At 63.8% G+C, this 57,671-nt stretch carries 48 protein-coding genes (1 of these 48 running past the window's edge); 29 read left to right on the top strand and 19 right to left on the bottom strand.

The features are described from left to right. Window positions 1-488, bottom strand: the start of a protein-coding gene (locus AWB79_RS19785; RefSeq protein ID WP_061169137.1) for an alpha/beta fold hydrolase. Its footprint begins 1,201 nt before the window's first position; 488 of the gene's 1,689 nt are visible here — the first part of the coding sequence; the start codon lies at window positions 486-488; its stop codon lies off the left edge, out of view. Between the two features lie 747 nt (window positions 489-1,235). Here AWB79_RS19785 and AWB79_RS19780 point away from each other — a divergent pair. Next, the gene (locus AWB79_RS19780; protein WP_061169136.1) at window positions 1,236-2,171 is read left to right on the top strand and encodes a LysR substrate-binding domain-containing protein; all 936 of its coding nucleotides are present in this window, start codon (window positions 1,236-1,238) and stop codon (window positions 2,169-2,171) included. Here the strand turns inward: AWB79_RS19780 and AWB79_RS19775 are convergent. From AWB79_RS19775 to AWB79_RS19765, 3 genes are all read right to left on the bottom strand, one after another. Then, window positions 2,168-2,497, bottom strand: coding sequence for a hypothetical protein (locus tag AWB79_RS19775; RefSeq protein ID WP_232470936.1), 330 nt, complete (start codon window positions 2,495-2,497; stop codon window positions 2,168-2,170). The genes AWB79_RS19780 and AWB79_RS19775 overlap by 4 nt on opposite strands. 1,073 nt (window positions 2,498-3,570) lie before the next feature. Next, complete coding sequence (locus tag AWB79_RS19770; RefSeq protein WP_061169134.1) at window positions 3,571-5,073, bottom strand: sensor histidine kinase; 1,503 nt, start codon at window positions 5,071-5,073, stop codon at window positions 3,571-3,573. Further along, the gene (locus AWB79_RS19765) at window positions 5,070-5,801 is read right to left on the bottom strand and encodes a response regulator transcription factor (RefSeq protein ID WP_061169133.1); all 732 of its coding nucleotides are present in this window, start codon (window positions 5,799-5,801) and stop codon (window positions 5,070-5,072) included. Before AWB79_RS19765 ends, AWB79_RS19770 begins: the two co-directional genes overlap by 4 nt. Before the next feature lie 188 nt (window positions 5,802-5,989). Between AWB79_RS19765 and msrB the strand changes: the two genes are divergently transcribed. Genes msrB through msrA form a run of 3 tightly spaced genes read left to right on the top strand, consistent with a single transcriptional unit; the run spans window position 5,990 to window position 9,088 of the window. Then, window positions 5,990-6,505 (top strand): peptide-methionine (R)-S-oxide reductase MsrB, encoded by a 516-nt coding sequence (gene msrB / locus AWB79_RS19760; RefSeq protein WP_061169132.1) that lies wholly within the window; start codon window positions 5,990-5,992, stop codon window positions 6,503-6,505. Window positions 6,506-6,542: 37 nt separating this feature from the next. Then, entirely contained in the window at window positions 6,543-8,351 is a 1,809-nt protein-coding gene (locus AWB79_RS19755) for a cytochrome c biogenesis protein DipZ (RefSeq protein ID WP_061169131.1), read from the top strand. A 23-nt stretch (window positions 8,352-8,374) separates the two neighbouring features. After that, window positions 8,375-9,088 (top strand): peptide-methionine (S)-S-oxide reductase MsrA, encoded by a 714-nt coding sequence (gene msrA, locus AWB79_RS19750; RefSeq protein ID WP_061169130.1) that lies wholly within the window; start codon window positions 8,375-8,377, stop codon window positions 9,086-9,088. Here the strand turns inward: msrA and AWB79_RS19745 are convergent. After that, on the bottom strand, window positions 9,052-10,179 hold the full coding sequence (locus AWB79_RS19745; RefSeq protein ID WP_061169129.1) for an aminotransferase class I/II-fold pyridoxal phosphate-dependent enzyme: 1,128 nt from the start codon (window positions 10,177-10,179) through the stop codon (window positions 9,052-9,054). The genes msrA and AWB79_RS19745 overlap by 37 nt on opposite strands. 95 nt (window positions 10,180-10,274) lie before the next feature. On the opposite strand from AWB79_RS19745, the gene AWB79_RS19740 reads away from it, so the two are divergent. Continuing rightward, window positions 10,275-11,168 (top strand): LysR family transcriptional regulator ArgP, encoded by an 894-nt coding sequence (locus tag AWB79_RS19740; protein ID WP_061169128.1) that lies wholly within the window; start codon window positions 10,275-10,277, stop codon window positions 11,166-11,168. A 4-nt stretch (window positions 11,169-11,172) separates the two neighbouring features. Here AWB79_RS19740 and AWB79_RS19735 read toward each other — a convergent pair whose 3' ends face one another. The 3 genes from AWB79_RS19735 to AWB79_RS19725 all read right to left on the bottom strand — a co-directional run bounded on the left by AWB79_RS19735 (window position 11,173) and on the right by AWB79_RS19725 (window position 13,017). Further along, entirely contained in the window at window positions 11,173-11,544 is a 372-nt protein-coding gene (locus tag AWB79_RS19735) for a DUF427 domain-containing protein (protein WP_061169127.1), read from the bottom strand. Window positions 11,545-11,642: 98 nt separating this feature from the next. Then, window positions 11,643-11,978 (bottom strand): DUF4148 domain-containing protein, encoded by a 336-nt coding sequence (locus AWB79_RS19730; RefSeq protein ID WP_061169126.1) that lies wholly within the window; start codon window positions 11,976-11,978, stop codon window positions 11,643-11,645. Window positions 11,979-12,072: 94 nt separating this feature from the next. Further along, complete coding sequence (locus AWB79_RS19725) at window positions 12,073-13,017, bottom strand: ketopantoate reductase family protein (protein ID WP_074169397.1); 945 nt, start codon at window positions 13,015-13,017, stop codon at window positions 12,073-12,075. Between the two features lie 431 nt (window positions 13,018-13,448). On the opposite strand from AWB79_RS19725, the gene AWB79_RS19720 reads away from it, so the two are divergent. Next, complete coding sequence (locus tag AWB79_RS19720) at window positions 13,449-14,159, top strand: FadR/GntR family transcriptional regulator (protein WP_061169124.1); 711 nt, start codon at window positions 13,449-13,451, stop codon at window positions 14,157-14,159. 229 nt (window positions 14,160-14,388) lie between these two features. Next, window positions 14,389-14,862: a ferritin-like domain-containing protein gene (locus AWB79_RS19715; RefSeq protein WP_061169123.1), complete on the top strand. Its 474-nt coding sequence runs from the start codon at window positions 14,389-14,391 to the stop codon at window positions 14,860-14,862. 78 nt (window positions 14,863-14,940) lie between these two features. Here the strand turns inward: AWB79_RS19715 and AWB79_RS19710 are convergent, their stop codons facing one another. Then, window positions 14,941-15,597: a peroxiredoxin gene (locus tag AWB79_RS19710; RefSeq protein WP_061169122.1), complete on the bottom strand. Its 657-nt coding sequence runs from the start codon at window positions 15,595-15,597 to the stop codon at window positions 14,941-14,943. A gap of 447 nt (window positions 15,598-16,044) precedes the next feature. On the opposite strand from AWB79_RS19710, the gene AWB79_RS19705 reads away from it, so the two are divergent. Beyond that, window positions 16,045-17,553 (top strand): amino acid permease, encoded by a 1,509-nt coding sequence (locus AWB79_RS19705; RefSeq protein ID WP_061169121.1) that lies wholly within the window; start codon window positions 16,045-16,047, stop codon window positions 17,551-17,553. 18 nt (window positions 17,554-17,571) lie between these two features. Here the strand turns inward: AWB79_RS19705 and AWB79_RS19700 are convergent, their stop codons facing one another. The 4 genes from AWB79_RS19700 to AWB79_RS19685 form a co-directional block, all read right to left on the bottom strand. Further along, complete coding sequence (locus tag AWB79_RS19700) at window positions 17,572-19,572, bottom strand: acyl CoA:acetate/3-ketoacid CoA transferase (RefSeq protein ID WP_061169120.1); 2,001 nt, start codon at window positions 19,570-19,572, stop codon at window positions 17,572-17,574. 97 nt (window positions 19,573-19,669) lie between these two features. Next, window positions 19,670-21,595 (bottom strand): potassium transporter Kup, encoded by a 1,926-nt coding sequence (locus AWB79_RS19695; protein ID WP_061169119.1) that lies wholly within the window; start codon window positions 21,593-21,595, stop codon window positions 19,670-19,672. 135 nt (window positions 21,596-21,730) lie between these two features. Continuing rightward, the gene (locus AWB79_RS19690; protein ID WP_061169118.1) at window positions 21,731-22,567 is read right to left on the bottom strand and encodes a shikimate dehydrogenase family protein; all 837 of its coding nucleotides are present in this window, start codon (window positions 22,565-22,567) and stop codon (window positions 21,731-21,733) included. Window positions 22,568-22,678: 111 nt separating this feature from the next. Then, window positions 22,679-23,413 (bottom strand): ABC transporter ATP-binding protein, encoded by a 735-nt coding sequence (locus AWB79_RS19685; protein WP_061169117.1) that lies wholly within the window; start codon window positions 23,411-23,413, stop codon window positions 22,679-22,681. A gap of 784 nt (window positions 23,414-24,197) precedes the next feature. On the opposite strand from AWB79_RS19685, the gene katE reads away from it, so the two are divergent. The 5 genes from katE to AWB79_RS19660 all read left to right on the top strand — a co-directional run bounded on the left by katE (window position 24,198) and on the right by AWB79_RS19660 (window position 32,324). After that, window positions 24,198-26,324 (top strand): catalase HPII, encoded by a 2,127-nt coding sequence (gene katE / locus AWB79_RS19680; RefSeq protein ID WP_061169116.1) that lies wholly within the window; start codon window positions 24,198-24,200, stop codon window positions 26,322-26,324. A 131-nt stretch (window positions 26,325-26,455) separates the two neighbouring features. Next, on the top strand, window positions 26,456-29,746 hold the full coding sequence (locus AWB79_RS19675; protein ID WP_232470935.1) for an ATP-binding protein: 3,291 nt from the start codon (window positions 26,456-26,458) through the stop codon (window positions 29,744-29,746). 131 nt (window positions 29,747-29,877) lie between these two features. Further along, complete coding sequence (locus tag AWB79_RS19670) at window positions 29,878-30,402, top strand: hypothetical protein (RefSeq protein WP_061169114.1); 525 nt, start codon at window positions 29,878-29,880, stop codon at window positions 30,400-30,402. Window positions 30,403-30,649: 247 nt separating this feature from the next. Beyond that, window positions 30,650-30,916, top strand: a complete 267-nt coding sequence (locus tag AWB79_RS19665; RefSeq protein WP_061169113.1) for a hypothetical protein — start codon at window positions 30,650-30,652, stop codon at window positions 30,914-30,916. A gap of 166 nt (window positions 30,917-31,082) precedes the next feature. Beyond that, entirely contained in the window at window positions 31,083-32,324 is a 1,242-nt protein-coding gene (locus tag AWB79_RS19660) for a L,D-transpeptidase (protein ID WP_061169112.1), read from the top strand. Between the two features lie 15 nt (window positions 32,325-32,339). On the opposite strand, the gene AWB79_RS19655 is transcribed toward AWB79_RS19660, so the two are convergent. Beyond that, a complete protein-coding gene (locus AWB79_RS19655) occupies window positions 32,340-33,233 on the bottom strand; it encodes a DMT family transporter (protein WP_061169111.1) in 894 nt (297 codons plus the stop codon). Between the two features lie 90 nt (window positions 33,234-33,323). Next, window positions 33,324-33,509, bottom strand: a complete 186-nt coding sequence (locus AWB79_RS19650) for a hypothetical protein (RefSeq protein WP_061169241.1) — start codon at window positions 33,507-33,509, stop codon at window positions 33,324-33,326. Window positions 33,510-33,695: 186 nt separating this feature from the next. On the opposite strand from AWB79_RS19650, the gene AWB79_RS19645 reads away from it, so the two are divergent. The 6 genes from AWB79_RS19645 to AWB79_RS19620 all read left to right on the top strand — a co-directional run bounded on the left by AWB79_RS19645 (window position 33,696) and on the right by AWB79_RS19620 (window position 41,160). Next, a complete protein-coding gene (locus tag AWB79_RS19645; RefSeq protein WP_061169110.1) occupies window positions 33,696-34,451 on the top strand; it encodes a DeoR/GlpR family DNA-binding transcription regulator in 756 nt (251 codons plus the stop codon). Window positions 34,452-34,595: 144 nt separating this feature from the next. Beyond that, a complete protein-coding gene (gene phnS, locus AWB79_RS19640) occupies window positions 34,596-35,669 on the top strand; it encodes a 2-aminoethylphosphonate ABC transporter substrate-binding protein (protein WP_061169109.1) in 1,074 nt (357 codons plus the stop codon). A 1-nt stretch (window position 35,670) separates the two neighbouring features. Next, window positions 35,671-36,732: a 2-aminoethylphosphonate ABC transport system ATP-binding subunit PhnT gene (gene phnT / locus AWB79_RS19635; protein WP_061169108.1), complete on the top strand. Its 1,062-nt coding sequence runs from the start codon at window positions 35,671-35,673 to the stop codon at window positions 36,730-36,732. Next, window positions 36,710-37,639 carry a 2-aminoethylphosphonate ABC transporter permease subunit gene (phnU, locus tag AWB79_RS19630; protein WP_061169107.1) on the top strand — a complete coding sequence of 310 codons (930 nt, stop codon included), beginning with the start codon at window positions 36,710-36,712 and terminating at the stop codon, window positions 37,637-37,639. Before phnT ends, phnU begins: the two co-directional genes overlap by 23 nt. Before the next feature lies 1 nt (window position 37,640). Then, on the top strand, window positions 37,641-38,453 hold the full coding sequence (gene phnV, locus AWB79_RS19625) for a 2-aminoethylphosphonate ABC transport system, membrane component PhnV (RefSeq protein ID WP_061169106.1): 813 nt from the start codon (window positions 37,641-37,643) through the stop codon (window positions 38,451-38,453). 253 nt (window positions 38,454-38,706) lie between these two features. After that, window positions 38,707-41,160: a glycogen/starch/alpha-glucan phosphorylase gene (locus AWB79_RS19620; RefSeq protein ID WP_061169240.1), complete on the top strand. Its 2,454-nt coding sequence runs from the start codon at window positions 38,707-38,709 to the stop codon at window positions 41,158-41,160. Window positions 41,161-41,181: 21 nt separating this feature from the next. Here AWB79_RS19620 and AWB79_RS19615 read toward each other — a convergent pair whose 3' ends face one another. Continuing rightward, window positions 41,182-41,592: a DUF6232 family protein gene (locus AWB79_RS19615; protein ID WP_061169105.1), complete on the bottom strand. Its 411-nt coding sequence runs from the start codon at window positions 41,590-41,592 to the stop codon at window positions 41,182-41,184. A gap of 383 nt (window positions 41,593-41,975) precedes the next feature. Here AWB79_RS19615 and AWB79_RS19610 point away from each other — a divergent pair, with 383 nt between their 5' ends. Next, window positions 41,976-42,395, top strand: coding sequence for a MarR family winged helix-turn-helix transcriptional regulator (locus AWB79_RS19610; protein ID WP_061169104.1), 420 nt, complete (start codon window positions 41,976-41,978; stop codon window positions 42,393-42,395). 84 nt (window positions 42,396-42,479) lie between these two features. After that, window positions 42,480-43,790: a chloride channel protein gene (locus AWB79_RS19605; RefSeq protein WP_061169103.1), complete on the top strand. Its 1,311-nt coding sequence runs from the start codon at window positions 42,480-42,482 to the stop codon at window positions 43,788-43,790. Between the two features lie 63 nt (window positions 43,791-43,853). Here the strand turns inward: AWB79_RS19605 and AWB79_RS19600 are convergent, their stop codons facing one another. From AWB79_RS19600 to AWB79_RS19590, 3 genes are all read right to left on the bottom strand, one after another. Continuing rightward, window positions 43,854-45,260: a class II fumarate hydratase gene (locus AWB79_RS19600; RefSeq protein ID WP_061169102.1), complete on the bottom strand. Its 1,407-nt coding sequence runs from the start codon at window positions 45,258-45,260 to the stop codon at window positions 43,854-43,856. A gap of 75 nt (window positions 45,261-45,335) precedes the next feature. Beyond that, the gene (locus tag AWB79_RS19595; RefSeq protein WP_061169239.1) at window positions 45,336-46,751 is read right to left on the bottom strand and encodes a cation:dicarboxylate symporter family transporter; all 1,416 of its coding nucleotides are present in this window, start codon (window positions 46,749-46,751) and stop codon (window positions 45,336-45,338) included. Window positions 46,752-46,777: 26 nt separating this feature from the next. Continuing rightward, window positions 46,778-48,148: a class-II fumarase/aspartase family protein gene (locus tag AWB79_RS19590; protein ID WP_061169101.1), complete on the bottom strand. Its 1,371-nt coding sequence runs from the start codon at window positions 48,146-48,148 to the stop codon at window positions 46,778-46,780. 150 nt (window positions 48,149-48,298) lie between these two features. Between AWB79_RS19590 and AWB79_RS19585 the strand changes: the two genes are divergently transcribed. From AWB79_RS19585 to AWB79_RS19550, 8 genes are all read left to right on the top strand, one after another. Next, entirely contained in the window at window positions 48,299-49,030 is a 732-nt protein-coding gene (locus AWB79_RS19585) for a GntR family transcriptional regulator (RefSeq protein WP_061169100.1), read from the top strand. A 190-nt stretch (window positions 49,031-49,220) separates the two neighbouring features. Then, window positions 49,221-50,225, top strand: coding sequence for an AraC family transcriptional regulator (locus AWB79_RS19580; protein ID WP_198399057.1), 1,005 nt, complete (start codon window positions 49,221-49,223; stop codon window positions 50,223-50,225). Window positions 50,226-50,388: 163 nt separating this feature from the next. Beyond that, window positions 50,389-52,191 (top strand): acyl-CoA dehydrogenase, encoded by a 1,803-nt coding sequence (locus AWB79_RS19575; protein WP_061169099.1) that lies wholly within the window; start codon window positions 50,389-50,391, stop codon window positions 52,189-52,191. 33 nt (window positions 52,192-52,224) lie between these two features. Continuing rightward, entirely contained in the window at window positions 52,225-53,922 is a 1,698-nt protein-coding gene (locus AWB79_RS19570; protein WP_096031572.1) for an electron transfer flavoprotein-ubiquinone oxidoreductase, read from the top strand. A 40-nt stretch (window positions 53,923-53,962) separates the two neighbouring features. Then, a complete protein-coding gene (bktB, locus tag AWB79_RS19565) occupies window positions 53,963-55,159 on the top strand; it encodes a beta-ketothiolase BktB (RefSeq protein ID WP_061169098.1) in 1,197 nt (398 codons plus the stop codon). Between the two features lie 17 nt (window positions 55,160-55,176). Beyond that, window positions 55,177-56,031, top strand: a complete 855-nt coding sequence (locus AWB79_RS19560; protein WP_061169097.1) for a 3-hydroxybutyryl-CoA dehydrogenase — start codon at window positions 55,177-55,179, stop codon at window positions 56,029-56,031. Window positions 56,032-56,225: 194 nt separating this feature from the next. Next, window positions 56,226-56,840 (top strand): hypothetical protein, encoded by a 615-nt coding sequence (locus AWB79_RS40495; protein ID WP_232470934.1) that lies wholly within the window; start codon window positions 56,226-56,228, stop codon window positions 56,838-56,840. A gap of 58 nt (window positions 56,841-56,898) precedes the next feature. Further along, window positions 56,899-57,671, top strand: a 773-nt coding sequence (locus tag AWB79_RS19550) for a citrate/2-methylcitrate synthase (protein ID WP_332459666.1), incomplete at its 3' end; no start/stop codon positions are given.

Genomic DNA, 57,671 nt, shown 5'->3' with positions numbered 1-57,671 from the left:
GCGTTCATGATCAGCGCGCGGCGCGCCGGTGCGTTCGTCGCGCCTTTCACGCTCGCCACGAGGTCGATGGATTCGAGTGAACGTCTGAATTCGTCGCCATACACCTGACCCAGCACGTTCAGCGGCGTTTCGCTCTGCATTTCGCGCAAGGGCGGCGCGAGAACCTCGAGCCAGGTCTTGCGCACGATGCTCAGCTCGCGCATATACACGCGACCGCTCGCGACAGGGGCAAGCAGCACGAGATCGTCCACGGGACGACGCAAGGCCGCCTCCAGTGCGAATGCGGCGCCGACACGAAAGCCGCACAACGTGAGGTGCTCGATACCCGTCGAAGTCCTGAACCAGTCGATCGCCTCTTCTACATCGTCGACCGAAGATTGAAACTGATCGGGTGCGAGGTCGGCACCCGCCGAATCGCCCGTACCGCGATAATCGAAGCGCAATACCCAGATGCCACGCGCCGAAAGTTCATCTGCGAGATGACGCATGCCACCATATGTCCACACATATTCGTGACCATACGTATTGCAAAGCACTACACCGCGTTTGCCCTTTCCTGCATGCAGCCATCCCAGGCGGTTCCCGAACACTACCGGTCTCATTAGATTTATTCCTCGTCTTTAATGGCGCGCAACTGGCGAAGACGTACTGCGTCCAGTCTCGCCTTGCCATCTGGTCGTCAACGTGCGCCGAGAACGAGTGCGGTGTTTTGCGCGCGCAATCGACGTTCCTGGATGCGAAAAAGCCCCGCGCGATGTCGGGGCTTGAAGGACGGGCGCAATAGCAAGAGCCTTGGTCAAACTAGCCGCCGACTTCCTCACGGCAGGGTCGCGAGGTGTGGGCCGATTATATTGAGCGTGTCCCCCGGTCGGCGCCTGTCAGGACAAATATGCCTGAATCCGCTATCAATTGGCGCAAAGTGCATGGCATGTGTTCGCCGTCGCTCATTCACAGAAGAATGACTCGTTGGCAAAATGTAATGCTTGTCGAATGGCATGATTGATTAGATCAACCCACAAAATGCCGGCAGGCTTTCGTCTGTTTTTTCGCGCATTGGAAGTTTTGGCGGATATCCGTCGAGAGCGTTTTACGCATCCTTGTCAATCGCGTCGCAAGCTATACTGCCGGCCTCGCGTGTCTCCATTTCATCTCACGCGGAGTCGCGATGATTCATCCGTTGCCGATCCACGTCGCCAGGCTTCGGACACGAGTTCACTTCTTTGGATACGGATGCCATGAGGCGCATTCCCAACTTCGTCCTTTTGCGCGCATTCGAAGCCGCCGCGCGTCTGGAAAGCTTCACGCTCGCCGCGAGCGAGTTGCATCTCACGCAATCGGCTATCAGCCACCAGGTCAAGGAGCTGGAGCAGTACTTCGGCAGACCGCTGTTTCATCGACGCAACCGGCGCGTGGAGACGACATCCGAAGGCCGGCGCCTCCATGAGAGTCTTGGACGCGTGTTCGATGTAATCGAAGCCGCATGCGCCGAAGTGACGCTCGCGCCTCAGGCGCAAGTGCTCGCGGTGCATTGCGCGCCGAGCTTCGCAGCGAAATGGCTCGGGCCGCGATTGCCCGAGTTCATGCAGGCGTATCCGAACGTGACGATCCGTCTGTCGTCGGATGCCGAGCCTGCCGACCTCGCCCGCGCGCGCGAAGTCGATGTCGCAGTCTCGTATGGATTCGCCCATGAACGGCCCGGCGTGGTCACGCGCGCGCTCGGTGAAGAACGCATCATTCCGATGTGCTCGCCTCAGCTATTGCGCGAAAGTGTGCCGCCCGCGGAACAGATTGGCAGCCTGACGCTGATCGAATCGCAACTGAGTCGCGTGACGTGGCCGGGCTGGTTCGCGCTCAATGGCCTGGAAATGCCGCGTGGGCCGCGACCTTCCTTCGACCGCGCGGCGCTCGCGATATCCGCGGCGGTGGACGGCATGGGCGTCGCGCTGGAGACGACACGACTCGCCGAGCGCGAACTCGCGCGCGGCGATCTGGTCGAACTGGGCGCTGGTGTGTTCGCTCCGCTAGCAAGGGAGACGCACTTCCTGGCTTATCGCGTCAATGAGCGCAATGTCGAGAAAGTGAAGTGCTTCTGCGACTGGCTGCTCGCCAAGGCGGGCCTCGAAGCGACGAGCGAGGCGAACCCGACGCCAGCCAGTCCGAAAGCGAACTAGGCCGCCTGTCGCGCGCGCTCTTCCTCGATCACGCGCGCATGCGCATAGACCCGGTCGCGTTCGCGCGCAACGAGCGTGCGTTTGCGCGCGAGCGTCTGTCGCTGGTATTTCGGATCGCCCATCTGCAAGACGTATTCGTTGCGGCGATGACGCAGATAGCGTTGAAAGAATTCGGCGCCGGGCAAACCGCTGTCGAGCGCCATGAGCACGCCATAATCGATCTCGGCTACATTGCCCAGGGTTTTGATTGCTGATTCGAGCGCGGCATAGCGCTGCGGCAGCGGCACGCCCTTCTCGCACAACGTGTGAAAGCGCTGATAAGTCAAAACCTGTCCGTGCGACGCACAACGCCATAACACTTTCGCAAGCCGTTGACTGAGTTCCGTTTCCACGTTTCCTCCCGCATTGCGCGCGGTTCGTATGCGTGCGACATCCCACCGTCATGCGAATTTCGAAGACGGTAACCGATTGCCTGGAAATCACCTGCAACGCCAAGAGATATGCGCGACATTCGTCATCGCGCCAATCCGATAATGCGCGTCGCGCGAAAGTGCACGATGCGCGAAACCGGTCACGTTCGGGCAATAGGACGAAGTTATTGCGCCCGACGCGTTTTATCGCATTGCATGTTTAGTTTCTCGCTTCGAAAAGAAAGATGCGGAGAATCGAAAACAAGAAATGCGTTAGTCGTCTGTGCTTATCCTGATATTGCGGTTACGCTTGCGACTGCGCCTGCAAATGCGCGCACGACACCACACTGTTGCCGGCGCAGCAGTGAACTTGCGATACTCAGGGGTCGAACAGCGAGGCTGTACAAGGCTATGGCCCGCACGCTCCGTCTCTATTCGGCTTCGATGAGCCGTATTGAATGCCACGCCACAGCGCCGTGCCCTTTGACCGAAAGCTCCTGCGGCGGCTGCGATCCGATTACATGCTAGCAAACATATCGTGGTAAACCAAGGAAAGTTTCCACATTAAGGATGCAGCTAGCTTTCACGCCACTGTCAGTCGGCATATTTTGCTTAAAGTGCATTGCTTTTCAATGACGTTTTCGTATTAAGAAACAATCACTAAAGATGTCCATTCAATCAATGTTTAAAAGATAGGAACGCTTTCGCCAGCGACCGAGGGAAAGGCGCCCGCCCCGGGCTCATCGCACGCTGGCTGCACCTGCCATGGGTCTTAAGATTGGTTTAAGGCTGAAGGGTTAAAACGTGTCATGAAACACATGCACGATGACGTCCGGGCTATTTGCACGAGTCATCGCGCATCGTTACAACCGAACGTCCACGCGGATGGTCAGACCGGGCAACGCCACACGCGCATCCCAACGGCGCGTATCAGGCGCAGGCGATGACCATCCCATTCAGCCCGGCAGATTTGCCGGGCTTTTTTTTGTTCATCGAGCGAGGCCGGTCTGAGCGACGGCAGACGGCAGATCGAAGCGGAACGTGGTCCCCGCACGGTCCGTCTCGACGAGACGGATCTGGCTGCCATGCAATTGCAGCATGCGCTGCACGATAAGCAGGCCCAGGCCGCCACGATGTGCGTCGCCCGAAGCGAAGGGCCGTTGAAACAGCGCCTCGCGCAGCGCGGGCGCGATGCCCGAGCCGGTATCGCTGATTGTGACTTCGACGCGCTCGCCCGCGTTCTCGAGCGTCACTTCGACCGTGCCTTGCGCCGGCGTATGGCGAATAGCGTTGTCGAGCAGATTCGTGAGTACGCGTTCGATCATGCCAAGGTCCGCCATAACCGCGGATAGACGCGGCGCGATCTGCGCGGAAAGACGCACGCCGCGCGATTGCGCAGGCAATTCGAATTTCTCGAATACGTCCTGCACGAGATCGGCGAGCGAGAACGGCTCGGTATCCGGCGCGACCATGCCATGTTCGAGTTTCGCCAGTTCGAACAGCGATTGCGCGAGATGACCGACCTTCGCGCTTTGCGCGAGCGCGATCGACAGATACCGGCGGCGTTCGGCCTCGGCCAGCGTGTCGGACTTGAGCGACAGTGTTTCCAGATAGCCGTGCAGCGACGAAAGCGGCGTGCGCAGATCGTGCGAGATATTGGCGACCATTTCGCGGCGCTCGCGGTCCTGACGTCCCAGCTCGCGCCATTGCTCGCCGATGCGCCCGGCCATCTGCGCGAACGCGCGCTCCAGCACGACGATTTCGTCGCGTTCGTTGGCCGGAGCGTCAGCGCCTGCGCTCGAAGGCAGCGGCGGCAAGGGTTGCTCGGCAGGCGTGCCGCGCGCGTCGAATTTTCGCATGGCATCGGTCAGGCGGCGCAGCGGTCGCGTGACGAGCCCGAACGCGACCACGCCCGCCACCAGCCCGAGCAACGTGACCAGCGCCATCGAAGCGAGCGTCGTGCGCAAGACCGCGCTCGCCGAAGCCTTCGCGGCCAGCGCATCGTGTTCTTCGCCGAGCAGCACCACATAGACATAGCCGAACGGCGGCTTGCCGGGCGCGGCGAGCGGCGCGGCGCTAAAGACCTTGCGCTTGTCGTCGCTGCGCGGATCGTCGCCCAGGATAGGCAGCGGATCGCCGTTGAGGAAATCGCGGACGGGCGCCAGGTCCACGCGTTCGCGCTTCAGATGGCCCGGCGGCGCGTCGTCCGCGCGGATACGACCGGTGTCGTCGAGCAGATAGACCTCGACGCTCGGGTTCACCACCATCAGTTGACTGAACAGACGGCGCACGGCCGGTGCGTCGATATCCCTGGCGTCGGCGAGCGTGCCGTCATGCGCGATATGCGCCGCGAGCCCGCGTGACAGACTCTGAATGACCTCCTTTTCGCGCAGATCGCTCGCGCGTATCTGCAACCACGCGGACGCGCCGCAACACGCGAGCAGCAAGACGCAGAACACGGCGAAGAGCCGTTGCGAGAGCGTGAGCTTCACGGCGCGGCGCCTCCGTGTGAAGGCGCATCGGCCGCGAGCTTGTAGCCGTGACCCCATACGGTGAGAATGCGTTGCGGATCGGCGGCATCTTTCTCGATCTTCGCGCGCAGACGGTTGATATGCGTATTGACGGTGTGCTCATAACCTTCGTGACGATAACCCCACACGGCGTTGAGCAGATCCATGCGCGAGAACACCTTGCCCGGATGACGCGCGAAGTGATAAAGCAGATCGAATTCTCGCGGCGTGAGCTCGATGCGCGCGCCATCCACCCAGGCCTCGCGCGCAACCGGATCGATCGCTATCCCCGCCACTTCGATGCTGCCCGCATCCAGCCGCGAGTCCTTCGCGACGGCATCCACGCGCCGCAGCAGCGCCTTCACGCGCGCGACGAGTTCCAGCACGGAGAACGGCTTGGCGAGGTAGTCGTCCGCGCCGAGTTCGAGCCCGAGAATGCGATGCACCTCACTGGAACGCGCGCTCGTGATGATGATGGGCGTATAGCGCGTCATCGCCCGCGCGCGGCGACAGATTTCGAGCCCGTCGACGCCGGGCAGCATCAGGTCGAGAATCAGCGCGTCCCAGCCGCCCTGCTCCAGCAGGCGCAAGCCTTCCGCGCCATCGGCGCTGTGCACGACCTCATAGCGCTCGTCGCGCAGATTGAGACTCAGCACATCGGCGATGTGCATGTCGTCCTCGACGATCAGAATGCGTTTCGGTCGATCCATTAATGAATGTTATGGACGGGCGCACGAAAGATGCGCAATGAGAAGAGAAAGGCGACAACCATGCCGCCTTTCCATTGTGCAGAAAAGCGCGCGGGCCAAGTATCACATTTAATTTAACTTTCGGTGAGGACTTGGGGATAGGCGCGCGACTACGATGCCGCTAACCCACTCGCCCACGAGGAAGCATCATGCAAACCCGCCGCCGCTTTCTTCTGACCGGCGCCGCGGCCGCCGCCGCAGCGTTCGCCATGAGCACACGCCTACGCGCGTTGGCTGCCGGTGCGCCGTCGCAAACGTTATCGCGAGAGCAGTTCGAAGTCGCTCACAGCGACGACGAATGGCGCCGCCTGCTCAAGCCCGCGCAATACGACGTGCTGCGCCGCGAAGGCACCGAGCGCCCTTACACGAGCCCGCTGAACGACGAGCATCGCGCGGGCACGTTCAGTTGCGCGGGATGCCAGCTCGCGCTGTTTTCATCGCGCACCAAGTTCGAGAGCCACACCGGCTGGCCGAGCTTCTGGGCCCCACTCGATCATGCGGTCGGCACTCGTGTGGATGGCTCGTTCGGCATGGAACGCACGGAGGTGCATTGCCGGCGCTGCGGCGGTCATCTGGGACACGTCTTCGACGACGGGCCGAAACCCACCGGCCTGCGCTATTGCATGAACGGCATCGCGATGAACTTCACACCCGGCGCGGCGTAAGTCGCGAGTTTCCAACCATTCAACAGACGACACGATCATGGTGCTCATCGTTCTTGCCTATCTCGGCGGCGCGCTGACGATTCTCAGTCCGTGCATCCTGCCAGTGCTTCCTTTCGTTTTCTCGCGTGCGGACCAGCCCTTCGTCAAGAGCGGACTGCCGCTTCTCGCCGGAATGGGCCTGACCTTCGCCGCGGTCGCGACGCTCGCGGCCGTAGGTGGCGGCTGGGTCACGCAGGCGAATCAGTATGGCCGCTGGGCCGCCATCGCGTTGCTCGCGGTGTTCGGTCTCACACTGCTGCTGCCGAGCCTGGCCGAGCGTGTGATGCATCCGCTCGTCAATGCCGGCAATCGGCTGAGCGCGTTCGCACAACGCGGTGACGGCAAGCCGAGCGCGGGCGGCTCGTTCGTGCTCGGCATCGCGACGGGCCTGTTGTGGGCGCCCTGCGCGGGACCGATCCTCGGTCTCGTGCTGACGGGCGCAGCGCTCAACGGAGCGAGCGCCGGCACGACCTTCCTGCTGCTCGCCTACGCGGCGGGCGCTGCGACCTCGCTCGCGGTCGCGCTGCTGATCGGCGGACGCGTGTTCACCGCAATGAAGCGCTCGCTCGGCGCAGGCGAATGGGTCCGGCGCGGCATCGGCGCGGCGATGCTGCTTGGCGTCGTGGCGATCGCGCTCGGGCTCGACACCGGCGTGCTCGCTCGCGTCTCGACGGTGGCGACCTCGGGCATCGAACAGCAACTCGTCGACAAGCTCTCCAATAAAAATGGCGCGATGATGAAGTCCGCCAACGCGAACCACGACGGCCCGGCCATGATGCGCGCGAGCGCCGAGCCGCCCAGGTCCGCTAATCCCGCGCCGCTGCCCGTGGAAGGCACGCTGCCTTCGCTCGACGGCGCGGTGCAGTGGCTCAACTCGCCGCCGCTCACGAAGGAAGCATTGCGCGGCAAGGTGGTGCTGGTCGATGTATGGACGTATTCGTGCATCAACTGCCTGCGCACGCTGCCCTATCTGAAGAGCTGGGCGCAGAAGTATCGCGATCAGGGGCTCGTCGTGATCGGCGTGCACGCGCCGGAGTTTGCATTCGAGCGCAACGTCGACAACGTCAAGCAGGCGATTCACGATCTCGGCATCGACTATCCCGTCGCGATCGATAACAACTACGCAATCTGGCGCGCGTTGAACAATCAGTATTGGCCGGCGCATTATTTCATCGACGCACAAGGCAATATCCGCTATCACCACTTCGGCGAAGGCGATTACGCGCATTCCGAGCATGTGATCCAGCAATTGCTCGCGGAAGCGGGTCATGGCGCATCGCCCGCAACGGCGATGACCGCGAAGAGCAATGACGAAGCCTCCGGCAACGGCGCGATGATGCAGGCCGACAACGCGGACATGCGCTCGCCCGAGACGTATATCGGCTATGAGCGCGCCGAGCAGTTCATGTCGCCGGGCGGGCAGGCAGCCGACCGTATCCAAGATTACAGCGCGCCCAAGGCGCTCGATGTCAACGACTGGGGCCTGGCCGGCGCGTGGAAGGTCGGCGCGGAGCATGCGACGCTGGAAGGCTCGAACGGGCGCATCGTGTATCGCTTTCATGCGCGCGATCTGCATCTCGTGCTCGGGCCGTCGAAGGATGGCAAGCCGGTGCGTTTTCGCGTGAGCATCGACGGAGCGGCGCCGGGCGCATCGCACGGCAGCGACGTGCAGGCCGACGGAACCGGCACGGTGAAGGAAGAGCGGCTCTACCAGCTCGTGCGGCAATCGGGTCCGGTTGCGGACCGCACCTTCACCATCGAATTTCTCGACCCGGGTGTCGAAGCGTACGCGTTCACGTTCGGTTGAACGAGACTTATCGAGGAGCAGTCATGTTGAGAACCACCAGCAAGACTTTCAAGGTCGCGAGCGTAGCCGTGCTGTTCGCGGGCGCATTCGCATTGCAGCGCGCCGCGCATTCGAGCGAGCCGGCAGTCAGGATTCCGCCGCCCGCCCACGACGAAACCGCCGGCAGCGCGCACACCGAAACGGCCGTGTTCGCGGGCGGATGCTTCTGGGGCGTGCAAGGCGTGTTTCAGCACGTGCGCGGCGTGAAGGAAGTGATGTCGGGGTATGCGGGCGGTGCGGCGGATACCGCGCAATACGATCGCGTGAGCGAAGGCGATACCGGCCACGCGGAATCCGTGCGCGTGACTTACGACCCTGCCCAGATCAGCTACGGCAAGCTTCTGCAGATATTCTTCTCGGTCGCGCACAACCCGACCGAGTTGAACTATCAGGGCCCGGATCATGGCACGCAATACCGTTCGGCGGTGTTTCCGACCAATGCCGCGCAGCGCGATATCGCGAATGAATATATCGTGCAACTCGACAAGGCCCATGTCTATAGCGGCAAGATCGTGACGAAGGTCGAAGACTACAAGGGCTTTTATCCGGCCGAAGGCTATCACCAGAACTATCTGACGGAACATCCGGAAAGCCCGTACATCGCGATCAACGATCTTCCGAAGATCGGCAATCTGAAGCAGATGTTTCCGGCTGCGTATCGTCAGGATGCCGTGCTCGTGACGGTCGCGGCCAAGTAGGCTTCGAGGATGGCGAGCACTTCGGGCATGTTGCGTCTGCCGAAGCCCAGACGCACATGCGCGTCGCCATGATCGACGAGCATCGAAGGCAGCAGCAGCACGCCCGTGCCTTCGAGCAGTTCCGCGCAGAACCGGGCGGCGTGTGCGTGCTTCAGACGCACGAAGCCGATCGTTCCCGCGCGCGGCCGATGCCATTCGAAGCGGTCCGAGTGACGCGCGAAGAAGTCGTCGAGCAGACGCAAATTCGCGCGCGCGATGGAGGTGTTTCGTTCGAGCAGGGCCTCGGTATGGCGCACCGCGATGGTCGCCAGATATTCGCTCGGCGCGCTGTTGCTGATGGTGAGATAGTCCTTGAACGTGCTCATGCGTTCGAGCGCTTGACTGCTTTTCGTCGCGATCCATCCGAGGCGCAGACCCGCGAGACCGTGGGTCTTCGACAACGCTCCGAGCGAGATCGCGCGCTCATACACGTCGCATGCGGCGGACAGGCGATCGGCGGGATCGTGCTCCAGTCCGCGATACACCTCGTCGCTGAAGAGCCATAGGCGATGCTTGCGTGCGAAGCCGACGATCGCATCGAACACATCGCGAGATGGCAGATAACCGGTCGGATTGTGCGGTGCGCAGATCACCAGCGCACGCGTGGCGGGCGTGACGAGCGACGCGAGTTCATCGAGGTCCGGCGCCCATCCTGCCTCCTCGCGCGCCAGCCAGGGCGATACCTTCACGCCCATGGATTGCGCGACCGAGTAATGTGACTGGTAACCGGGCATTTGAACGATCATGTGATCGCCCGGCGCGAGCATCGTCTGCATGAACGAGTAGATCGCCTCCTGCGCGCCCGTATGCACGATGATCTCCTGTTCCCCGACATTCTCGTACAGCGCCGCGAGTTCACGGCGCAGCGCGGGCGCGCCCGGGTATTCGGTATAGCCGAGCCAGGTGTCGCGCAGACCGTCGAGCGAGTCCGGCTCGAAGGCGAGCAGCTCGCCGACGGACATCGATTCGGGATCTGAACTGCACAGCAGATGGTGCGCGGTGAATTCGTGCTGCGCGAAATAGCGTTCGAGCTTGAAAGGCTTGATTTGCATGGCGTGACCTGATTGGAACAGAAGAATGAGCCTAGTCTGCATTGGGCAGGCGGATTCAAACAGCTAAACTTTCTTGTTTGGATTAAGGAACGCTAATGCTCGACTATGACCTGCTGGATGCGCTGCTGGCCGTCGTTCGCACCGGCTCCTTCGAACGCGCTGCGCGGGAACTTAACGTCACGCCCTCCGCCGTGTCGCAACGCGTCAAGCTGCTGGAAGAGCGTGTCGGAAGTCTTCTGATCAGGCGTGCCCAGCCGTGCGAGGCGACCGCCTCGGGCGCGCTGCTGTGCCGCCACACGGAACGCGTTCAGTTGCTGGAAGCCGAACTCGGCGGACGCATGCCGACGCTGCCCGGCACGCCAAGCGAGCGGCGCGCGAAACTGCGCATCGCGGTCAATGACGACAGCATGAGCACCTGGTTCATCGAGGCAGCCGCGCAATTCTGCATCGAACGAGACCTGCTGTTCGATCTCGTGGTGGACGATCAGGATCACACCGCGCAGCGCATCCGCGCCGGCGACGTGCAAGGCGCCGTCACGACGCAAGCCGAGGCGCTGCCCGGCTGGCGCTCGATGAAGCTCGGACGCATGCGCTATCGCGCGGTCTGCTCGCCCGCCTACTTCTCGCGCCATTTCAGCGAGGGACTCACGCGCGACGCATTACGCCGCGCTCCATGCGTGAATTTCAACGAGAAGGATGAGCTACAAAAGCGCTTTCTCAAGCGCGTGAGCCGCACGGATATCGACCCGCCCGGGCACTTCGTGCCGCATGGTGCGGGCTTCGTGCGCGCATGTACGTCGGGGCTGGCGTGGGGCATGTGTCCGCAACGGCTCGTCGCGCGCGAACTGGAAACCGGCGAACTCGTGGAAGTGTCGCCGGGTGCGCGTTTCGATGTCGATCTTTACTGGCAAAGCTGGCGTCTGTCGCTCGGCTGGCTCGACGACTTCAGCGCGATGCTCAAACACAACGCCCGATCGTTTCTCGACTGAGCCGCTAAACGACTTCGAACGAATCGACTCGGTCGCGATAGAACGCGAGATGATCCTTGATCGCGGCGACGGCCTCGTAGGGCGACTCATAGGACCACACCGCGTTGACAGCCTTTTGGCCACCAGCGGGAATACTGTAATAGCTGCATTCGCCCTTGTAAGGGCAATATGTCGTGTGCAACGTGCGTTCGAGTTGCGTCATGTCCACGTCCTTGCGTGGCACATAAAGCACTTCCGGATATGACGCTTCGCGCAGCGACAGCGCCGCCCGGGTATCGACGATCACGCGCCCGCCCGCTTTCACGACGACGCGAGACGGGCTGGGCTCAATCGTGATCGGATGATCGGGGCCGGGAATCTTGACGGCTTTGTCCATGAGTGTCTTCCTGCGAACGAACGCTCGAAATCAAGCGCAAGAGCTGATACTAGCGCCGTTGCGCGGAAGACGCAGAACCCGCCCCGACCTTGCCTGCATCAACGGCCGAGGTAAGTCGGCTTGGTGCGGTCGTTGTCCATCGGCGGCATCATGGTGCGCGTGCCTGCGGCAGACCTGCCGGCTGCCGCGCCGCCATATGAGTTCATGTCGGCGTTGTAGGCGTTGCTCTGTGAAGATGCGCGCTTCTCAGCGGCCTTAATATCCGCCGGATAAGAAGTCTGATCCGAGCGCGCCGGGTCATAGCCCGCGGCTTCGACGCGCTGCAAGTCCTGCTTCACCTCGCTGCGCGTCACCGTCGAACCGGTCTGCGCGAAGGAAATTGCCGGCGCCACCACCACGGCGGCGACGGCCACTGCTTTGACGAACGATTTCATGGTGAACCTCCGGTGTGTTGGGCTGCGCACGGTGTTTTCTGTACGCGCTGCATAATTCAGCATCGGCCGTGCCCGGTTCAACCACGATCGCCTGTTACGCTCCTTTGCTTTCGATTGCCTTAACGAGTGCGTGCAGCACGCGATTCGCGGGCGTCGGCACGCCGAGCGCCTCGCCGCGCCGCACGATCAGTCCGTTCAGGTGATCGATCTCGCTGGTCTTGCCGCGCGCGAGATCCTGGGCCGTCGACGAGTACTGGTTCGGCATCGTCTCCGCGATGCGGCGCACGGCGGCATCGACGTCGGCGGGCATGGTCACGCCATCGGCTTTGGCGACCGCCAGACATTCATCGACGACATCGCGCATCGCGCGCGTGATGCCCTCGCCCTGCACGAGCTTGCCGTACGGCAATTGCGTGATCGCCGAGAGCGCGTTGTACGCGCAGTTCAGCACGAGCTTCGCCCACAGCGCGCCGCGCACGTTGTCGGAAATCTCGGTCGGCACGCCCGCCTCGATGAGCGTGCGCGCAACGTCCGCGCTTTGCGTCGATGGTTCGATCACGAGCTCGCCGCGCCCGTTGTGCTTCACATGCCCGGGGCCCGCCATTTCGGCCGCCACGTACACGACCGCGGCGGCCGCTTCCTGCGGCAGCAGTTCGCGCAGCCGCTCGGCGTTCTCCACGCCGTTCTGCAAGGACAGCACGAGCGTGTCGGCTGCGAGATGAGGTGCGAGCGCGTGCGCCGCGCTGTCGGTGTCGGTCGACTTCACGCAGAACAACACGAGTTGCGCGCCTTGGGCAGCGCTCGCCTCGGTGCTCGCGGCCACGCGCACGCGCTCGTCGAAGTGCTGCGTGTCGAGCCGCAAGCCGTCGCGTTCCACGGCTTCGACATGCTGAGGCCGTGCGATCAGCACGACCTCGTGACCCGCGCGCGCGAGCATGCCGCCGTAGTAACAACCAACCGCGCCAGCTCCCATGACGGCGACTTTCATGTTTCGCTTCTCCTCGTTGCGTTGAGTTTGATTAAGCTTTTCAGCGTGCACAGCACAGGCTCGCAAAAATAACACATGGCAAGGCGCATCGGCCGCACCGTTCGATGCTTCGCATAACCGATGAGGCGCAAACGCTTGCGCGCAATGAGGCAAATTCACGCTCGAGCCGCCTCGGGCCGCGTTTGTGGGCGGACGCACGATAGTCAGTCGAATTAGCGGTGAACCATATTGTTAAACGGGGCCACACGGATATACGCTTTCCTTCAGCGGATCGGCACGTCTTGCGCCAGGGTCGACCGCACCGGGGGTTGAACAAAAAAAGAGACCAGTTACGGTGGGCCTAAAGGGAAGCGCGTCGCGCGGCCAAGGGGCGGCCACGCGGCGCGCCGAGGCGCCGTGATCGTAGACAAGCGTGAGGTTTCGCCATTCGGCGACGAAGGGCGCCAAGCCTCGGGCACGGGCGTTATCACGAGAAAAAAAACATGAATCATGGATATGAAGCATCGCTCGTCAAGCGCGTAGTGAATCAACTCGTCGCGGGCATCGTGAACGGCGAATACCAGGACAACGTCCTGCCGCCACAAGTGATTCTGTCGAAGAAGCATGGCGTGAGCCGGACCATCATGCGCGAGGCGCTCAGCATTCTCATCTCGCGCCGCATGCTCGATGTGCGGCCCAAGACGGGCACCCGCATCAAGCCGGCGCGCGAGTGGCTCATCATGGATCCGGAGGTGGCCGAATGGCGTCTGCGCGCGCTGCCCGATCCCGATTGCCTGCGCAGGCTGCTCGCGTTCCGCTCGCTGGTCGATCCACCCGCGGCTGCGCTCGCCGCGTCGCGCGCGAACCGGCATCAGCGTATCGCGATCAACGCGGCGTATCAGCGGCTCCTGCACGCGAGTCCGTCCGAGCCGTTGCAGTCCGCCGCCGAGGAAGCATTGCAGGCGGCCATCGTCGAGGCCAGCGGCGACGAAGTGCTGCGCCAGATGGGCAGCGTCGTGCGCGTCGGCATCAGGACGATGAAATCGGCCTTGCGCACACAGCCACATGCGTTGCCGCGCGTGCCCGATTCGCAGCTCGGCGATTACAGCAGGCTCGTGCGCGCCATCGAAACCAGCGACAGCGACGCCGCGCGCAATGCGATGTCGCAAGTGCTCACGCGCACTGCCGCGCTGTGGATCGAAGAAACGGTCTGAGCGCCGTTTCCGCTGCTCTTTTCTTTTCTCCTTGCCCTACCGTTGCCGCGGCCGCGAGGCCGTCGCACCGCCTCCTGCCAACGCCGGGAGCGCATCTTGCGCGCCCCGCCGCCGCAGATTCGCCTCGCATGCGGCGCTCGCGTGACTACAATGAGTGAAGCCCCGCATGCGATGAATCTTGGCCCATCCGTCTCACGGAGCGCTTGGCGTTGGAAATACGGAGGCAAGAATGGCAGAGCTCGAAAAGGAAAAGGTAGTCGGCGTCCTGAACAAGATTCTCGAATCCGAACTGGCAGGCGTCGTGCGTTACACGCACTATTCGTTTCTCGTATTCGGCTTCGGCCGCATTCCGATCGTGTCGTGGCTACGTGCACAGGCCGATGAATCCCTATTGCACGCGCATCAGGCCGGCGAATGGATCACGACGCTCGGCGCGTACCCGTCGCTGGGAATCGGCCCGCTTCTCGATAATCACACATTCGACATCAGCACGATCCTGCGCGAATCGCTGCAGGCGGAGAACGTCGCGCTCGGTCTTTATCGGGAGTTGCTGACGCTCGTCGAGGACCGCTCCGTCGCGCTGGAGGAATATGCGCGGCAGATGATCGAGACCGAGGAAATGCACGCCGGCGAGGTGGACAAAATGCTGCGCCGCCCCGGCGAAGTGGATACGGCGCCCGAGCGCCGCACCGGGCATAGCTGATTTCAGTGCAGCGCCGGACATGAAAAGCGCCGGTCCGCATTGAGCGGACCGGCGCGTTGACGCGTGAGCGCGCGAGCCTTACTTCGGCTGCGCCACCGTGCGCAGATAAGGCTTCAGCGTCTTGAAGCCATCGGGATACTTCTTCTTCGCGTCTTCATCCGACACCGACGTCGGGATGATCACGTCGTCACCCGGTTTCCAGTTCACCGGCGTCGCGACCGCATGCTTCGCGTTCAGTTGCAGCGCGTCCAGCAGGCGCAGCACTTCGTCGAAGTTGCGGCCCGCGCTCATCGGATACGTGAACGTGGCCTTCACCTTCTTGTCCGGGCCGATCAGGAACACGGCGCGGATCGTCGCATTGTCGTTTGCGGTGCGCGGGTTCGCGCCGCTCGCGTTCGGATGGATCATGTCGTAGAGCTTGGCGACGTTCAGGTCAGCGTCGCCGATCATCGGATAATTGACCGCGCTGCCCTGCGTCTCCTCGATATCCTTCGCCCAGTTCGCGTGATTGGTCACCGGATCGATGGACAGGCCGATGATCTTCGTATTGCGCTTGTCGAACTCGGGCTTGAGCTTGGCCATATAGCCGAGTTCGGTCGTGCAGACGGGCGTGAAGTCCTTCGGATGCGAGAACAGGATCGCCCACTGATCGCCGATCCACTCGTGGAAGCGGACGGTGCCCTGGGTCGTCTCTGCCGTGAAATCGGGGGCTTCATCACCAATGCGTATAGCCATATCAAATCTCCCGTAAGGAATGGTCCGGTGAACGCTCCATGAGTCTGGCTGGAACGGATTCCGGAATAAAAAATGAAATGCGCGAATTGATTATAGTGCCCGGCGCAAAGATGCCCAGGACGGCTCCGATAAGTCCTTGAATGTCGTGGGGTCTTGCCTAGCGCCAGGGGAATGCCCATTCCGAAAGTCGCGGCACGGATCCTGCTGCGCAGCGCAAGCCGCGGACGAGCGGGCAGCAAAAACCTTGCTCCACTCGCCTGTTGCACCGACCCGTGCTCGAATTCCCCGGCAAAATCTGCTATCACGAAACGACAATACGTCAGAACGAACGTGCAGGCGTGAAGCGGCAGGAACGCGGAACATCCCGCACTCGAACGGGCGGACAGACTTCGCCGCGCCACACGGCGCGGCTGCGCTGCCGCCGCACAGGAGGCGATCGTGACCGTCATGCAAAGAAAATCCGTCGCTGCGCTGCAAAGCGAAGCCGCGGAATCAGAGGAAGTCCCTCAGGAGCACGGCGGCCATGCGCTGAAACGCTCGCTCACCGCACTCGATGTCGTCATGCTGGGCATAGGCTGCATCATCGGCGCGGGGATCTTCGTGCTGACGGGGCATGCCGCGGCGGCCAACGCCGGCCCCGCCATCATCATTTCTTTCGTGCTCGGCGCAATCGTTTGTGCGCTCGCGGGCCTGTGTTATGCCGAAATGGCCTCGACCGTGCCGGTCTCGGGCAGCGCCTACACATACGCGTACGCGACCATGGGCGAGCTGATCGCATGGCTCATCGGCTGGGATCTGATTCTCGAATACGCGGTCGGCGCGACGACAGTCGCGATCGGCTGGTCCGGTTATGTCGTCAGCTTTCTGCATTCGCTCGGTATCGACATACCGGAGCGGCTCGCGAAAGCGCCCTTCGCCTACGACCCCGGTCACGGCTGGAGTCATGCGGGGGCGATCCTCAACGTGCCCGCGATGGTCATCGTCGGCCTCATCACGATCCTGCTCGTTGTCGGCATTCGCGAGTCTGCGCGTGTGAACAGCTTCATCGTCGTCATCAAGGTGCTGATCGTGCTGGCGTTCATCGGCGCGGGCATCGGCTATGTCAACACCAGCCACTGGGTCACGGCGCAGAACCCGACCGGCGCGTTCATTCCTCCCAATACAGGGGAATCCGGCGTGTTCGGCATGAGCGGCGTGCTGCGCGGCGCAGCGGTGGTGTTCTTCGCGTATATCGGTTTCGACTCGGTCTCGTGCGTGGCTCAGGAAACGCGCAATCCGCGACGCGACATGCCGATAGGTCTGCTCGGCTCGCTCACCATCTGCACGATTCTCTACGTCCTCGTGTCATACGTGCTCACGGGCATCGTCTCTTACGACAAGCTCAACGTTTCGGACCCGATCGCGGTCGGCGTCGATGCGATCGGCATGCGCTGGCTTTCTCCCATCGTGAAGCTCGGCGCGATCTTCGGCCTGACATCCGTGATTCTCGTGCTGCTGCTCTCGCAGCCGCGAATTTTCTATACGATGGCAAAGGACGGCCTGTTGCCGCCATTCGCGTCGAAGATCCATCCGCGCTTTCATACGCCCTACATCACGACGATCATCACCGGCATCATCGTCATGATTCTCGCGGGGCTCCTGCCGATCGGCCTGGTCGGCGAGCTGGTCAGCATCGGCACCTTGTTCGCCTTCATGGTGGTATGCATCGGTGTGCTGGTGCTGCGCATCACGCAGCCGAATCTCGAGCGCGCGTTCAGGACGCCTGCCGTGTACGTCGTCGCTCCGCTGGGCGCGCTGTCGTCGCTGTTCCTGATGTCGGGCCTGCCTGCCGATACATGGATACGGCTGGTCGTGTGGATGGCGATCGGGATCGTCATCTACTTCGCTTACGGCATTCGCCACAGCAGGCTGCGCAATCAACGCGATTCCGCACCGAGTCAGGCCGCGCGAGGATGACGTGCGAGGCGCGCGGCCCTATTCCGCCGCGCGCTTCGACTCGTGTTCGCGCGCCTCTTCCGGACTTTCGTAGATATACGGCGCGACGCCGCGGCGCTTCAGGGCATCGCCGAGCTTGAGGCGCAGGAAGCTGCTCGTCGTATAGCGCGTCACGCGATCGTACAGGCCGTTCACCAGCTTCGTCACCATCTCCGAATAGGCGTCGAGCATGTCGGGGCGAATCGAAAAATTATCGTAGTTCACGATGGCGTGAGGCCTGGACTTCGCACTCGCGAGCTGCTTTTCGACTTCGCGGCGTATCGCTTCGACATCGTCCAGCGTCTTGACTTCGTGCCCTTCGAAGTTGATGAAGAAGAGATTCTTCTCAGGGTCGTAGCTGAATCGTTCCGACAGATCGAGCCTGAGCAGGATCGCGCGCAGGCCCATGGGCGCGTCGCGGAAAATGCGTTCGTCCATCAAACGCGGCGGCGTCTTCATGATCGGCGCAAAACCCATTTGCGCGATGATGTCCCGCTCGATTTCGATGCCCGGCGCCACTTCCGTCAGCACGAGGCCCTCCTGCGTGAGTTCGAACACGCAACGCTCGGTGATATACAGCACCGTCTGCCCGCGCTCGGCCGCATAGCGCCCGCTGAACGTGCGATGCTCGACGGCATCGACGAACTTGCGGCAGTCGCCTTCGCGGCGAATCGCGAGCCTGCCTTCTTCGATCGCCACATCAAGCTTGCCCGCGTTGAACGTGCCGACGAACACGACCTTCTTCGCGGCCTGACTGATGTTGATGAAGCCGCCCGCGCCCGCGAGCTTCGGGCCGAACTTGCTCACGTTGAGATTGCCTTCGCGGTCCGCCTGCGCGAGACCGAGAAAGGCGATATCGAGGCCGCCGCCGTCATAGAAATCGAACTGATACGGCTGATCGATGATCGCCTGAGTATTGGTCGCCGCGCCGAAGTTGAGGCCGCCCGCCGGAATGCCGCCGATCACGCCGGGCTCGGTCGTCATCGTGAAGAGGTCGATCACCTGCTCTTCGTTCGCGACGCTCGCGATGCCCTCCGGCATGCCGATGCCGAGATTCACGACGCTGTTGGCCATCAGCTCGAAGGCGGCGCGCCGCGCGATGATCTTGCGCTCCGTAAGCGACATGGGCTGCACCGAGCTCGCGGCCACGCGCAATTCGCTGGAAAACGCCGCGCTGTACTGCTCACCGAAGGTCTGCCAGTGATTCTCGGGGCGGGCGAGCACGACGCAATCCACCATCACGCCGGGAATCTTCACTTGCCGCGAGTTGAGCGTGTTCGATTCAGCGAGCCGCTCCACCTGCGCGATGACGATGCCGCCTGAATTGCGCGCGGCCATCGCAATGGAAAGCGCTTCGAGCGTCAGCGCCTCCTTTTCCATCGTGACGTTGCCGTTCAGGTCAGCGGTGGTGCCGCGCACGATCGCGACATCGATCGGAAAGGTCTTGTAGTACAGATAGTCGGTGCCATCGACGGGCATCAGGCGCACGACATCTTCGGTCGTGCGCGCATTGAGCTTGCCGCCGCCGTTGCGGGGATCGACAAAGGTGCCGAGACCCACTGTCGAGAGGTGCCCGGGCCGGTGCGCGGCGATATCGCGAAAGAGTTGCGAGATCACGCCTTGCGGCAGGTTATAGGCTTCGATGCGGTTCTCGATCGCCATCTTCTGCAAGCCGGGCACCAGTCCCCAATGTCCGCCGATCACGCGCTTCACGAGACCCTCGTGCGCGAAATGATTGAGGCCCTTGCCGCGGCCATCGCCCTGACCGGCCGCATATACGAGCGTGAGACCGGAGATCGGATGCGCGCCTTCGACGAAACGCTCCTCCAGCGCCATCGCCACTTCCTCCGCGAATCCAATGCCGACGAAACCGCTCGTCGCGATCGTGTCGCCGGACTGGATCAGGCGCACTGCCTCGCGCGCGGACACGATCTTGCCGCGTTCGACGAGGCGGGCGGTGGAGGGAAACGGATGGCGGGTCGGTGTGCTGCTGGCGGTCATGGCGTCTCCTGCGCGCTGCGTGATTTTGTTCTCAGTCTCGCTCACCGCCGCGCCGCGTGCTTGGTGTCAACGCACACATATCAGCCGATTTGCGCCTTCATATCTCCACACGCGTCCCCACTTCGATGACGCGATCGGCCGGCAGGCGCAGATACGCCGCGACATTTCCCACATTGTGCAGCATGATCGCGAAGAGTCGTTCCCTCCATAACGCCATGCCCGTGCCCGGCGTGGGCACGACCGTCGCGCGCGACAGGAAGTATGAACTCGTCGTTCGGTCGAACTTGAGGCCCGACGCGCGGCATGTTTCCAGCGCCGCGGGCAGATCCACTTCGTCCTTGAAGCCGTAATTCACCGTCACCTGAAAGCAGCCATTGCCGAGCGTATCGATCGACACGCGGCGGGCCTTTTCGACCCACGGCACGGGCTCCGTCGAAACCGTCAGGAACACGGTATGTTCGTGCAGCACGCGGTTATGCATCAGGTTGTTCAGCAGCGAATGCGGCACACCGGTGGGATCGTTCGACATGAAGATCGCCGTGCCTTCCACGCGCACCGGTCGTTTCGCGATCAGGCCCGAGAGGAATGGCTTGAGCGGCGTGGCGCCCGCGCGTGCGCGCGCTTCCTGAATCATCATCTGCGCGCCGCGTCCCCAGGTCGCCATGATCGTGAACATCACGAGGCCGATCGCGACCGGGAACCAGCCGCCTTCCGCGATCTTCAGGCAATTGGCGGAGAAGAACATCGCGTCGATCACGAAGAAGAAGGCCGTCGCGAACACGCACAGCGCCCAGTTGTAGTGCCACGCGTAGCGGACCACGAAGAAGGTCAGCACGGTCGTGATGAGCATCGTGCCCGTCACCGCGATGCCGTACGCGGAGCCGAGCGCGGTCGACGAGCCGAAACCGAGCACGGCGGCCACGACCGCGAGCAGGAGCGTCCAGTTGATGCCCGGCACATAGATCTGCCCGATCTCCTTGGCCGATGTGTAGATCACGCTCATGCGCGGCAGGAACCCGAGTTGCATCGCCTGCTTGGTCATCGAGTAGGTGCCGGAGATGACCGCTTGCGAGGCGATCACCGTCGCGATCGTGGAGAGCACGACCATCGGATAGAGCATCCACGACGGAAAGAGCCGGTAGAACGGATTCTGCAGCGCGGACGGGTCCGCGATCAGCAGCGCGCCCTGCCCGAGATAGTTGAGTGCGAGCGCGGGAAAGACGATGGCGAACCACGTGAGGCGGATCGGCCGCGAGCCGAAATGGCCCATGTCCGCATACAGCGCCTCCGCACCGGTCAGCGACAGCACGACGGCGCCGAGCGCCACGAACGCGAGCCAGCGATGATGCAGACAGAATTCGAGCCCCTTGAACGGATCGAGCGCCGTGAGAATATGCGGCGCGTCGATGATGTTCATGACGCCCGACACCGCCAGCACGATGAACCACAGCACCATGACAGGCCCGAACACCGCGCCTATGCCCGAGGTGCCGTGCTTCTGCATGATGAAGAGCGCGATCAGCGCGACGAGCGTCACGGGCACGACATACGGCTGCAACATGGGCGCGGCCACTTCGAGCCCTTCGACGGCGCTCAGCACCGAAATCGCCGGCGTGATGACGCCATCGCCGTAGAAGAGCGCCGCGCCCATCACGCCAACGAGCAACAGCACCTGTTTCAGACGCTTTTTCGATTCGACCGAGGACGCGGCGAGCGCGAGCAGCGCCATGATGCCGCCCTCGCCGTGATTGTTGGCGCGCAGGATCAGCGTGACGTACTTGAGCGACACGATGATGGTCAGTGACCAGAAGATCAGCGACACGATGCCGATCACGTTGGCGGGCTGCAAGGCCAGGCCACCGCCGGGATCGAACACCGTTTTGAGGGTGTAGAGCGGGCTCGTGCCGATATCACCGTAGACGACGCCGAGCGCTGCGAGCGAGAGCCCCAGCAGAGCCGGATGGCCGTGTGGTTCGGGCGCATGCTTGTCGTCGGCCGGAATGCCGGGCGCAGTCGATCCCATGATTCCTCCCTGCGTTTTACGGGCCGCCGCGCGCGCGTGCGGCCGATTTGTCAGAGGATGAGCGTCTGCCTTTGCATCGTTTGAAGTATAGGAACGGATATGAACGGTTGCTCCGTTATGTCCGTGTAAGCCTGCTCACGCGTACTTGATCCGGGCGACGGCGCGCAGTTCGTCGGCCGTGGCGGTGCCGTAGCCGAAGAACTCGAGATATGCCGGAATCATCTCGAAGAGCATGTCGGTGCCGACCTGCACGGCGCAGCCCTTGTCCTTCGCCGCGCGCAGAAGCGGCGTGTACTCCGACTTCATCACGACTTCGCCCACGAAAGTAGAAGGCGCGATGCGCTCGATATCGAACGGCAGCGGGTCCGTGTCTTTCATGCCGAGCGGCGTTGCGTTGACGATCACGTCGAAACCGGCGGGGTCTCTGGTATCGGTTCTGACCACGAGTTGCGGATAGTGATCGCGCAGGCGTTGCGCGAGACCTTCGACGGAAGCGGTGTTGGTGTCGAAGATCGCCAGTTCCGCGACGCCCGCCGCCGCAAGCGACGCCGCGATCGGCGAGCCGACGCCGCCGCTGCCGAGCACCAGCACGCGCGCGCCGGCGAGTTTGCGGCCCTTGCGTTCGACACCGCGCACGAAGCCGGCCCCATCGAACTGATCTCCGAGGAGCGTGCCGTCATCGCGTTTCAGGATCGCGTTGCATGCGCCGGCGATGCGCGCGGTCGGGCTCACTTCGTCCATGAGTCCGACCGTCGTGACCTTGTGCGGCATGGTGACGAGCGCGCCGCGGAGATTGGTCAGCTTGAACAGATGCGGCAGGAAGGCGACGTAATCTTCGGGCTTGACGCCCATGGGCACGACGACCGCGTCGATGCCCTGTTTGTCGAACCAGGGGTTATAGATCATTGGCGCCTTGAACGCTTCGGTCGGGTAGCCGAGGTGGGCAATCAGAGTGGTCTTGCCGCTGATCATGGCTGCTCCTTGGTCGGAAAGTCGGGGCGCACGTGTTCGTGCGCCCCGTAACCATGATAGTGCGGCTTGCCGCTCGAGGCTTCAGGCGTGTCTTGCGCAGTGCGTCATAGCTCAGTGGCTCGCGCCAAGGTAGGCCGCTTTCACCGATGGATCGTTGCGCAATTGTTCCGCCGGGCCATGCGTCGCGACACGGCCGTTTTCCAGCACGTAGCCGTAATCCGCGACATTCAGCGCGGCGGCGGCGAATTGCTCGACGAGCAGCATCGTGACGCCATCGGCCTTGAGGCGCTCGATGATGCGGAACACTTCATCGACGAGAATCGGCGCGAGGCCCATCGAGGGTTCGTCGAGCAGCACGAGATCGGGGTTGAGCATGATGGCGCGCGCCATGGCGAGCATCTGCTGTTCGCCGCCCGAGAGCGTGCCGGCAAGCTGATTGCGGCGCTCTTTCAGGCGCGGGAAGAGTTCGATCGCGCGTTCGAGGTCGGCGTTGACGTCGCCTTTCGGACGCGACCAGGTGAGACGCGGGAAGGCGCCGAGCAAGAGGTTATCGGTGACCGACATCGTGGCGAATACTCGCCTTCCTTCGGGGGAATGGGCCAGGCCCAGGCGGGCGATCCTGTGCGAGTCCAGTGCGTCGATGCGCTTCGCGTTGCTGCCGACGCCCATCGTGATTTCGCCTTCAGTGGCTTTGATCATGCCGGAGATGGCGCGCATGGTCGTGGTCTTGCCGGCGCCGTTCGAGCCGATCAAGGTCACTACTTTTGCCTTTGGTACGGTCAAAGATATGCCGTGCAGGACTCTGACTTTGCCGTAGCCGGCGTGGAGGTTTTTAATCGTCAGCATTTTTTTGCTTCGGCAGGGGTAAGGGTTTGGATTGCGCTTCTATGAAATCCTGCGTTCGTGTCGGTCTATTAGCTCTGCCCCTCCCCGGGGCGGGGGTAACTTTCTTTGCGGCTGCAAAGAAAGTCACCAAAGAAAGCAGCTTTTCAGGCCCGCGGTCACACGCAATTTGGCCATGCTTATTCATTCCCCGTGGTCCTCGCCTAAAAGAGTGCCCTCATAGGCCCGATCGGGCATTGGATCGCGGACCCAATGCCACATCTCGCCGTTGGTCTTGCTGGTGCAGCACCTGTAAGCTCCGGCGCTGCGCTGCGCGCCGCCGACCGGTCCATCGGGTCCGCCCGTGCTTTGCTGCTAACGCTTCCATCTCATAGCATTCGCCCAACGACGGTTTCCCTTGCATGCCCCACGGCAGCGCGTAGCGCTGTGCCGGTGCTCTTTCGTGCTGAACCAGCCACTTTGACGTTCTAGCTCGTCAGACCGTGCGCGATCCAATTCGCGTCATGCCTACGAGGGAGACACTTAGAGGCTGGGCCACTCAGAATCATGACGACGAAGCCGCCTCAAGCACTCCGGGTCCAGAAAGCTGCTTTCTTTGGTGACTTTCTTTGCAGCAGCAAAGAAAGTTACCCCTGCCCCGGGGAGGGGCGACGCCAATAGACCGACACGAAAGCAGGATTTCACAGAAGCACAAGCAAACGACCAGCAAGCGCCAGCAAAACCGCGAACGGGAACATAGATTGCGGCGCGAGAGCCGAACCTCACCCCAACCGGAGTCCCCCTCAAAATGGCAACAAAAAAGCAGCAACCTGCGAGCGGCGTGGCTCGCACCCCATCGCACAGCAATACCAACAAGAAGGTCGAAGCGCTCGAAACCTTCCGCACCGATGCGACGAACCAGGCCTTGACCACGAATCAAGGCGTCAAGATTGCCGATAATCAGAACACCTTACGCGCCGGCGAACGCGGCCCGTCGCTGCTCGAAGACTTCATCATGCGTGAAAAAATCACGCACTTCGACCACGAACGCATTCCCGAGCGCATCGTCCATGCTCGCGGTTCAGCCGCGCACGGCGTCTTCAAGGTGTATGAATCGCAGGCCGAACTGAGCAAGGCCGCATTCCTGCAGGACCCGTCGAAGGAAACGCCCGTCTACGTGCGCTTCTCGACCGTCCAAGGCTCGCGTGGCTCCGCCGACACCGTACGCGACGTGCGCGGCTTCGCCGTCAAGTTCTATACCGACGAAGGCAATTTCGATCTCGTCGGCAACAACATGCCGATCTTCTTCATTCAGGACGCGATCAAGTTTCCCGATTTCGTCCACGCCGTGAAGCCCGAACCGCACAATGAAATGCCACAGGGCGGGTCCGCGCACGACACGTTTTGGGACTTCGTCTCGCTCGTGCCCGAATCGGCCCACATGGTGCTCTGGACCATGTCCGATCGAGCGATCCCGAAAAGCCTGCGCACCATGGAAGGCTTCGGCATCCACACGTTCCGGTTCATCAACGCACAGGGCAAAGGCCGTTTCGTAAAGTTCCACTGGCGTCCGACCATCGGTTCGGCGTCGCTTCTCTGGGACGAGGCGCAGAAGCTCGCGGGCAAGGACTCGGACTACCATCGCCGCGATCTGTGGGACGCGATCGACAACGGCGACTATCCCGAATGGGAACTCGGCGTGCAGATCGTCGAGGAAGACGACGAACACAAGTTCGACTTCGATCTGCTCGACGCCACCAAGCTCATTCCCGAAGAGCTCGTGCCGATCAAAATGATCGGCAAGATGACCTTGAACCGGAATCCCGATAACTTCTTCGCGGAAACCGAGCAGGTCGCGTTCTGTCCGGGGCATATCGTGCCGGGCATCGACTTCACGAACGACCCGCTGCTGCAAGGACGCCTGTTCTCGTACACCGACACGCAGATCAGCCGCCTCGGCGGTCCCAACTTCCACGAAATCCCGATCAACCGTCCGCTCGCTCCGCTGCACAACGGCCAGCGCGACGCGATGCATCGCCAGACGATCGACAAGGGGCAAGCGTCCTACGAACCGAATTCAATCGACGGCGGCTGGCCGAAGGAAACCGCCGCGGCCGCGGCGGGAGGCGGCTTCGAAAGCTACACGCAGCGCGTCGAAGGCTCGAAGATTCGCGTGCGCAGCCCGTCGTTCCAGGACCACTATTCGCAGGCGACGCTCTTCTGGAACAGCATGACCGATCCGGAAAAGGATCACATCGTCGGCGGCTATTCGTTCGAGCTCTCCAAGGTCGAACGCAAGAATATCCGCGAGCGTCAGCTCGGCATTCTCGCCAACATCGACGCAACGCTCGCCGCGCGCGTCGCCGAAAATCTCGGGCTGCCCGCGCCGAAGAAAAGCGCGAGCGCGGCGGAACTCGGCAAGTCGTCGCTGAAGGAGTCGCCGGCGCTGTCGATCGTCGGCAAGACCAAGCCTTCGGTCAAAACGCGCAAGGTCGCGATCCTCGCCGCGAAGGGCGCCGACGCCGCCAGCATCCAGGCCGTCAAGGACGCGCTCGAGGCCGAGGGCGCGCACGCCAAGGTCATCTCGCCGACCCTCGCGCCGCCCGCTCAGGGCGTCGAGCCGGACGCGACGATTCTCGGCATGCCGTCGATCATGTTCGACGGCGTGATCGTCGCGGGCGGCAAGGAAAGCGCGAAAACGCTCTCCGAATCCGGCGACGCGCGCCACTTCGTGCTCGAGGCGTTCAAGCATCTGAAGGCGATCGGCGCGATCGGCGACGGCGAGGACGTGCTCGCCGCCGCGCATCTGCCGAGCGGCGAGGATGGCATCGCCGTGGGCAGCGACGCCAGGCAGGTCATGAAGAGCTTCATCGAGACGCTGGGCAAGCATCGCGTCTGGGCGCGCGCGCAGAAGGCGGAGTCGGTGCCGGCCTGATGCGGCGGCCGGGCGCGGCGCCTGTGTTTCGCGTCCTGCAACGATGCCCGCGAATCCGCGCCGCGCCGGAGCTTGGCGCACTTCGGCCTTTTTGAGACACTGGCCGCACCGCTCGACGAGAGGATGCGGCCTTGTTCGATACAGCGAAGCGACGTGGCAATGCCGCGCGGGCGGTCCTTCCGCGAGCGTGGCTATGTTCGCTCGTGCTGCTGGTGTGCGCAGCGTGTCCGGCGCTGGCGGATACTTCAGCCGTGCGGCCGGTCGTGATCGGCGCGGTGCCCGGCATGACGCCGCCGCTCGACATGGCGTATGGCATTGACTACGACGCGTTCGCGCGGGAGGCGCCGCGCGGCATTTCGGACGATGCGGTCAACGCCGTGGCCACAGCACTGGGCGCACCGCCGCTATGGCGCTTCTTTCGCACGCGCGCCGCGCTGCGCGAGGCGCTCGCACGCGGCGACATCGACATGGCGACGGGCGCGACCGCGTTTGACGAGCGCGCGCCGTTCGCGCTCAGTCATCCTTATCTGCCGATCCGCAATGTTCTGGTCGAGCCGCTGACGAAGCGCGGCGCGGCCACGCATCGCGTGGCCTATGTCGAAGGACAGACTTTGCCGGAGCGTTTGCGGAGCGCCTATCCGTCGCTTGCGCCGGCCGCTTATCCCGATCTGATCAGCGCCTTGCTCGCGGTGTCGTTCGGCGATGCGGATGCCTGCGCGGGCGACATGACCGCCGTGGGCTACACGATTTCGCATTTCGATCTGCCCAATCTCACCGTCACCGAGTTCGCGCCGCTCGGCGAGGACGGCTATCGCTTCGCGTTCGCGCGCGGTCGCCCGGATGCCGATACGCTGCGCCGGCGCGTCGACGACGCGCTTGCCGCGCTGCCGCCGAGCTTCATGCTTGTCACGCTGCGGCGCTGGAGTCCGACCGCTTCCGTCCTCACGCGCGACGAGCCGATCGCGCTCACCCGGGAAGAACAGGCGTGGTTGCGCGCCCATCCGGTCGTGCATTACTCGATGCTGAAACAGGCGGCGCCGTTGATGTTCGCGGACTCGCAGGGCCACGCGGCGGGCTCCGCCGTGGACGTGCTCGATGCGATCGCGCGCGTGACCGGCCTGCGCTTCGAGGCGCGCATGCGTACCTCGACCGAACAGCTCGACGGCGATCTGCGCAGCGGGGCATCGCTGATCGTCCCGTATGCGCTGAGCGCGTTGCCCTCTGGCGCAAACGGCAAGGCGAGCCTGCCGACCGGCGACGGTCTGCCGGCCATCGTGACCGCCGTCGGCCAGCCACCGTTGCGCGATGCGGCCGCGCTCGCCGGCAAGCGCGTCGCGGTGCCGGACTATTCGCCGTTGCGCGAACTGGTGCGCCGCGCCGCGCCGCAGGCGCGCATCGTCGATACGCGCGGGCTCGAGGGTGCGCTCCACGCGGTCGTGAAGGGCGACGCCGACGCGGCCGTGTACGACCTTGCGATCGCCAACTACGCGGTCGGCAATCCGTATCGCGGCGCGGTGGTGACGAGCGGCGTACTCTCCACGGTGCCGGTGCCGCATGGCTTGCTGGTCGCATCGGGCGAGCCGGTGCTGCGCGGCATCGTCGATCGCGCGATCGCGAGCCTGCCGCCCGCGGAGCTGGAGGCGATCCGCGGGCGCTGGAAGCTTGCCGAGCATCCCGAGATGCTGTGGGCGCGCCGCCGTCCGCAAGTCGAATTCGGCGCGTTTCTGGGTGCGGCGCTCATGTTCGCGCTCCTGGGGTGGGCGCTGACCTTGCGCGCACAGATCGTGCGCCGCATCGCGGCCGAAAAGGCGATGCGCGCCGCGAAGGAGGAAGCCGAAACCGCCAACCGCGCGAAGTCGACTTTTCTCGCGACAATGAGCCACGAGATCCGCACGCCGATGAACGCGGTGCTCGGCCTGCTCGAGATGGAGCTGCGCGCGCCGGGCGAACGCGCCGAGACCGAGCGCGCGCTGTCGACCGCGCATCACGCCGCGCGCGATCTGCTCGGCATGATCGACGATCTGCTCGATGTCGCGAAGATCGAGGCCGAGCGGCTCGTGCTCGCGCCCGCGCCGCTCGAGATCGAAGGGTGGATCGCGGGCGTCGCCGCGATCTACGAACCGGCCGCGCGCGCGAAGGGCGTGGCGCTCGTCGTGGAGCGGCTGGGGGAAGGCGGCCCGGCCTCGCTGCTCGCCGACGGACAGCGCCTGCGGCAGGTCGTCGGCAATCTGCTGTCGAACGCGATCAAGTTCACCGATATCGGCGCGGTCACCCTCGAATACGACGTCGCGCCGCCCCGCGATGGCCGACGCGCCCTGACGCTCGCCGTATCGGACACGGGCGTCGGCATTCCGGTGGACAAGCAGGCGCTGCTCTTCACGCCTTTCGTGCAGGCGCACGATGGCCGCGCGCGCAGCGTCGGCGGCACGGGCCTCGGCCTGACGATCAGCAAGCGGCTCGTGACGATGATGGACGGCGCGATCGAATTGTCGAGCGAGCCCGGGCGCGGCACGCGTTTCACCGTGCACGTCGAGTTTCCAGAGGCGCGGGCGGTCGCGTCCGCCGCCGCGGCGCAGGCTACGCAGGTCGAAGCGGTGAGCCCGAGCACCGCGTCGCTCGGCGGGCTGCGCGTGCTGGTCGTCGACGATCATCCGGCCAACCGCATCGTGCTCGACCGGCAGATCGCGCTGCTCGGCGGCACGGCGCAACTGGCCAGCGACGGCAAGAGCGCGCTGGCCCGCTGGCGCGCCGCCCGCCAGGCCTTCGACGTCATCGTCACCGATTGCTCGATGCCCGAGATGAGCGGCGAGGAACTGGCGCGCGCGATCCGGGACGACGAGAGGCGGGATGCCTCGAAGGCGGCTCCCGTGCCGATCGTCGGCCTGACCGCCAATGCGCAGTCGGACGCCGCCGCGCGCGCGATCGCGTCGGGCATGACGGCGTGTTTCGTGAAGCCGCTCGGTCTGGACGCATTGCGCGACGCGCTCCTCGCGGCCACGCGGACGCGCCCGGCGCCAGAAGCGCCAGAAGCGCCGATGGAGCGGAAGGCACAAACGCTCGACGCACCGCTCTTCGACCAGGCCTTGCTCGCCAGTTTCGGCGATCAGGCCAGTGCGCTCGCCGACACCCTGAAGGCCGCGAACGCACTCGATCTGTCCGAGGCACGCGCGGCTTTCGAAGAATGCGACCACGCGCGCCTGCGCGACCTGGCGCATCGGATGAAGGGCGGCTCGGCGGTGATCGGGGCGGCGCCGTTCATGCGCGCGTGCGTCGCTTTGCAGCGCGACTGCGAACGCGCCATCGACGAGGACCGCAACGGTGACGAAGACGTGGCGATCGCGGCGTCGTTCGCGACATTCGTCGCGGCGGCCGAGGCGCTCGACGCCGCGCTCGAAGCAGCGCCCGCAAGCCGCGCCGCATGACTTTCACGCGCGCTGCGTGGTGCCGCCGCAGCGCGCGCCGATGCGCGCAGCCAACGCTTCGCGTGCGGCGCGTCTTTCGTGTGTTTTAATTGAACCTCCGATCATCTCGAAATTGCGCGGCGCACAGAGGCATGAATCGAAGGGACATCGAGACACCGAGAACAGGCGGGCGCCGGGCCATTCCGAACGCGCGCGCGACATTGGCGTATTGCTGCGCGTTGCTCGCGCTCTTGCCGGGCATTTCGCACGCGCAGCGGGCCGAATTGCTCGACTCGCGCGTGACGCAGTCGACGATCGTCGACACGATCTGCGTGCCGGGATACGTGGACCGCGTGCTGCCGTCGTTCGAAATCCAGATGAAGCAGAAGGACAAGCTGCTGAAGCAACGCAGCATCGACGCGATGTTTGCATCCGAATATGCGCTCGATCACCGCATGCCGGTACTGCTCGGCGGGTCGCCCAATTCACCCGCGAATCTCGACCTGCGCCGCTGGGACGGCCGCGCGGGGCAGCGTCGAAAGGAACGGATCGCCGTGTATCTGAAGCGCTGCGTCTGCACCGGCGACATCACGCTCAAGGAGGCGCAGACCGCGATGGCCGGCGACTGGTCGAGCCGTTACCCGAATCTTTCCAGCATGTCATGCAGCGGCTTTTAATGGCTTCAGATGGCTTGCGGCGATTGGTTCCCCTCATCCATCCGATTTAGAACATCTATTGAAAAAGACGGAATGCCGCAGCGCGCGGCTGGTCTACTGGATTAGTATGGAGCTATCTCGAAATTGGCCGTGGAGTCGTCATGATACTTAGCCTTGTGTCCCTTTTCGTTGTCGGCACGCTCGCGGCGCGCACGATCGTGAAGCAGCGGCGGCAGCCGGCGCCGGCTCGCGTGCGGAGGTGACGGCCATGAATCTGCTGGTCTGGAACCTCCCCCGGCGATGCGCCGCGCGCGACGTGCGACGCTTTCTGGAACACGAGCTGGGCGACTATGCGAGCGACATCGAGGTCCACGGCGCGGGCACGGCGCAGGCCTACGCGACCGCGCGGCTCTCGACCGATGTGCCTTACATCGGCGAGGCGATCGCTCAGCGGCTATGCCATCAGCGTCTGCTGGACGCACCTTTGCGCGCGCGGGCCTCGGCTTCCGGCGACGCGTCCATCCGCTTGCACTGAAATCGCGCGTGCCGTAGCGCACGCCCGGAATGAACTTTGCTGGGCCTCCCCTGACGAACGTTATATGTAGCGGCGAAGCCGGTGCCTCGTGCGCACCGGCTTTTTTGTCGATGCATCGGACGATGCACGCATGGCCGCTCGAACCGGAAGGGGATCATTCACATCGATGCAGCAGGCAGGAAAGAACAGGACGAACAAGACGCCGTCCGGCGCGGGGTTTTTCTCAGGCGCGGCGGCGGGCGCGCTTCTTTCGATCGCGCTGACGGCGCACGCGCAGCCGGCGGCGTCGGGGGCAACGTCGGGGGCATCGGCCGGGACAGTGGCGCAAGGCCGCGTGACGGCGCTGCCGGTCGGACCCGTCGCGCCCGCCGTGCCGGCGCCGCCCATGCCACTCGGCGCGAGCATTCCACAGGGCGCGAGCGCGCCGGAACGCGCGCTGCCCGCGATGCCCGTGCCCATGCCCGCGCAACCGATGCAGCCCGCGCCGGCTTCCTCTGCGTCGGCGGCGAGCGAGGCCTCTGCGGCATCCGCTGCCAGCGCGGCGTCGGCGGCGAGTGCGGCATCGGAAGCGCAGGCGCCCGAAGTGCCCTTGGCGCCGGAACCGCCCGAGCCCAATCTCGCACAGCGCACCGGCATGCCGCCGGGCGGCGCGTTCGCGATGCGGCAGACGTTCGCGAAAGAAGTCGACCGGCGGCTCAATGTGCCCGCCGCGGATCAGCAGGCCTACGGCCGCGTGCTGCAACGCGCGCTCGACAAGGAGGGCCACGGCGATCTCGCCGACGAGTTCGTCGTGCTCGTCGATCGCAGTCAGAACGTGCAGGCGCTGTTCGTCTACTTCCGCGCGAAGCCGGACGATGCGTGGTCGATGATCGGCGCATCGCCGGTATCGACTGGCCGTCCCGGCACTTACGATCACTTTCTCACGCCGCTCGGCGTGTTTCAGCACGTGCCGGGCAACATGGACTTTCGCGCCGAAGGCACGTTCAACGAGTTCAAGATTCGCGGCTACGGCGCGCGCGACATGCGCATTTACGATTTCGGCTGGGCCGATGGCGAGCGCGGCTGGGGCAAGGGCGGCAAGTCGCCGATGCGCTTCCAGATGCACGCCACCGATCCCGAGAAGCTGGAGCCGCTGCTCGGCATGTGGCATTCGAAGGGCTGCGTGCGGATTCCGTCGACGCTCAACGTGTTCTTCGACCATCACGGCGTGATCGATGCGCAATACGAGGCGCGCGCGTCGGAAGGCCAGTCGATGTGGGTCCTCAAGGCGACGCGCAAGACGACGCCCTGGGCGGGCCATTATCTGGTGGTCGTCGATACCGGCAGAAAGACGCGGCCCGCGTGGTCGCCGGGACCGGGCAAGGCGGTGCGCGAGCACATTCCGGCGGGCGCGGACACGGTCGACTGAGCCGCTCGCGCGGTCTTATTTCGAGCGCGCGAGCAGCACGCCCGCGAGGGCCACGGCAAAGCCCGCCAGTTGCACGGCGTTCAGTGTTTCGTTGAACGCGAGATAGCTTTCGAGCGCGGCGAGCGGCGGCGCGAGAAACAGCAGAGCGGTCGCGCGTGAAGCGTCACCGCGCCTGACCATCCAGACGAGCAGCGTGGTCGCGAGGCCCGAGAGCATCACGATGCCCCATGCGAGCGAGAGCCACGTCGTCGTCGACGGCATGAAGCGTTGTTCCCCGAGCGCCAGCACGAGCACAAGCGCGACGATGGCCGCGCCGGTGTTCTGCAGCGCGCTGGCGCTGCGGATATCGGCGCGCGCGAGCGAGGTTTTCTGATACAGCGTGCCCGCCGTGATCGCGACGACGGCGAGCACGGCGATCGTCACGACGAGCCATTGCGGCGCGTGGCCTGCCGCAGCGTGGCCGGATTGCGCGCCGGTCGCAGCGCTCGCGGCGATCTTCGGCGCGAGCACGAGCGCGACGCCTGCCAGACCGAGCACGAACCCACCCCACGCACGCCGCGAAAGTCTTTCGCCGAACAGCCGCGCGGCAATGGCGGCGGTGAGCAGTGGCTGCAGCGCGCCGAGCAGCGCCATGATGCCCGCGCCGAGTCCTTGCGCGACGGCCCAGTAGCCCGCGCCCAGATAGACGCCTTGCAGCAGCGCGCCGGCGAACAGATGTCTGGCCGTATCGCGGCCGCGCGGCCAGGGCGCGCGCGTGACGGCGGCGATCCCGATGAACAGCAGCGCGGTGCCGGAAAAGCGCGCGAGCAGATACAGATTCGGATCGACGTAAGGCGTGATCGCCCGCGCGACGATGAAGCCGGTCGACCAGAGAAACACGAACACGGGCGCGGCGAGAATCGAAAGCATGTGAGGCATGAGCCGGAACGGAATGCGCCAGTATCGGCGCGACGGGCCGTGTCCGTCTTGTCTATCCGTGCACTCGCCGCGCCGTGCGCGTCATTCGATGGTGAAGGTGTCGAGCGGCTGATTGGCGCGCGCGTCGCCTTCGAAGCGGCGCGACAGTTGCGCGTGCAGACGTTTTGCTTCGTCGAGCGTGAGATCGATCCAGTAAGGGTCGCCGGCTGCGTCGTTGAGGCGATCGGGAGGGAATTGAATTTCGATCACCACGCCTTTCTTGTACATCGGATAGCCTCGTTCATCGCTCGTGCAGAGCGGCAAAGTCTAGCGGATGCACGCTCGCCGATTGCACACGCCGCGGAAAGAATCCATTGCGCGAGACGGCTTGACGAATGCGGCTCTGCCAAGGAAGTGCCACATTAGGCCGCTAAACTCCACACGCTGCCTCGCTTCCTTTTTCGTCACCGGACAATGCTCGCCGAACAACGTCACCAATTCATTCTTTCCGAGCTGGAAAAGCATGGCGCACTCGCGGTGGCCGATCTCGTGCGTGCGTTGAGCGTATCGCGCGAGACGGTGCGGCGCGATCTCAACGTGCTCGCCGGACGCGGACTCGTGACGACGACGCACGGCGGCGCATTGTCGATCGACAGGCGCGAGCCACATGTGGACGTGCGCGAAGCGGAGAACGCGGCGGCCAAGCAGGCGATCGGCGTGCGCGCGGCGGCGTTCGTGCGCGACGGGGCATCGGTGATCATCGATTCGGGGAGCACGACGCAAGCGGTGGCGCGCGCGCTCGCGCAGCGGCATCGGCTGACGGTTTATACGAACGACTGGCGCATTGCCTTGCTGCTCGCGCGGCGCAATGGCAATCGCGTGACGCTGCTCGGCGGCGAGCTCGCCGATCTGGAGGACGCCACGTTCGGACTGGATACGATTCAGCAGCTCGCGCAGTATCACGCGGATTTTGCATTTGTCGGGGCGGGCGGGATTACCGACGATGCGCACCTCACCGATTACTCGCGACTCGCGGCCGAAGTGCGCGGGAGGATGATCGCGTCCGCCGCGTGTCCCGTGGTCGTCGCCGATTGTTCGAAGTTCGGGCTGGTCACGCCGGTGAGGATCGCGGGGTTCGAGTCGGTGCGGTATCTGGTGTGTGAGGCTGCGCCCGATGAGGGCCTGAAGCGGGCATTGGCGGCGCGCGGGCCCGACCTGATCGTGGCCTGATCGTCGATTATTTCGCATTGGCAAAATGTGTCCCTGCGTGGCAATGCGTGGCGCATTCACGTCGATGTCATAGATCTCTGCAATCCTTCGGGTCGAAGGTCGCGACCGGCCTTCACCAATTTCCCGACAACAGAGATCACCACCATGACTCGCGATTTCCGCTTCGCGCGCAACGTGCTGCCGGCGTTCGCCGCGGCCTTTTCCCTGCTTGCCGCGATGCCCGCACACGCCGCCGACGCCGTCATCCTGTACACCGCTGACGGTCTCGAGAATCTGTACAAGGACGTGCTTCCCGCATTCGAAAAGAAGGAAGGCGTGAAGGTCAACATCGTCACGGCAGGCAGCGGCGAAGTGGTGAACCGCGCCACCGTCGAGAAGGATTCGCCCAAGGCCGACGTGCTCGTCACGCTGCCCCCGTTCATCCAGCAAGCGCAGCAAGGCGGCCTGCTTCAGCCGTACCAGAGCGTGAACTACAAGAACGTGCCCGCCATCGCGAAGGAAAAAGACGGCGCATGGGCCACCTTCGTCAACAACTACTTCTCGTTCGCGATCAATCCCGAAGTCACGAAGAACGAGCCGAAGACCTTCGCCGATCTCCTGCACCCGAACTACGCGGGCAAGGTCGCGTACTCGAATCCGGCGACGGCGGGCGACGGCATGGCCGTCATCATCCTGACCTCGGCGCTGATGGGAGAGGACAAGGCCTTCGATTACCTCAAGTCGCTCGAACAAAGCGCCAAGTTCCACACCAAGGGCACGGGCTATCTCGACGTGCTGCTCTCGCGTAACGAGATCGCGTTCGCCAACGGCGACCTGCAGATGGATCTCGACGACGCCGCGAACGGCGGCCTTTCCATCAAGCCGCTGTTTCTCTCGCACAAGACGGGCGAAGCGCCGACCACGTTCCAGCTTCCGTATGCGATCGGCCTCATCAAGGGCGGACCGAATCAGGCAGCGGGCAAGAAGCTGATCGACTATCTGATGTCGTCGGACGTGCAGTCGAAAGTGCCCGACATCTACGGCATCCCGGCACGCACCGACGTGCCGCTCGCCGGCAAGAACGGCGAAGCCGTCAAGCAGGCGATCGCGGGCGTGAAGCTGATTCCGGTCGACTGGAACCAGGTCATGCAGAAGAAGGCCGGATGGACCGAGCGCTGGAAGACCGAAGTGATCGGCAACTCGGGCAAGCAGATCGAAGTCGTCAAGCCGAAGTCATAACGTGAGCGCACTTCCCAGGGAAGCGCCCGGCGCACAGCGGACGCCGGGCGTGCACATCGATCGCCTCACGGTGCGCTTCGGCGCGCGCACCGTGCTCGACGATCTCTCCTTGCGCATCGATCGCGGCGAGTTCCTGACGGTGCTCGGGCGCAGCGGCTGCGGCAAGACCACGCTGCTGCGCTTCATCGCCGGCTTCGTCAAGGCCGATGCGCTCGCGGGCACGCTCGCCATCGCGGGCCGCGATCTGACGCACGTGCTGCCGCATCGGCGCAATCTCGGCCTGCTGTTTCAAAGCTATGCGCTGTTCCCGCATCTGTCCGTGTTCGACAACGTCGCTTTCGGCCTGCGCGCGCGCAAGCTCAAAGCGGGCGAGATCGCGCGCCGTGTCGCCGATGCGCTCAAGCTCGTGCAGCTCGGCGATGCCGGCCACGTGATGCCCGCGCAGTTGTCCGGCGGCATGCAGCAGCGCGTGGCGCTGGCGCGTGCGCTCGTCATCGAACCGGATGTGCTGCTGCTCGACGAGCCGCTCTCCGCGCTCGATGCCAATCTGCGCGCCTCCGTGCGCAGCGAGCTGAAGGCCTTGCATGAACGCTTGCCGAATCTGACGATCGTCTGCGTGACGCACGATCAGGACGACGCCCTCGTGCTCTCCGACCGCACGCTCCTGATGCGCGATGGCCGCATCGCGCAACTCGGCGCGCCGCGCGAACTGTACGACGCACCCAACGATGCGTTCGTCGCGCGCTATCTCGGCGCGGCGAATCTGCTGCCGCCGCGCGTGGTATATCCCGTCGGCGACGCGCGGCACGAAGAGCGCGGGCGTCTCGCGTGCATTCGTCCCGAGCGCTTCATGATCGTGCCGCTGGGCGAAGGTCCGCTGCACGGCACGATCGCATCGGTCGAATGGTATGGCGCGGCGCTGTCCATTTCCGTCGCGCTCGATGCGCTACCCGGCGAGCCCGTGCTCGTGACGGCGCAGCGCGGCCATTCGCGCATGCCCGACAAAGGGACGCGCGTTTCACTTCGTTTCGAGGCTGACGATGTCGTCCTTGTTCGTCCCTGAGAGCATCGCGCGCGGCGAAGGCGGCATCAGCGATGCGGAACTGTCCGCGCAATTCGCAGCGCATGCTGCCGAAGCGAAGCGCCGCGAGCGAAAGGGGCAATGGCATCTGCTCTTCATTCTCGTGTGCGTGCTCGGGCCGCTCGTCGTCTATCCGCTGGCGCGGCTCGTCATGCTGAGCGTGACGGGTCCGCAAGGCTTCACGCTGCATGCGTACACCGCGTTCTTCGGCAATCCCGAAACGCGCGGCATGATCGGCACGACGCTCGGCATTCTCTTCGCGAGCGCGAGCATCGCGTCGGCGCTCGGCGTCGCGCTCGCGTCGATGTTGTTCTTCCGGCCGTTCGCCGGCGCGCGCCTGCTGACGCGTTTCCTTGAGCTATTCGTCGCGTTTCCTTCGTTTCTCGTCGCCTTCACGCTGATCTTTCTTTACGGCTCGCAAGGCTCGGTCAGCATCGGCCTGCAACGGCTCTTCTCGCTCGACGCGCCGCCGCTCGATTTTCTGTTCGGCATCGGCGGCGTGATTCTCGCGGAGGTCGTGTTCTATGCGCCTTTCGTCGTGCGCCCGACGCTCGCGTCCTATGCCACGCTCGACATGCGGCTCGTCGAAGCGGCGAAGAGCCTCGGCGCCGATGGCTGGATGGTCGCGACGAAAGTCGTGCTGCCGCTCGCGTGGCCGGGCATCGCGGCGGGCACGGTCCTGTGCTTCCTGCTCACGCTGAACGAGTTCGGCATTCTGCTCGTGCTCGGCAGCGCGCATCTGATCACCTTGCCGATCGCGATCTATAGCGCCGCCACCGTCGATCTCGATCTGCCCACGGCCGCCGCCGGGTCGGTCGTGATGCTGCTGATGTCGCTGTCCCTGTATGCGCTGTACCGGCGCGTGAACCGACGCTCGGGAGGACGCTGACATGCAGCTTTCGGCTTCATCGCGCTTCACTCCCGGCGCGTTCTTGCGCATCGCGTTCACGGGCTTCGTCGCGTTGCTATGCGCCTGGCTGTTCGTGCTGCCGGTGGCGGTCGTCGCGCTGTCGAGCGTGGCGTCGCACTGGTCCGGGACGATTCTGCCGGACGGCTTCAGCGCGCGCTGGTTCGCGCGCCTTTCATCGAGCGATCTCGATGCGCTCACCACGAGTCTCGAAGTGGGCCTCGGCGTCGCGTTTCTCGGCACCGCGCTCGGGCTTTGGCTTGCGCTCGCGCTGGAAGGACGTGACCGGCGCGGTCTCGGCGCGCTGGTCGACGCCGTCGCGATGATGGGCAGCGGCGTGCCGAGCGTCGTGCTCGGGCTCGCGGTGCTGATCGCGTATCACAAGCGTCCGCTCGATCTTTCCGGGTCCGCGGCAATCGTCGTGCTCGTGCAGCTCGCGCTCGTGTTGCCGTTCTGCTACCGCTGCGCCGCCGCCGCGCTGCGTCCGGAACTGACCACGCTGCGCGAAGCCGCCGCGAGCCTCGGCGCGCCGCCGCGCATGGTGCTGATGCGCGTGGTGCTGCCGCAACTCGTCCCTGCGATGCGCGCGAGCCTCGCGCTCGGTTTCGCGCTTTCGCTGGGCGAACTCGGTGCGACGCTGACCGTCTATCCGCCCGGTTTCGCGACGGTGCCGATCGTCGTCGTGGGACAGGTCAATCGTGGCTACTATCTGCCTGCATCGGCGCTTTCGCTGATCCTGCTGGCCGTATCGCTCGCCGCGCTGCTGATGATCGCGGCTCGCGCGCCGCGTCGCTGACTCGCACGCTAAACATCGGGATACCGAAATAAAGCACGACATCATGACAGGCCCGGGACATTGCGCCGAGCAATTCCCGGGCCTCGTCCGTTTCCTCCTTGTCATACCAAAAAAAATAAAACTGGCGTAACCTGCACTTTCAGGCACGGCCGCACCCGCATGGACGGGGCAGGGCGCTAATCTGGTGCGTCCGCATTGAACTCCCGTCGTGCTTTCGCGGTCGTTGCATATGTCGCAAAAACCGGAGGTTCCGATGACATCCGTCGACCTGGAGTTCGACCAGCTCAATAGCACCGTCGAAGCGCTCAGGCGCTCCATCTCGAACCGCCTGATGTACGGCGTTGGCAAGGACGCAATCACCGCGCAGCCGCGCGACTGGCTCCATGCCGCCGAGCTGGCGGTGCGCGACCGCCTCGTCGCGCGCTGGATGCGCACCACGAGGCTTCAATACGAACAGGACGTGAAACGCGTCTACTACCTGTCGATGGAGTTTCTCATCGGCAGGACCTTCAGCAATGCGCTGCTCGCGCTCGGCATCTACGACGAAGTGCGCGACGCGCTGGCGGGTCTGGGCGTCGATCTCGCGACGCTCGAAGAACTCGAGCCGGATGCGGCGCTCGGCAACGGCGGTCTCGGGCGGCTGGCCGCCTGCTTCCTCGATTCGATGGCGACCGTCGGCGTGCCGGGCTTCGGCTATGGCATCCGCTACGAGTACGGCATGTTCCGGCAGACGGTCGTCGACGGCAATCAGGTCGAGATGCCCGACTACTGGCTGCGCGCGGGCAATCCGTGGGAGTTTCCGCGCCCGGAAGTGGTCTATACCGTGCATTTCGGCGGCCGCACCGTGCAGCACGACGATCGCACCGACTGGATCGACACCGAGCACGTCAACGCGATGGCCTACGACACGGTCATCCCCGGCTTCGCCACGACGGCGACCAACACGCTGCGCCTGTGGTCCGCGCGCGCCACCGACGAGTTCGATCTCTCCGCGTTCAATCAGGGCGACTATCGCCGCGCGGTGGAAGCGAAGAACACGTCCGAGCACGTGTCGCGTCTGCTGTATCCCGACGACTCCACGCAGGCGGGTCGCGAATTGCGCCTGCGTCAGGAGTACTTCTTCGTCTCCGCGACGATGCAGGATCTGATTCGCCGCTATCAGCGCACGCACACGCATTTCGGACGGCTCGCTGAAAAAGTCGCGGTGCACCTGAACGACACGCATCCGGTGCTCGCGATTCCGGAGCTGATGCGCCTGCTCGTGGATCGCCATCATCTGCCGTGGGACAAGGCGTGGAAGCTCGTGCAGCAGATGTTCTCCTACACGAACCACACGCTGATGCCCGAGGCGCTGGAGACGTGGGACGTCGAGATGCTCGCGCGTCTGTTGCCGCGTCATCTGGAGATCATCTTCGAGATCAACGCGCAGTTCCTGAAGCAGGTCACGGAGAAGTTCGGCCGCGACGTCGAACTGATTCGCCGTATCTCGCTCGTCGACGAATTCGGCCAGCGCCGCGTGCGCATGGCGCATCTCGCGATCGTCGCGAGCCACAAGGTGAACGGCGTGTCGAAGCTGCACTCGCAACTGATGGTGCAGAACATCTTCTCCGATTTCGCGCGCATGTATCCCGAGCGCTTCACCAACGTGACGAACGGCATCACGCCGCGCCGCTGGCTCGCGCAGGCGAGCCCGTCGCTGTCGTCGCTGATCGACAAGCGTCTCGGGCCGCGCTGGCGAACCGATCTGTTCGAACTCGGCCGCCTGCGCGAATGGCGCGACGATCCGGAGTTCCGCAAGGCCTTCCACGACGCGAAGTTCGCCAACAAGCTGCGACTCGTGGAGCGCGCGAAACGCGACGCCAATGCGATCATCAATCCGGAAGCGCTCTTCGATCTGCAGGTGAAGCGCATTCACGAATACAAGCGGCAACTGCTCAACATCCTGTACGTGATCGTGCGCTACAACCGCATTCGCGAGAATCCTGAGCAGGACTGGACGCCGCGCGTGGTCATGTTCGCGGGCAAGGCGGCATCGGCTTACAAGATGGCCAAGAACATCATCAAGCTCATTAACGATGTCGCGAAGAAGATCAACGCGGACCCGCTCGTGGGCGATCGTCTGAAGGTCGGCTTCATTCCGAACTACGGCGTGAGCGTGGCGGAGCTGATCATTCCGGCCGCGGATCTGTCAGAGCAGATCTCGATGGCGGGCACCGAGGCATCCGGCACCGGCAACATGAAGCTGGCGCTGAACGGGGCGCTGACCATCGGCACGCTGGATGGCGCGAACATCGAAATCTGCGACGCCGTGGGGCGCGAGAACATCTTCATCTTCGGCAACACGACCGACGAGATCGAATCCCTGCGCGCGGCGGGGTATCGGCCGCGACAGATCTACGAGGAGAATCCCGAGCTCAAGGTCGCGCTCGACCAGATCCGCCTCGGGCATTTCTCGCCGGAAGAGCCGCATCGCTTCTACGACATCTTCCATACGCTCGTGGACTGGGGCGATCACTACATGGTGCTCGCCGACTTCGACAGCTTCGACAAGACGCAGACCGAAGTCGATCTCAAGTTCCGCGACAAGGATACGTGGACGAAGAGCGCGATCGAGAACGTCGCGGGAATGGGGATTTTCTCGTCGGATCGCACGATCGCGGAATACGCGCGCGATATCTGGCATGTCGAGACATTACAGGTGACCTGACGCGTTCGACGACCCGCGCTCTCAGGAACCGGCCGCCGGCTTCGCCGCCGCGCTGGCCGCATGCTTGCCGATCGCGTCGCCGACGAGCGCGGCGACGCGATCCGCGAATTCCTGATCCTTCGTGATGAGCACTTCGCGCTCGCCGTCGGGCGTCGCCACCATCAACTGATAGATCACGTCCTGCGTGATCCAGGTGAGATATCCGACCACGATGATCATCGCGCCGATCACGAGCGCCGCGCCCGAGCCGGTGCCGATGCCCGCGCCGAGCGCGACGAGCCCGATTAGCGCGATGATGACGGGCAACGGCTTCTGCCGAGGGACCATGACGACGCGCGCGGCGCGCAGATCGCGCAACGGAATCATCTGGCCGGAAGCCGACAGGCCGGCGCGCGAGAGCGTGACGCCGCGTTCGTTGAACGGTGTATCCATAGCGTTTCGTAGTCTTTCATTCAAGCCGGTGAAACCGGGCAGGTTACCAGACCGCGCGGCGCGGCGGCATGTCTGTTGAGCAACTATAACGAGCAAGATCAGAACAAGTGTAAAAAGCGCGGGGAATCGCCGTTTCCTGAGACATTACAGGACCTCAGGACGCTTTCGGCAACCGCGGCTGCGTGTGCCGCCGTGCCGGTGCTGACTGCGCGACCTTCATCCGGCATCGGGCGCGATGTAGAAGTAAGGTCGATCGACAGCCGGAACCGGGCACAGCACGCGTCCGGCTTTGCTTTCGACGGACGATGCGTATCCGGCTTCCAGTACTAAACTAGGTATGATCGAACGCGGATCGTCATACCTATCTCCAGTCGAATTCGTCAATGTCGTCGAACAGTGAAAAGAGCGCCAGTCTTCCGGACAAGCAGGACTTGAAAGCGATGTCCGTCTTCCGCTACGAGTTGCGCAAGTTCCTGCGCGTATCGGAGGAGATTTCCAATGCAGCCGGAATCACGACGCTCCAGTATCAGTTGCTTCTGCACGTGCGCGGCTTTCCCGGGCGCGACTGGGCCACCGTCGGCGAACTCGCGGAGCGACTGCAGGCGGCGCCCAATGGCACGGCCGCCCTGGTGTCGCGCTGCGAGGCATCGGGACTCGTCCGGCGCAAGACGGACAAGACCGATCGCAGGCAGGTGCAGGTTCATCTGACGGCGAAGGGCGAGCGCTGCCTGCTCAAACTCGCGGCCGAGCACAAGGCTCATTACGGCTTGTTCGGCTGGGTGTTCGGCGCGAAAGAAGAATGAGCCGCTAGTCGTTCCGGCTTGCCACGGCGGAGGGCGGGCAAAAGTTTATGTCACAATGTGCCTTAAATTTTTTAGACCATTCCGATGCGCATCCCTGGATTCATCGACCGACGCACCATCCTGCGTGGCAGGCGGCTCTGGCTGCACTACGGCGTGTTCTGGCTCGGCGCGGTCGCGACCGGGCTCGTCGCGGTCATGTACGCGTGGTTGATCGACTTCGGATACGACACGTTTCTGCGCGCCAGGGCCATCTGCTGGTGGCTGCCGTTGCTGCTCACGCCTGCCATTGGCGCGCTCTGCGTCTGGGCGACGCGCCGCTTCTTTGCGGGCGCCGAAGGCAGCGGCATTCCGCAGGTCATCGCAATGCTGCATGACGGTCGCGAACTGGGGCCGCGACTGCTCACCATCCGCATTCTCATCGGCAAGATCGCGTTGTCGTTCCTGTCGATTCTCGGTGGCTTCACCATCGGGCGCGAAGGGCCGACCATTCACGTCGGCGCGGCGCTCATGTTCAGCCTGCGAGGCTTTTATCCCGCGCGGCTGCGCAGCATGCGCGCGGGCGCGCTCGAGCGCAGTCTGGCGCTGGCGGGCGCGGCCGCCGGACTTTCGGCCGCGTTCAACGCGCCGCTCGCGGGCGTGGTTTTCGCCATCGAAGAGCTCACGCGCAGCTTCGAGCAACGCACCAGCGGTGTGCTGATCACCGCGATCATCTTCGCGGGTATCGTCTCGCTCGCGCTGCAAGGCAACTACACATACTTCGGCACGATCGATCTGAGCGGACGTTTCCCCGATTCGCTCGCGCTTGCCGTCATCCTGCTTGGCGCGGTGACGGGCGTCGCGGGCGGCATCTTCTGCTGGCTCCTGCTGAACACGCAGCGCTGGATGCCGGCGCGGCTGATCGACTGGAGGCTGTCTCATCCGGTGGCATTCGCCGCGGCGTGCGGCTTGTTCATCGCGGTGCTCGGTGTCGCCGCCGGCGGTCACACATTCGGCAGCGGCTATGCGGAAGCGCGCGGCATGCTCGAAGGCAACTCTCAGCTCGGCGCGAGCTACCCGCTGCTGAAAATGGCATCGATGGTCGGCTCGTACCTTCCCGGCGTGCCGGGCGGACTCTTCGCGCCGTCGCTCGCGATAGGGGCGGGCATCGGCAACGCGCTCCATCTCGTCTTTGGCGGCATGGAATTGCCGATGTTGATCGCGCTAGGCATGGTCGGCTATCTCGCCGCCGTCACGCAGAGTCCGATCACGGCATTCGTGATCGTCATCGAGATGATCAATGGACACGCGCTCGTGCTGTCTCTGATGGCCACCGCATTGATTTCGAGTCAGGTGTCGAAGCTGTTCGCGCCGCCGCTGTATGAGGCGCTGGCAGAGAAATATATGAGCAAGTCATGACCGGCGATTGGCGCGGGAATGGCCTTTCCTGAACTCCCGCTCGTCAGTTCGCCGTGAGGCGGATTACCGCTTCGAAACATTGCCTGCGGCGAGCATGGCGGGATCGACCAGTCGGTCGTATTCGTCGCCATCGAGAAACCCGAGCGCGATCGCTGCCGTGCGTGCCGTCACTCGGTCGCGCAACGCCTTCCGCGTAATCCGTGCAACGCGGTCGTAGCCGAGTATCGGATTCAGGGCGGTGACTGCGAGCAGTGACCGATCGACGTTGGTCGCGAGCTGCTCTCGATCCACCTCGATGCCACGGACGAGGCGCCTTGCAAAAACGCTGGCTGAATCGGCGAGCACACGCAACGACTGGAGCAGGTTGTAGACAAGCACTGGTTTGGCGACGTTCAGTTCGAAATTGCCGGACGCGTTGGCCAGAGTGATCGTCTGGTGGTTACCGATGACCTGGAAACACGCCTGAACGAGCACTTCCGCGATCGTCGGGTTGCGTTTGCCTGGCATGATCGAGGAAGTCAGTCCGTCATCCGGAACAAGCAATTCGCCGAGCCCGCAACGAGGACCGGAACCGAGGAATCTTATGTCGTTCGCGATCTTCAGCAGCGAAGTCGCGATCGTGTTCAATGCCCCTGACAGTTCCACGAGAGCATCGTGCGCCGCCATGCCTTCGAACTTATGGGGACTCGGGACAAACGACAAACCGGTAGCCTCCGCAAGCGTCGCACAAAAGAAAGTGTCGAAGCCGGCAGGAGCGTTCAGTCCCGTGCCTGCAGCGGTGCCGCCTTGAGGGAGAATCAGGAGCCGGGGCAAGGCGTCGTCGACGCGAGCAAGCGCATTCGAGAGCTGGCGCTCGAAGGTGGCGAAGGTTTGCCCCATGGTCATCGGCACGGCGTCCATCAGATGCGTGCGGGCGACTTTCACGATGTCGGCGAAGGCAAGGCTGCGCTCCGCGAGCGCCGAGCGGAGTTCATCCAGCGCTGGCCGCAAACGCGCGTTCACCTCGATCGCGGCCGCCACATGCATCACCGTCGGAAAGCTGTCGTTCGACGATTGCGAGCGGTTGACGTGATCGTTCGGATGCACCGGTGCCCTGGTCCCGAGCGGTTGGCCGAGTAACTCATTTGCCCGGTTCGCGATGACCTCGTTGACGTTCATGTTGGTCTGCGTACCGGACCCGGTCTGCCAGATCGTCAGCGGGAAATGACCGTCCCACTTTCCCTCGTGCAGTTCGATTGCGGCCTTCTCGATCGCCGAAGCAAGCTCCGGCGCGAGCACCCCGCACTGCACGTTGGCGCGTGCGGCCGCGAGTTTCTGCAAACCGAATGCGCGTATCAGGACGGCCGGGAAGCGCTCTTCACCGATTTCAAAAAGACCGAGGGCGCGCTGCGTTTGCGCTCCCCAGTATCGATCCGACGGAATCTCGATGGGACCGAATGCGTCATGTTCGATTCGCGATAGTGTGGTCATGGCGCGTGACACGGATTCGTAATTGAGTCGAGCGCGGCGGGACATGCAGGCACGCCGCGGCGAGGTGACATCGGATCAAGGCGAGTTTCGGGCGCCGTTGAGTGGAATGCCGTGAGGATGCGGATTTGCATCGTTCATGTCTTCGGGCAGCAAATTGCCGTCGGCAAGGCTCTCGTCAGCGCGGGCGGTTTCAGGGTAACGCTCGGGATAAAGATGTCGCTCCGCAATGGTCGCATCGAAGGTCCGCGACCACTTGGCGATCACGACCGTTGCGAGGCTGTTGCCGATCGTATTGCATGTGGCGATGGCCATCGACATGAAACGGTAGACGCCAAAGATCAACGCAAGGCCTTCGACGGGGAGGATGCCGGTCGAAGTGACCGTTGCTGCAAATACGACGAACGAGCCTCCCGACACAGTGGCCGCGCCCTTCGAGGTCAGCAGCATCAGCAGCAGAATGCCGATCTGATGATCCAGCGTGATGGGCACGCCGTAAGCATGAGCGATGAACATCACGCCCATCGACATGAAGATGGACGTACCGTCGAGATTGAACGCATAGCCGGTCGGCAACACGAGACCGACGGTTTGCTTCGCGCAGCCGAGCCGTTCGAGTTTGATCAGAAGACCCGGCAGGGCGCTTTCGGACGAAGCCGTACCGAGCACGATGAAAATCTCGTCCTTGATATAGCGCAGAAAGCGCCACAGGCTGAAGCCCGCGAGCTTCGCGATCACGCCCATGACCACGACGATGAACAGCACGATCACCGCATAGAAGCTCAGCACGAGCTGCGCCAGCGCGATCAGCACCGCCGTGCCGTTGCTTCCCACCGAGAAGGCGATCGCACCGAGCGTGCCGAGCGGCGCGAGCTTCATCACGAGATTGATGAACGAGAACAGCACCTCGGAGATGAGATCGAGTCCTTCGTTGATGCGCACGCGGCGGCGCTCCGGAATCGCGAGAATGCCGATGCCGACCATTACCGCGAGCACGACCACTTGCAGCAACTCGCCCTTCGCGAACGCGCCGATGAAGTTGTCCGGCACGATATGCATGACGAATTCGGTGAAGCCCTGCGGCGCGGCCTTGGCCGCGACCGCGGGCACGGCGCCGACGGTGACGGACGTCATCGCCTTGCCCGTTTGCAGCAGATTGCCCGCGAGCAGTCCGAACGCGAGCGCGATCGTCGAGACGACTTCGAAGTAGACGATCGAGCGCCAGCCCACGCGACCCGCGCTCTTCACGTCGCCCGCCGAAGCAATGCCGTGCACGATCGTGAGAAACACGAGCGGCGCGACGCCGGCCTTGATGAGTGCGAGAAAGATGTCGCCGAGCACCTTGAGTTGCGCGCCGAACTTCGGGAACAACAACCCGACCAGGATGCCGATGACGAGCGCCAGCAGCACCTGCATGCCGAGCTTGCGGTACCACGGCAGTTTCTTCTTCGCTGCGACTGTGGCGCTGTCGCTTGATGCGTGTTCGTTATGCATCGCGTGCTCCTCCATGATCTTTGCCTTCAGATTTCGCTCGACAGCGCGACGGCCCGGTCCACCATCTGCGGTGCGAGGCCGAGATAGTTGGCGGGATCGGTCAGACGGTCGATTGCCGCGCGGTCGAAGTGCTTCGTGACTTCGGGCAGCGCGGCGAGCGCTTCGGCGAGCGTGCCGCCATGCTCGTTCACCGTGCGGCACGCGTCGTACACGATGTCATGCGCCTGCTGACGTCCGGTGTAGGGCGCCATGCCCATCATCACGGCTTCCGCGACGATCAAACCCTTGCTGATGCCGAGGTTGTGCTTCATGCGCGCTTCATCGACGATGAGACCGCCGAGCGCGAACTTCGCCTGATGCAGCGCGCCCGCCGTGAGGACGAAACTCTCGGGAATCGCAACCCACTCGGCATGCCACGGGCCGGTGGCGCGCTCGAAGTCCTGAATCATCGCGTCGACCATCAGTCCCGCATGCTGGCGCACGGCCTTCGCCGCCGCGAGCATGAGTTCGCTGGAAATGGGATTGCGCTTCTGCGGCATGGTGCTGCTCGCGCCGCGGCCCTTCACGAATGGCTCATAAACCTCCGCGAATTCGGTCGACGCCATGATCATGATGTCGAGCGCGATCTTGCCGAGCGAGCCCGTAATCAGCGCGAGCAGGTTCACCGCCTCGGCGAAGCCGTCGCGTGCGACGTGCCATGTCGTTGCGGGCACGCCGAGCTTCAGCTCCTCGGCGAGCGCCTTCTGCACCTCGAAGCCCTTGTCACCGAGCGATGCGAGCGTGCCCGCCGCGCCCGCGAATTCGACGACGGCCACGCGTTCGCGCATCTGCGCGAGGCGTTCCTGATGACGGTCGAACATTGCGAGCCAGATCGCGACCTTGTAGCCGAAAGTGACCGGCAGCGCCTGCTGCAAATGCGTGCGGCCAGCCATCGGCGTGTCGCGATGCTTCTTCGCCAGATCCGCGAGAATCGCGCGCAATTCGCGGATGTCGCCATCGATCGAATCGAGTGCGTCGCGCACTTGCAGCGCGACCGCCGTGTCCATGATGTCCTGCGTCGTCGCACCCCAATGGACGTAGCGGCCCGCGTCCCCGCACATCTCCACCAGTTGATGCACCAGCGGCAGGATCGGATACCCGACGATATCGGTTTCTTCGCGCATGTGATCGAAATCGATGCGCTCGATCGTCGACTCACGGGCGATCACTTCGGCCGCATCGGGCGGAATCACGCCCACGCGCGCCTCGGCCTTCGCCAACGCAACTTCCACGTCGATATAGCGTTGAATCAGCGCGTGATCTGAAAACAGCGCGCGCATCCTGGCGGTTCCGAAGGCATCGCGGAACAGGATGGAATCGATCACGGTGCTGGCCATCGGAACGGGGACATGTGTCATTGCGACCTCGAGAATTTCGAACTGGAAGGAGATGGACCCAGCGAAAATAATTTCGAATAAGTCCGGACATATGCAAGATAATATGTCCGGACATGATAGGCAAGCTATGATTTACCCGTAGCAACAAAACAAGACTTTCCTGAGACAGCCATGACTCGACCCCATTTCGCGGAAATCGCGCGTGAACTCACTGAAGCCATTGCTTCCGGGCGCTATCCCGTCGGCACCGTGCTTCCCACCGAACTGGAGCTGCGGGATCACTACCGCACGAGCCGCCATACGGTGCGCGCGGCGCTGCACGAACTCCAGCAACTGGGTCTGGTTTCACGCCGGAAAAACGCGGGAACGCGTGTCGAGTCGTCGCGCCCCCGGAATGAATTCCGGCCGACGCTTGCCTCCGTGGACGACTTGGCTCAGTTCGGGGCCGAGCACTTGCGGCTCGTGCAGTCGACAGAGGTGGTCGTCGCGGACGGCGATCTCGCCAGGACGCTGCAGTGTGCAGAAGGGGAGAGATGGCTGCGCATTTCGAGCCTGCGCATCGATGGCGGAAACGCCCGTACGCCGGTCGGATGGACGGACGTATATATCGCGCCCGACTATGCCGACGTGGCGGATATCGCACGCGAGCAGCCGGACAGGCTGATCAGCGACTTGATCGAGGAGCGCTACGGGCACAGCATTGCGGAGATCCAGCAGGGCATCCAGGCAGTGCTGGTTTCCGACGAAATGGCAAAGCGGCTGCGCGTGGAGCAGGGAACGGCGGCGCTCGAGATCGTCCGGCGTTATCTGGACGCGTCAGGGAAGAGTTTCGAAGTCTCCATCAGCATCCATCCGGCCGAAAGATTTTCAGTCGCGATGCGGCTCAAGCGCTCGAATACCTGATGCATTTCTTAGTCCACTCCAGCACGCCGCCGGGCGCTGCCCGACGCGGGATCTGGGGACCGCGCATCACATCTGCATCTTGTACCCATGCCTGGTTCGAGGCGTGAGTCTGCCTTCTCGCGAGGATGTGAATCACGGGACCGCTGTGACAAAATCGGTCGCGAGTTCTTCATCCCGCACGGTTCTTGATATGAGGCCCCTCTCTGCCACCGTACCCATTTCCGTCGTAAATGGCTTTCTTTCGGGCGCCGACCGTGCCGCGGTCATTCGCCTGGCGGAGCATTCGGGCATTCCGCATGAATTGCTCGGCATGCCGGCCGCACGCGTCACGCAGGAGCAGTTTTCAACGCTCTACCGGCTACTCGCGATGGAGCTCGACGACGAAATGCCGGGCATCTTCGCGCGACCGCTGCGCAATGGCACGCTCAAGTTCCTGTGCCTCAGTCTTCTCGACGCGCCACGGCTCGAAGTCGCGCTGCATCGCTTCGGTCAGTTCTTTCATCTGATCCTCGATGAATTCCAGCTCGTTTCGCGCCGCGAAGGTCCGCACGGGACCGTCGAGTTCGCCGCGAACCCGGGCGGTCCGCAGGCGAGCGCGCTGGCGCGGGAGCTGATGCTCAAGCTCGTGCACGGCGTGGCGTCGTGGCTCATACGCGAGAAGATTCCGCTGGTCGAAGCGGCGTTCCAGTTTCAGCGCCCCGCACAGTCGGGCGATCTGCTGTACCTCTTTCCGGGCCCGGTGCGCTTCGGGCACGATCGCACGTTCATCGCCTTCGATGCGGCCTATCTCGACCGCCCCATCCGGCAGCGGAAATCGGATCTCGACGCCTTCCTTCAGCGCGCGCCGGAAGACTGGATCTTCGTGTCCTTCACCGAAGAGATGGTGTGTCACCGGGTGCGGCAATGTATCGCCGGCGGCCTGCCGACGACGCCGACTGTCGATGCCGTCGCGCAGGAACTGAACTACTCGGCGCGAACCCTGTGCCGCCGTCTCGAAGCGGAGGGAACGACCTTCCAGGCGATCAAGGACGAGGTGCGCCGGGACATTGCGATCCAGCGTCTCACCCGTTCCGGCGATGCCATCACCGCGATTGCCTACGACGTCGGGTTCGACAATCCGACGGCGTTCCATCGGGCGTTCCGGCACTGGACCGGCAGTACGCCCACGGCGTACAGACAGAGAAAAGACGGATAGATCCCGGACCACTGGGGCGATCCGTTTTGGCAGGTTTTGTCAGTGAAAGGGCGCATTCCGGTAACGAATAAACCGAGCCACGTTGATACCATGCACCGCAACATATCAACATTTTCCGCTGCAGCGCGAATTTCCTCGGATCGCTGGGCGCTCGGAGTCATCGATGAGTTACACACCTCCCGTCAAAGAAATGCTGTTCGTGATGGATGAGCTGGCGGATCTTGCAAGCATCAGCCAGCTTCCGGGTCTTGCGGACTCGAATGCGGACACGGCGCAAGCCATCCTCGACGAAGGCGCGAAGCTGGCCGCCGAAGTCATCGCGCCGTTGAACGCAGCGGGCGACCAGCGGCCGAGCGAATGGCGCGACGGCACGGTGACGGCGACGCCCGGCTTCGGCGACGCATACCGGCAGTTCACGGCCGGCGGCTGGCAAGGCATCAGCCATCCGGCGGAGTTCGGCGGACAGGGGCTGGCGAAGCTGGTCGCGTCGCCGTGCATCGAGATGCTCAACGCGTCCAACCTGTCGTTCGCGCTGTGCCCGCTGCTCACCGACGGCGCCATCGAGGCATTGCTGATCGCGGGTTCGGAAGAACTGAAGGCGCGCTATCTGCCGAAGCTGATCGAAGGCGCCTGGACCGGCACGATGAACCTGACTGAGCCGCAAGCGGGCTCCGACCTGTCGCTGGTGCGCTCGCGCGCCGAACGGCAGGACGACGGTTCCTACAAGATCTCCGGCACAAAGATCTTCATTACCTGGGGTGAGCACGACATGGCGGAGAACATCGTCCATCTCGTGCTGGCCCGCACGCCGGACGCGCCGGAGGGCGTGAAAGGCATTTCGCTGTTCGTCGTGCCCAAGTTCCTCGTGAACGACGACGGCAGCCTCGGCGCGCGCAACGACGTGCAGTGCGTCTCGATCGAACACAAGCTCGGCATCAAGGCGAGCCCGACCGCCGTGCTCCAGTTCGGCGACAAGGGCGGCGCGACCGGTTATCTCGTGGGCGAGGAAAACCGCGGCCTCGAATACATGTTCATCATGATGAACGCCGCGCGCTTCGGCGTGGGGCTGCAGGGCATCGCGCTGTCCGACGCGGCTTATCAGAAGGCGGCCGCCTACGCGCAGGAACGCATTCAGAGCCGTCCCGTCGATGGTTCGGGCGCGCAAGCCGTCGCGATCATCCGGCATCCGGACGTGCGCCGCATGCTCGGCACGATGCGCGCGATGACCGAAGGCGCGCGTGCGCTGGCCTACGTCGCCGCCGCGCACGCCGATATCGCCCATCATCACGACGATGCCGAAACGCGCACCCGACATCTGGCGATTCATGAGTTTCTCGTGCCGGTCGTGAAAGGCTGGAGCACCGAGATGGCGATCGACGTCACCAGTCTGGGCGTGCAGGTGCACGGCGGGATGGGGTTCATCGAGGAAACCGGGGCGGCGCAGTTCTACCGCGATGCGCGCATTCTGTCGATCTATGAAGGCACCACCGCGATCCAGGCCAACGATCTCGTCGGCCGCAAGACGCTTCGCGACGGCGGCGCGGCGGCGCAGGCGCTGCTGAAGGAGATCGACGATACGCTCGCTGCGCTGCAGGCGGTCGATGCGGGCGATACCGCGCGCGTCTTCGAAGCGATGCGCCGGCGTCTGGCCGATGGCCGCGACGCGCTCGCGAACGTCGTCGCCTATGTGCTGGAAACGACCAGGCGCGACCCGCGCGCGGTGTTCGGCGGCAGCGTGCTGTATCTGAAGCTCGCGGGCATCGTGCTGTCGGGCTGGCAGATGGCGCGCGCACTGCTTGCCGCGCAACGCAGGCGGGCGGACGACCAGCAGTTCTACGGCGCGAAGATCGCGACCGCGCACTGCTTTGCCGAATACGTGCTGACGCAGGCGCGCGGCCTGGAGACGGCCATCGTTTCCGCGCGCGGCGACGATCCGCTGTTCGCACTGAGCGACGCGCAATTCTGACGCGTACGCGTACTCGAGATCGATGGAGGCAGCATGACGTCGGAAGCGGCGGGCGCACTCGCGCCTGAAAACTTGATCGAGCAATATGGTCCGCGTGAATCGATGGACTACGACGTGGTGATCGTCGGCGGCGGCCCCGCCGGACTGTCCGCCGCGATTCGCCTGAAGCAGCGCGCGGCGGAGCAGGGCGTCGAGCTTGGCGTCTGCGTGCTGGAGAAAGGCTCGGAGATCGGCGCGCACATCCTGTCGGGCGCAGTCATGGATCCGCGCGCGCTCGACGAACTCATTCCCGACTGGAAAGACAAAGGCGCGCCGCTCGATGTCGCCGTGACCGAGGACCGCTTTCTGTTCCTGTCGGAATCGGACGCGCGGGCCGTGCCGAACTGGGCGCTGCCCGGCAACTTCAAGAATCACGGCAACTATGTGATCAGCCTCGCGAACCTGACGCGCTGGCTGGGCCAGCAGGCCGAGGCATTGGGCGTCGAGATCTTCGCGGGCTTTGCCGCGGCCGAAGTGCTGTATCACGATGACGGCTCGATCAGGGGCGTCGCGACGGGCAACATGGGCGTTGGCCGTGACGGCCAGCCCACCGACGCTTTCCAGCTCGGCATGGAGCTTCACGCGAAGTACACGCTGTTCTGCGAAGGCGCGCGCGGACATCTCGGGCGGCAACTGTCGGAACGCTTCGGTCTGCACAACGGCGTCGATCCGCAGGTGTACGGCCTCGGCATCAAGGAACTCTGGGAGATCGATCCCGCGAAACACAAACCCGGTCTCGTGATCCACACGGCCGGCTGGCCCCTCGACAGCGACACTTACGGCGGCTCGTTCCTCTATCACCTCGACAACAACCAGGTGATGGTCGGCTTCGTCGTGGGCCTCGGCTATTCGAATCCGTATCTCTCGCCCTTCGAGGAATTCCAGCGCTACAAGACGCATCCGGCTATTCGCACGTACCTCGAAGGCGGCAAGCGCGTGTCGTATGGCGCGCGCGCAATCGCGGCAGGCGGCCTGATGTCGTTGCCGAAGCTGGTGTTTCCGGGCGGCGCGCTCGTTGGCGACGACGCGGGCTTTCTCAACGCATCGCGCATCAAGGGTTCTCACGCGGCGCTCAAGACCGGCATGCTCGCCGCCGACGCCGCGTTCGACGCAGTTCAGGCCGGGCGTCAGTCCGACGAACTCGCGGCTTATCCGGAATCGTTCAGGCGTTCCTGGCTGCACGAAGAACTGCACAAGGCGCGCAACTTCAAGCAATGGATGGCCAAGGGCCTCTATCTCGGCACGCTGATGGTCGGCATCGAGCAGAAGCTGCTGGGCGGAAAGGTGCCGTGGACGCTGCACCACCGGCATGCGGATCACGAAACGCTCAGGCCCGCGGCGCAATGCACGCCGATCGAGTATCCGAAACCCGACGGCAAGCTGAGCTTCGACCGGCTCTCGTCCGTGTTCATCTCGAACACCAATCACGCGGAGGACCAGCCCGCGCACCTGACGCTCAGGGACGCGAGCGTGCCGGTCGCCGTCAATCTGCGTACCTACGCGGGGCCGGAAGCGCGCTTCTGTCCGGCGGGCGTGTACGAATTCGTCAAGGACGATGCAGAGGAAGACCGCCTGCAGATCAATGCGCAGAACTGCGTGCACTGCAAGACATGCGATATCAAGGACCCGACGCAGAACATCGTATGGGCGACGCCGGAAGGTGGCGGCGGACCCAACTATCCGAACATGTAACCGGCACTGCGCAGGCGCGCAGACGAAGAGGAGCGACTCGATGGGCGAAGCAATGCGTGAAGTAGTGGTGGTGAGCGGCGTGCGGACTGCAATCGGCGACTTCGGTGGCAGCCTGAAGAATTTCTCTCCGACCGAACTGGGCGCGATGATCGTGCGCGAAACGCTTCAGCGCGGTCACGTAACGGGCGATGACGTCGGTCACGTGGTGTTCGGCAATGTCGTCCACACGGAGCCGAAGGACATGTATCTCGCGCGCGTCGCGGCGATCAACGGCGGCGTCGCACAGCACGTGCCGGCGCTGACCGTGAACCGTCTGTGCGGCTCGGGGCTGCAGGCAATCGTCTCGGCCGCGCAGACGATCATGCTGGGCGACGCGGACATCGCCATCGGCGGCGGCGCGGAGACCATGAGCCGCGCGCTGTACGCGCTGCCGGGCGCGCGTTTCGGGCAGCGCATGGGCGACGGACGGCTCGTCGACATGATGCTCGGCGCGTTGCACGACCCGTTCCAGACGATTCACATGGGCGTGACGGCTGAGAACGTCGCGCGCAAGTACGGCATCACGCGCGACGCGCAGGACGCGCTCGCGCTCGAATCGCATAGACGCGCGGCGCGGGCGATCGCGGAAGGACGCTTTCGCGACCAGATTCTGCCGATCACCGTGCGGGGGAAGAAGGGCGAAACTGTCTTCGATACCGACGAGCATGTGCGCCACGACGCGAGCACCAGCGATTTCTCGACGCTGAAGCCGGTATTCGCCAAGGAGAACGGCACGGTGACGGCCGGCAACGCATCGGGCATCAACGACGCGGCGGCGGCCGTGCTGCTGATGGAGCGCGGCGTGGCCGAGCGACGCGGCGCGAAGCCGCTGGCACGGCTCGTGTCCTACGCGCATGCGGGTGTCGATCCCGCCTACATGGGCATCGGGCCGGTGCCAGCGACGCGCAAGGCGCTGGAGCGCGCCGGTCTCGATGTCGCGCAACTCGATGTGATCGAGGCCAATGAAGCCTTCGCCGCACAGGCCTGCGCGGTGACGAACGAGCTGGGGCTCGATCCGGCCAGGGTGAATCCGAACGGTTCGGGCATTTCGCTCGGGCATCCGATCGGTGCGACCGGCGCGCTGATCACCGTCAAGGCGCTTTACGAACTGAAGCGCATCGGTGGCCGGTACGCGCTCGTCACCATGTGCATCGGCGGCGGTCAGGGAATCGCGGCGATCTTCGAAAACCTTCAGTGATCCTCGGAGAGACACGCATGAACATCGAATCGATTGGGGTGATCGGAGCAGGCACGATGGGCGGCGGCATCGCGCAGACTGCCGCCGTCGCAGGACTTCGCGTCGTGATGATCGACGTCACCGATGCCGCGCTCGGCAAGGGCCGCGCGGCGGTCAAGTCGAGCCTGGAGCGACTGGTGTCGAAGGGCAAGCTCGACGCGGCGACGCAGGAGGCCGCGCTCGGGCGCATCGAAACATCGACCGACTATGCGCGGCTGGCTTCGGCCGATGTCGTCATCGAAGCGGCGACCGAGAACGTCGAACTGAAAGGGCGCATCCTGAAGCAGATCGAGGCGGCCGCGCGGCCGGATGCGATCATCGCGACGAACACGTCGTCCATCTCGATCACTGCGCTCGCGGCGCAGCTGGCCGAACCGTCGCGCTTCCTCGGCATGCACTTCTTCAACCCTGTGCCGATGATGCCGCTCGTCGAGATCATTCGCGGCCTGCAAACCAGCGACGAAACGGCGGCGGCCGTGCGCGCGCTCACCGAGCGCTTCGACAAGTCGCCGATCGGCGTGCGCAATTCGCCGGGCTTCGTCGTGAATCGCATTCTCGTGCCGATGATCAACGAGGCGTTCTTCGTGCTGCATGAAGGCGTGGCGAGCGCGGCGGAAATCGACGAAGGGATGAAGCTCGGCGCGAACCATCCGATCGGACCGCTCGCGCTCGCCGATCTCATCGGGCTGGATGTCTGCCTGTCCGTGATGGATGTATTCCTGAAGGATTTCGGCGATCCGAAATATCGCGCGTGCAATCTGCTGCGCGAGCTGGTCGCGGCTGGACGACTCGGTCGCAAATCCGGTCGCGGCGTGTACGACTATTCCGTCTGAGCATAGACTCGTCAATCGATGCATTCTTTAGCGAGCCGTTCATCTCGACGGCTCGCTAAACGCAACCCCGCTCCCTTCCGCCAGGCCGCAGGCCTGGACCCGCACTTTCCACCGGACACCTCCGAAGTTCGCGAACGCATCGCTGTGCCTGGCTTCCGGGCAGGACGATCAACGCGCCGTCGCAGGCCCGTCCGATGCACGCACTGCGTTCCAGCAAACCGCTCGTTTTCCCTCATCCCTCCCGCGACGAGAGGTGTTCGGCTCGTAACCGTTGGTTAGCCTTACAGGGTGATACGCAGCGCACGCTGTTCACATCGCGAAACGATCCCTCGATCGCGCACGTGAAAGTATCGCGGTTAAACAGCGGGAACCGCTCAAAGCCGACACGGGATGCACGTACTCGACTTCATCGAAAGCGGGCGGATTGCGAAGCATGCGGTTCCTCGAACAGTTTCAGAAGACGAGCGTCTGCAAGTCGAGCGAGCGGTTCGCTATTTGAGGGCACAACGCACGGCGCCATCGGCGCTGCGATTTTCATAGAGGTAGAAGTGAATATTCTGTTTCCACACGTCGACAGCGTGTACGTAGGCGAAAGCCTCATTTACTTCGACGCGATCGTCGATGGCGTCACGGTCAACTGCGTCCTGACGGAGCATGCGTTGAGCGCCGCGACCGGCGTCGCTCAGGTCATGTCCCGACGCGAAGCCTTCGCGTTCGGACAGCCCGCGATCAAGGAAGTCGTGGCGAGAAGGGCAAGGGATTCGGCCTTAGGGCCGATCGTCATTACGCGGGCCGAATTTCGCGCTTGAACGCGGGCGCGCTCATCATCAAGTCTTTCACGACATCAAGTCTCATGGAACGCCCATCATGAATCAGTCAAACATCAAAGCCACGCTATCGTTCAGCGACAACTCGCCGAGCGTCGAAATGCCGATCTACAAGGGCACCATGGGCCCGGACGTGATCGACATCCGCAAGTTGTACGGTCAGACCGGCAAGTTCACGTATGACCCGGGCTTCATGTCGACGGCGTCGTGCAATTCCGCGATCACCTACATCGACGGCGACAAGGGCGAGCTGCTGTATCGCGGCTACCCGATCGAGCAGTTGGCCGTGAACGCCGACTTCCTCGAAACGTGCTATCTGCTGCTGAAGGGCGAACTGCCGAACCCGGCGCAGAACAAGGAATTCGTGGACACGGTCACGCGTCACACGATGGTGCACGAGCAGATGCACTTCTTCTTCCGCGGCTTCCGTCGCGACGCGCACCCGATGGCCGTGCTCACGGCTGCTGTCGGCGCGCTGTCGGCGTTCTATCACGACTCGCTCGATATCAACGACCCGCAGCATCGAGAGGTGTCGGCGATTCGCATGATCGCCAAGCTGCCGACGCTGGTCGCGATGGCATACAAGTACAGCATCGGCCAGCCGTTCGTGTATCCGAAGAACGAGCTGTCGTACAGCGCGAACTTCATGCGCATGATGTTCTCGAACCCGTGCGAAGAGTACGAGGTCAACGACGTGCTCGTGCGCGCCCTCGACCGTATCCTGATCCTGCACGCAGATCACGAACAGAACGCGTCGACGTCCACTGTGCGTCTGGCGGGTTCGTCGGGTGCGAATCCGTTCGCGTGTATCGC

This window comes from Caballeronia hypogeia (assembly GCF_001544875.2).
Taxonomy (GTDB): Bacteria; Pseudomonadota; Gammaproteobacteria; order Burkholderiales; family Burkholderiaceae; genus Caballeronia; species Caballeronia hypogeia.
Note: the sequence above shows the minus strand (reverse complement) of the source record. Positions and strands in the feature narration are given on the sequence as shown.

Coding starts and splice junctions, on each gene's coding strand:
- AWB79_RS19780 (WP_061169136.1), top strand. CDS start 1,236: ATGAGGCGCATTCCCAACTTCGTCCTTTTGCGCGCATTCGAAGCCGCC.
- AWB79_RS19765 (WP_061169133.1), bottom strand. CDS start 5,801: ATGGATCGACCGAAACGCATTCTGATCGTCGAGGACGACATGCACATC.
- msrB (WP_061169132.1), top strand. CDS start 5,990: ATGCAAACCCGCCGCCGCTTTCTTCTGACCGGCGCCGCGGCCGCCGCC.
- AWB79_RS19755 (WP_061169131.1), top strand. CDS start 6,543: ATGGTGCTCATCGTTCTTGCCTATCTCGGCGGCGCGCTGACGATTCTC.
- msrA (WP_061169130.1), top strand. CDS start 8,375: ATGTTGAGAACCACCAGCAAGACTTTCAAGGTCGCGAGCGTAGCCGTG.
- AWB79_RS19745 (WP_061169129.1), bottom strand. CDS start 10,179: ATGCAAATCAAGCCTTTCAAGCTCGAACGCTATTTCGCGCAGCACGAA.
- AWB79_RS19740 (WP_061169128.1), top strand. CDS start 10,275: ATGCTCGACTATGACCTGCTGGATGCGCTGCTGGCCGTCGTTCGCACC.
- AWB79_RS19735 (WP_061169127.1), bottom strand. CDS start 11,544: ATGGACAAAGCCGTCAAGATTCCCGGCCCCGATCATCCGATCACGATT.
- AWB79_RS19730 (WP_061169126.1), bottom strand. CDS start 11,978: ATGAAATCGTTCGTCAAAGCAGTGGCCGTCGCCGCCGTGGTGGTGGCG.
- AWB79_RS19720 (WP_061169124.1), top strand. CDS start 13,449: ATGAATCATGGATATGAAGCATCGCTCGTCAAGCGCGTAGTGAATCAA.
- AWB79_RS19715 (WP_061169123.1), top strand. CDS start 14,389: ATGGCAGAGCTCGAAAAGGAAAAGGTAGTCGGCGTCCTGAACAAGATT.
- AWB79_RS19710 (WP_061169122.1), bottom strand. CDS start 15,597: ATGGCTATACGCATTGGTGATGAAGCCCCCGATTTCACGGCAGAGACG.
- AWB79_RS19705 (WP_061169121.1), top strand. CDS start 16,045: ATGCAAAGAAAATCCGTCGCTGCGCTGCAAAGCGAAGCCGCGGAATCA.
- AWB79_RS19700 (WP_061169120.1), bottom strand. CDS start 19,572: ATGACCGCCAGCAGCACACCGACCCGCCATCCGTTTCCCTCCACCGCC.
- AWB79_RS19695 (WP_061169119.1), bottom strand. CDS start 21,595: ATGGGATCGACTGCGCCCGGCATTCCGGCCGACGACAAGCATGCGCCC.
- AWB79_RS19690 (WP_061169118.1), bottom strand. CDS start 22,567: ATGATCAGCGGCAAGACCACTCTGATTGCCCACCTCGGCTACCCGACC.
- AWB79_RS19685 (WP_061169117.1), bottom strand. CDS start 23,413: ATGCTGACGATTAAAAACCTCCACGCCGGCTACGGCAAAGTCAGAGTC.
- katE (WP_061169116.1), top strand. CDS start 24,198: ATGGCAACAAAAAAGCAGCAACCTGCGAGCGGCGTGGCTCGCACCCCA.
- AWB79_RS19670 (WP_061169114.1), top strand. CDS start 29,878: ATGAATCGAAGGGACATCGAGACACCGAGAACAGGCGGGCGCCGGGCC.
- AWB79_RS19665 (WP_061169113.1), top strand. CDS start 30,650: ATGAATCTGCTGGTCTGGAACCTCCCCCGGCGATGCGCCGCGCGCGAC.
- AWB79_RS19660 (WP_061169112.1), top strand. CDS start 31,083: ATGCAGCAGGCAGGAAAGAACAGGACGAACAAGACGCCGTCCGGCGCG.
- AWB79_RS19655 (WP_061169111.1), bottom strand. CDS start 33,233: ATGCTTTCGATTCTCGCCGCGCCCGTGTTCGTGTTTCTCTGGTCGACC.
- AWB79_RS19650 (WP_061169241.1), bottom strand. CDS start 33,509: ATGTACAAGAAAGGCGTGGTGATCGAAATTCAATTCCCTCCCGATCGC.
- AWB79_RS19645 (WP_061169110.1), top strand. CDS start 33,696: ATGCTCGCCGAACAACGTCACCAATTCATTCTTTCCGAGCTGGAAAAG.
- phnS (WP_061169109.1), top strand. CDS start 34,596: ATGACTCGCGATTTCCGCTTCGCGCGCAACGTGCTGCCGGCGTTCGCC.
- phnU (WP_061169107.1), top strand. CDS start 36,710: ATGTCGTCCTTGTTCGTCCCTGAGAGCATCGCGCGCGGCGAAGGCGGC.
- phnV (WP_061169106.1), top strand. CDS start 37,641: ATGCAGCTTTCGGCTTCATCGCGCTTCACTCCCGGCGCGTTCTTGCGC.
- AWB79_RS19620 (WP_061169240.1), top strand. CDS start 38,707: ATGACATCCGTCGACCTGGAGTTCGACCAGCTCAATAGCACCGTCGAA.
- AWB79_RS19615 (WP_061169105.1), bottom strand. CDS start 41,592: ATGGATACACCGTTCAACGAACGCGGCGTCACGCTCTCGCGCGCCGGC.
- AWB79_RS19610 (WP_061169104.1), top strand. CDS start 41,976: ATGTCGTCGAACAGTGAAAAGAGCGCCAGTCTTCCGGACAAGCAGGAC.
- AWB79_RS19605 (WP_061169103.1), top strand. CDS start 42,480: ATGCGCATCCCTGGATTCATCGACCGACGCACCATCCTGCGTGGCAGG.
- AWB79_RS19600 (WP_061169102.1), bottom strand. CDS start 45,260: ATGACCACACTATCGCGAATCGAACATGACGCATTCGGTCCCATCGAG.
- AWB79_RS19595 (WP_061169239.1), bottom strand. CDS start 46,751: ATGCATAACGAACACGCATCAAGCGACAGCGCCACAGTCGCAGCGAAG.
- AWB79_RS19590 (WP_061169101.1), bottom strand. CDS start 48,148: ATGACACATGTCCCCGTTCCGATGGCCAGCACCGTGATCGATTCCATC.
- AWB79_RS19585 (WP_061169100.1), top strand. CDS start 48,299: ATGACTCGACCCCATTTCGCGGAAATCGCGCGTGAACTCACTGAAGCC.
- AWB79_RS19580 (WP_198399057.1), top strand. CDS start 49,221: ATGAGGCCCCTCTCTGCCACCGTACCCATTTCCGTCGTAAATGGCTTT.
- AWB79_RS19575 (WP_061169099.1), top strand. CDS start 50,389: ATGAGTTACACACCTCCCGTCAAAGAAATGCTGTTCGTGATGGATGAG.
- AWB79_RS19570 (WP_096031572.1), top strand. CDS start 52,225: ATGACGTCGGAAGCGGCGGGCGCACTCGCGCCTGAAAACTTGATCGAG.
- bktB (WP_061169098.1), top strand. CDS start 53,963: ATGGGCGAAGCAATGCGTGAAGTAGTGGTGGTGAGCGGCGTGCGGACT.
- AWB79_RS19560 (WP_061169097.1), top strand. CDS start 55,177: ATGAACATCGAATCGATTGGGGTGATCGGAGCAGGCACGATGGGCGGC.
- AWB79_RS40495 (WP_232470934.1), top strand. CDS start 56,226: ATGCACGCACTGCGTTCCAGCAAACCGCTCGTTTTCCCTCATCCCTCC.